The 54278-nt window shown below is 69.1% G+C and carries 63 protein-coding genes and 1 tRNA gene (2 of these 64 cut by a window edge); 28 read left to right on the top strand and 36 right to left on the bottom strand.

What is annotated here, in order from left to right; genetic code table 11:
* Positions 1-20, bottom strand: the 5' portion of a protein-coding gene (selA, locus tag FK530_RS09935) for an L-seryl-tRNA(Sec) selenium transferase (RefSeq protein WP_146486851.1). It extends 1267 nt beyond the left edge of the window; 20 of the gene's 1287 nt are visible here — the first part of the coding sequence; it begins with the start codon at positions 18-20; the stop codon falls past the left edge of the window.
* Positions 21-65: 45 nt separating this feature from the next.
* Positions 66-161: transfer RNA gene (locus FK530_RS09930), tRNA-Sec, on the bottom strand.
* Between the two features lie 89 nt (positions 162-250).
* Here FK530_RS09930 and selD point away from each other — a divergent pair.
* A complete protein-coding gene (gene selD, locus FK530_RS09925) occupies positions 251-1240 on the top strand; it encodes a selenide, water dikinase SelD (RefSeq protein ID WP_146486850.1) in 990 nt (329 codons plus the stop codon).
* Here selD and nrfD read toward each other — a convergent pair.
* Genes nrfD through fdnG form a run of 3 tightly spaced genes read right to left on the bottom strand, consistent with a single transcriptional unit; the run spans position 1230 to position 6590 of the window.
* Positions 1230-2315, bottom strand: coding sequence for an NrfD/PsrC family molybdoenzyme membrane anchor subunit (gene nrfD / locus FK530_RS09920; RefSeq protein ID WP_146486849.1), 1086 nt, complete (start codon positions 2313-2315; stop codon positions 1230-1232). The two genes, selD and nrfD, sit on opposite strands and share 11 nt — an antisense overlap.
* On the bottom strand, positions 2312-3337 hold the full coding sequence (locus FK530_RS09915; RefSeq protein WP_146486848.1) for a 4Fe-4S dicluster domain-containing protein: 1026 nt from the start codon (positions 3335-3337) through the stop codon (positions 2312-2314). Before FK530_RS09915 ends, nrfD begins: the two co-directional genes overlap by 4 nt.
* 31 nt (positions 3338-3368) lie before the next feature.
* The gene (gene fdnG, locus FK530_RS09910) at positions 3369-6590 is read right to left on the bottom strand and encodes a formate dehydrogenase-N subunit alpha (protein ID WP_231706576.1); all 3222 of its coding nucleotides are present in this window, start codon (positions 6588-6590) and stop codon (positions 3369-3371) included.
* Between the two features lie 196 nt (positions 6591-6786).
* Here fdnG and FK530_RS09900 point away from each other — a divergent pair, with 196 nt between their 5' ends.
* The 4 genes from FK530_RS09900 (at position 6787) to FK530_RS09885 (ending at position 10165) form a co-directional block, all read left to right on the top strand.
* Entirely contained in the window at positions 6787-7794 is a 1008-nt protein-coding gene (locus FK530_RS09900) for an alpha-hydroxy acid oxidase (RefSeq protein ID WP_146486846.1), read from the top strand.
* Between the two features lie 66 nt (positions 7795-7860).
* Positions 7861-8499 carry an HAD-IA family hydrolase gene (locus FK530_RS09895; protein WP_146486845.1) on the top strand — a complete coding sequence of 213 codons (639 nt, stop codon included), beginning with the start codon at positions 7861-7863 and terminating at the stop codon, positions 8497-8499.
* Between the two features lie 65 nt (positions 8500-8564).
* Positions 8565-9131, top strand: coding sequence for an RNA polymerase sigma factor (locus FK530_RS09890; RefSeq protein WP_146486844.1), 567 nt, complete (start codon positions 8565-8567; stop codon positions 9129-9131).
* On the top strand, positions 9128-10165 hold the full coding sequence (locus FK530_RS09885; RefSeq protein WP_146486843.1) for a DUF4349 domain-containing protein: 1038 nt from the start codon (positions 9128-9130) through the stop codon (positions 10163-10165). Before FK530_RS09890 ends, FK530_RS09885 begins: the two co-directional genes overlap by 4 nt.
* A 4-nt stretch (positions 10166-10169) precedes the next feature.
* On the opposite strand, the gene FK530_RS09880 is transcribed toward FK530_RS09885, so the two are convergent.
* Genes FK530_RS09880 through FK530_RS09870 form a run of 3 tightly spaced genes read right to left on the bottom strand, consistent with a single transcriptional unit; the run spans position 10170 to position 12766 of the window.
* Positions 10170-10571, bottom strand: coding sequence for a PaaI family thioesterase (locus tag FK530_RS09880; protein WP_146486842.1), 402 nt, complete (start codon positions 10569-10571; stop codon positions 10170-10172).
* Positions 10572-10595: 24 nt separating this feature from the next.
* Positions 10596-11567: a DUF5995 family protein gene (locus FK530_RS09875; protein WP_146486841.1), complete on the bottom strand. Its 972-nt coding sequence runs from the start codon at positions 11565-11567 to the stop codon at positions 10596-10598.
* 5 nt (positions 11568-11572) lie between these two features.
* The gene (locus FK530_RS09870) at positions 11573-12766 is read right to left on the bottom strand and encodes an NAD(P)/FAD-dependent oxidoreductase (protein ID WP_146486840.1); all 1194 of its coding nucleotides are present in this window, start codon (positions 12764-12766) and stop codon (positions 11573-11575) included.
* 105 nt (positions 12767-12871) lie between these two features.
* On the opposite strand from FK530_RS09870, the gene FK530_RS09865 reads away from it, so the two are divergent.
* Positions 12872-13225 (top strand): Fe-S protein, encoded by a 354-nt coding sequence (locus tag FK530_RS09865; RefSeq protein ID WP_146486839.1) that lies wholly within the window; start codon positions 12872-12874, stop codon positions 13223-13225.
* Here FK530_RS09865 and FK530_RS09860 read toward each other — a convergent pair.
* The gene (locus FK530_RS09860) at positions 13215-13622 is read right to left on the bottom strand and encodes a MerR family transcriptional regulator (RefSeq protein WP_158645070.1); all 408 of its coding nucleotides are present in this window, start codon (positions 13620-13622) and stop codon (positions 13215-13217) included. The two genes, FK530_RS09865 and FK530_RS09860, sit on opposite strands and share 11 nt — an antisense overlap.
* Before the next feature lie 9 nt (positions 13623-13631).
* On the opposite strand from FK530_RS09860, the gene FK530_RS09855 reads away from it, so the two are divergent.
* Together FK530_RS09855 and FK530_RS09850 are read left to right on the top strand one after the other, a co-directional pair.
* The gene (locus tag FK530_RS09855; protein ID WP_146486837.1) at positions 13632-14261 is read left to right on the top strand and encodes an NAD(P)H-dependent oxidoreductase; all 630 of its coding nucleotides are present in this window, start codon (positions 13632-13634) and stop codon (positions 14259-14261) included.
* Positions 14262-14316: 55 nt separating this feature from the next.
* A complete protein-coding gene (locus FK530_RS09850; protein WP_146486836.1) occupies positions 14317-15054 on the top strand; it encodes a Clp protease N-terminal domain-containing protein in 738 nt (245 codons plus the stop codon).
* A 9-nt stretch (positions 15055-15063) separates the two neighbouring features.
* On the opposite strand, the gene FK530_RS09845 is transcribed toward FK530_RS09850, so the two are convergent.
* The 5 genes from FK530_RS09845 to FK530_RS09825 all read right to left on the bottom strand — a co-directional run bounded on the left by FK530_RS09845 (position 15064) and on the right by FK530_RS09825 (position 18699).
* The gene (locus FK530_RS09845) at positions 15064-15687 is read right to left on the bottom strand and encodes a maleylpyruvate isomerase family mycothiol-dependent enzyme (RefSeq protein WP_146486835.1); all 624 of its coding nucleotides are present in this window, start codon (positions 15685-15687) and stop codon (positions 15064-15066) included.
* A 43-nt stretch (positions 15688-15730) separates the two neighbouring features.
* A complete protein-coding gene (locus tag FK530_RS09840; protein ID WP_146486834.1) occupies positions 15731-16297 on the bottom strand; it encodes a DUF1707 SHOCT-like domain-containing protein in 567 nt (188 codons plus the stop codon).
* Between the two features lie 35 nt (positions 16298-16332).
* A complete protein-coding gene (locus FK530_RS09835; RefSeq protein WP_146486833.1) occupies positions 16333-17520 on the bottom strand; it encodes an RNA polymerase sigma factor in 1188 nt (395 codons plus the stop codon).
* The gene (locus tag FK530_RS09830; RefSeq protein ID WP_146486832.1) at positions 17520-17915 is read right to left on the bottom strand and encodes a YciI family protein; all 396 of its coding nucleotides are present in this window, start codon (positions 17913-17915) and stop codon (positions 17520-17522) included. The genes FK530_RS09835 and FK530_RS09830 overlap by 1 nt, the downstream gene beginning before the upstream one ends.
* A gap of 91 nt (positions 17916-18006) precedes the next feature.
* On the bottom strand, positions 18007-18699 hold the full coding sequence (locus tag FK530_RS09825) for a type 1 glutamine amidotransferase domain-containing protein (protein ID WP_146486831.1): 693 nt from the start codon (positions 18697-18699) through the stop codon (positions 18007-18009).
* A gap of 94 nt (positions 18700-18793) precedes the next feature.
* Between FK530_RS09825 and FK530_RS09820 the strand changes: the two genes are divergently transcribed.
* Positions 18794-19237, top strand: coding sequence for a MarR family winged helix-turn-helix transcriptional regulator (locus FK530_RS09820; RefSeq protein ID WP_158645069.1), 444 nt, complete (start codon positions 18794-18796; stop codon positions 19235-19237).
* Here the strand turns inward: FK530_RS09820 and FK530_RS09815 are convergent.
* Both FK530_RS09815 and FK530_RS09810 read right to left on the bottom strand, forming a co-directional pair.
* On the bottom strand, positions 19234-19683 hold the full coding sequence (locus tag FK530_RS09815) for an acetyltransferase (protein ID WP_146486829.1): 450 nt from the start codon (positions 19681-19683) through the stop codon (positions 19234-19236). The genes FK530_RS09820 and FK530_RS09815 overlap by 4 nt on opposite strands.
* Positions 19684-19733: 50 nt before the next feature.
* Complete coding sequence (locus FK530_RS09810) at positions 19734-20192, bottom strand: peroxiredoxin (RefSeq protein WP_146486828.1); 459 nt, start codon at positions 20190-20192, stop codon at positions 19734-19736.
* Positions 20193-20214: 22 nt separating this feature from the next.
* Between FK530_RS09810 and FK530_RS09805 the strand changes: the two genes are divergently transcribed.
* Complete coding sequence (locus FK530_RS09805; RefSeq protein WP_146486827.1) at positions 20215-20847, top strand: DUF2461 domain-containing protein; 633 nt, start codon at positions 20215-20217, stop codon at positions 20845-20847.
* 16 nt (positions 20848-20863) lie between these two features.
* Entirely contained in the window at positions 20864-21322 is a 459-nt protein-coding gene (locus tag FK530_RS09800) for a YbaN family protein (RefSeq protein ID WP_146486826.1), read from the top strand.
* 3 nt (positions 21323-21325) lie between these two features.
* Here FK530_RS09800 and FK530_RS09795 read toward each other — a convergent pair whose 3' ends face one another.
* The 4 genes from FK530_RS09795 to FK530_RS09780 all read right to left on the bottom strand — a co-directional run bounded on the left by FK530_RS09795 (position 21326) and on the right by FK530_RS09780 (position 24022).
* Positions 21326-21670, bottom strand: coding sequence for an Rv0313 family protein (locus FK530_RS09795; protein WP_146486825.1), 345 nt, complete (start codon positions 21668-21670; stop codon positions 21326-21328).
* Positions 21671-21761: 91 nt separating this feature from the next.
* Complete coding sequence (locus FK530_RS09790) at positions 21762-22193, bottom strand: VOC family protein (protein ID WP_146486824.1); 432 nt, start codon at positions 22191-22193, stop codon at positions 21762-21764.
* A gap of 137 nt (positions 22194-22330) precedes the next feature.
* Positions 22331-23341 carry an acrylyl-CoA reductase family protein gene (locus tag FK530_RS09785; RefSeq protein ID WP_146486823.1) on the bottom strand — a complete coding sequence of 337 codons (1011 nt, stop codon included), beginning with the start codon at positions 23339-23341 and terminating at the stop codon, positions 22331-22333.
* A gap of 42 nt (positions 23342-23383) precedes the next feature.
* Positions 23384-24022 carry a TetR/AcrR family transcriptional regulator gene (locus FK530_RS09780; RefSeq protein ID WP_146486822.1) on the bottom strand — a complete coding sequence of 213 codons (639 nt, stop codon included), beginning with the start codon at positions 24020-24022 and terminating at the stop codon, positions 23384-23386.
* A 74-nt stretch (positions 24023-24096) separates the two neighbouring features.
* Here FK530_RS09780 and FK530_RS09775 point away from each other — a divergent pair, with 74 nt between their 5' ends.
* The gene (locus FK530_RS09775; RefSeq protein ID WP_146486821.1) at positions 24097-24642 is read left to right on the top strand and encodes a hypothetical protein; all 546 of its coding nucleotides are present in this window, start codon (positions 24097-24099) and stop codon (positions 24640-24642) included.
* A 4-nt stretch (positions 24643-24646) separates the two neighbouring features.
* Here FK530_RS09775 and FK530_RS09770 read toward each other — a convergent pair whose 3' ends face one another.
* Genes FK530_RS09770 through FK530_RS09755 form a run of 4 tightly spaced genes read right to left on the bottom strand, consistent with a single transcriptional unit; the run spans position 24647 to position 27797 of the window.
* Positions 24647-25093 carry a YdeI/OmpD-associated family protein gene (locus FK530_RS09770; RefSeq protein ID WP_146486820.1) on the bottom strand — a complete coding sequence of 149 codons (447 nt, stop codon included), beginning with the start codon at positions 25091-25093 and terminating at the stop codon, positions 24647-24649.
* A 28-nt stretch (positions 25094-25121) separates the two neighbouring features.
* A complete protein-coding gene (locus tag FK530_RS09765; protein ID WP_205124192.1) occupies positions 25122-25457 on the bottom strand; it encodes a VOC family protein in 336 nt (111 codons plus the stop codon).
* 2 nt (positions 25458-25459) lie between these two features.
* Positions 25460-26290, bottom strand: coding sequence for a hypothetical protein (locus FK530_RS09760; RefSeq protein ID WP_146486818.1), 831 nt, complete (start codon positions 26288-26290; stop codon positions 25460-25462).
* A gap of 22 nt (positions 26291-26312) precedes the next feature.
* Positions 26313-27797 carry an MDR family MFS transporter gene (locus FK530_RS09755; protein ID WP_146486817.1) on the bottom strand — a complete coding sequence of 495 codons (1485 nt, stop codon included), beginning with the start codon at positions 27795-27797 and terminating at the stop codon, positions 26313-26315.
* 221 nt (positions 27798-28018) lie between these two features.
* On the opposite strand from FK530_RS09755, the gene FK530_RS09750 reads away from it, so the two are divergent.
* The 7 genes from FK530_RS09750 to FK530_RS27010 all read left to right on the top strand — a co-directional run bounded on the left by FK530_RS09750 (position 28019) and on the right by FK530_RS27010 (position 33403).
* Positions 28019-28483 carry a nitroreductase/quinone reductase family protein gene (locus tag FK530_RS09750; RefSeq protein WP_231706575.1) on the top strand — a complete coding sequence of 155 codons (465 nt, stop codon included), beginning with the start codon at positions 28019-28021 and terminating at the stop codon, positions 28481-28483.
* A gap of 6 nt (positions 28484-28489) precedes the next feature.
* Positions 28490-28807, top strand: coding sequence for a TetR/AcrR family transcriptional regulator C-terminal domain-containing protein (locus tag FK530_RS09745; RefSeq protein ID WP_146486816.1), 318 nt, complete (start codon positions 28490-28492; stop codon positions 28805-28807).
* A 59-nt stretch (positions 28808-28866) separates the two neighbouring features.
* A complete protein-coding gene (locus FK530_RS09740) occupies positions 28867-29475 on the top strand; it encodes a SanA/YdcF family protein (RefSeq protein WP_231706574.1) in 609 nt (202 codons plus the stop codon).
* A gap of 131 nt (positions 29476-29606) precedes the next feature.
* Positions 29607-30389, top strand: coding sequence for an SDR family NAD(P)-dependent oxidoreductase (locus FK530_RS09735; RefSeq protein ID WP_146486815.1), 783 nt, complete (start codon positions 29607-29609; stop codon positions 30387-30389).
* A gap of 200 nt (positions 30390-30589) precedes the next feature.
* Positions 30590-31075: an MmpS family transport accessory protein gene (locus FK530_RS09730; protein ID WP_146486814.1), complete on the top strand. Its 486-nt coding sequence runs from the start codon at positions 30590-30592 to the stop codon at positions 31073-31075.
* A 554-nt stretch (positions 31076-31629) separates the two neighbouring features.
* On the top strand, positions 31630-32733 hold the full coding sequence (locus FK530_RS09725; RefSeq protein ID WP_146486813.1) for a DUF262 domain-containing protein: 1104 nt from the start codon (positions 31630-31632) through the stop codon (positions 32731-32733).
* Positions 32708-33403 carry an MAE_28990/MAE_18760 family HEPN-like nuclease gene (locus FK530_RS27010; RefSeq protein WP_369123338.1) on the top strand — a complete coding sequence of 232 codons (696 nt, stop codon included), beginning with the start codon at positions 32708-32710 and terminating at the stop codon, positions 33401-33403. The genes FK530_RS09725 and FK530_RS27010 overlap by 26 nt, the downstream gene beginning before the upstream one ends.
* Here FK530_RS27010 and FK530_RS09720 read toward each other — a convergent pair.
* The 6 genes from FK530_RS09720 to FK530_RS09695 all read right to left on the bottom strand — a co-directional run bounded on the left by FK530_RS09720 (position 33381) and on the right by FK530_RS09695 (position 40260).
* Entirely contained in the window at positions 33381-34757 is a 1377-nt protein-coding gene (locus FK530_RS09720) for a tyrosine-type recombinase/integrase (protein WP_146486812.1), read from the bottom strand. The genes FK530_RS27010 and FK530_RS09720 overlap by 23 nt on opposite strands.
* A gap of 2 nt (positions 34758-34759) precedes the next feature.
* Positions 34760-35398, bottom strand: coding sequence for a recombinase family protein (locus FK530_RS09715; protein WP_146487001.1), 639 nt, complete (start codon positions 35396-35398; stop codon positions 34760-34762).
* Between the two features lie 258 nt (positions 35399-35656).
* The gene (locus FK530_RS09710) at positions 35657-36412 is read right to left on the bottom strand and encodes a hypothetical protein (RefSeq protein ID WP_146486811.1); all 756 of its coding nucleotides are present in this window, start codon (positions 36410-36412) and stop codon (positions 35657-35659) included.
* A gap of 209 nt (positions 36413-36621) precedes the next feature.
* Complete coding sequence (locus FK530_RS09705) at positions 36622-38934, bottom strand: AAA family ATPase (RefSeq protein ID WP_231706573.1); 2313 nt, start codon at positions 38932-38934, stop codon at positions 36622-36624.
* Between the two features lie 352 nt (positions 38935-39286).
* Positions 39287-39982, bottom strand: coding sequence for a hypothetical protein (locus FK530_RS09700; protein WP_146486810.1), 696 nt, complete (start codon positions 39980-39982; stop codon positions 39287-39289).
* Positions 39979-40260: a hypothetical protein gene (locus FK530_RS09695; protein WP_146486809.1), complete on the bottom strand. Its 282-nt coding sequence runs from the start codon at positions 40258-40260 to the stop codon at positions 39979-39981. The genes FK530_RS09700 and FK530_RS09695 overlap by 4 nt, the downstream gene beginning before the upstream one ends.
* Before the next feature lie 427 nt (positions 40261-40687).
* Between FK530_RS09695 and FK530_RS09690 the strand changes: the two genes are divergently transcribed.
* From FK530_RS09690 to FK530_RS09680, 3 genes are read left to right on the top strand one after another with little or no spacing between them, the layout of a single operon-like run.
* Entirely contained in the window at positions 40688-41890 is a 1203-nt protein-coding gene (locus FK530_RS09690; RefSeq protein WP_231706572.1) for a hypothetical protein, read from the top strand.
* Positions 41891-41904: 14 nt separating this feature from the next.
* Complete coding sequence (locus tag FK530_RS09685) at positions 41905-42150, top strand: hypothetical protein (RefSeq protein ID WP_146486808.1); 246 nt, start codon at positions 41905-41907, stop codon at positions 42148-42150.
* Positions 42147-42533 carry a hypothetical protein gene (locus FK530_RS09680; protein WP_146486807.1) on the top strand — a complete coding sequence of 129 codons (387 nt, stop codon included), beginning with the start codon at positions 42147-42149 and terminating at the stop codon, positions 42531-42533. The genes FK530_RS09685 and FK530_RS09680 overlap by 4 nt, the downstream gene beginning before the upstream one ends.
* A 363-nt stretch (positions 42534-42896) precedes the next feature.
* On the opposite strand, the gene FK530_RS09675 is transcribed toward FK530_RS09680, so the two are convergent.
* Positions 42897-43214, bottom strand: coding sequence for a hypothetical protein (locus tag FK530_RS09675; protein ID WP_146486806.1), 318 nt, complete (start codon positions 43212-43214; stop codon positions 42897-42899).
* Positions 43215-43361: 147 nt separating this feature from the next.
* Here FK530_RS09675 and FK530_RS09670 point away from each other — a divergent pair, with 147 nt between their 5' ends.
* Positions 43362-43589 (top strand): helix-turn-helix domain-containing protein, encoded by a 228-nt coding sequence (locus FK530_RS09670; protein WP_231706571.1) that lies wholly within the window; start codon positions 43362-43364, stop codon positions 43587-43589.
* Here the strand turns inward: FK530_RS09670 and FK530_RS09665 are convergent, their stop codons facing one another.
* From FK530_RS09665 to FK530_RS09645, 5 genes are all read right to left on the bottom strand, one after another.
* Positions 43590-43802, bottom strand: a complete 213-nt coding sequence (locus FK530_RS09665) for a hypothetical protein (RefSeq protein ID WP_146486804.1) — start codon at positions 43800-43802, stop codon at positions 43590-43592.
* 208 nt (positions 43803-44010) lie between these two features.
* Entirely contained in the window at positions 44011-45084 is a 1074-nt protein-coding gene (ychF, locus tag FK530_RS09660) for a redox-regulated ATPase YchF (RefSeq protein WP_146486803.1), read from the bottom strand.
* A gap of 116 nt (positions 45085-45200) precedes the next feature.
* A complete protein-coding gene (locus FK530_RS09655; protein ID WP_205124191.1) occupies positions 45201-46181 on the bottom strand; it encodes an ABC transporter substrate-binding protein in 981 nt (326 codons plus the stop codon).
* 52 nt (positions 46182-46233) lie between these two features.
* The gene (locus FK530_RS09650; RefSeq protein WP_146486802.1) at positions 46234-47241 is read right to left on the bottom strand and encodes an ABC transporter permease; all 1008 of its coding nucleotides are present in this window, start codon (positions 47239-47241) and stop codon (positions 46234-46236) included.
* The gene (locus FK530_RS09645) at positions 47241-48791 is read right to left on the bottom strand and encodes a sugar ABC transporter ATP-binding protein (protein WP_146486801.1); all 1551 of its coding nucleotides are present in this window, start codon (positions 48789-48791) and stop codon (positions 47241-47243) included. The genes FK530_RS09650 and FK530_RS09645 overlap by 1 nt, the downstream gene beginning before the upstream one ends.
* A 326-nt stretch (positions 48792-49117) precedes the next feature.
* On the opposite strand from FK530_RS09645, the gene FK530_RS09640 reads away from it, so the two are divergent.
* From FK530_RS09640 to FK530_RS09620, 5 genes are all read left to right on the top strand, one after another.
* Positions 49118-51388 (top strand): carbon starvation CstA family protein, encoded by a 2271-nt coding sequence (locus FK530_RS09640; protein ID WP_146486800.1) that lies wholly within the window; start codon positions 49118-49120, stop codon positions 51386-51388.
* Positions 51349-51549 carry a YbdD/YjiX family protein gene (locus FK530_RS09635; RefSeq protein WP_146486799.1) on the top strand — a complete coding sequence of 67 codons (201 nt, stop codon included), beginning with the start codon at positions 51349-51351 and terminating at the stop codon, positions 51547-51549. The genes FK530_RS09640 and FK530_RS09635 overlap by 40 nt, the downstream gene beginning before the upstream one ends.
* 64 nt (positions 51550-51613) lie before the next feature.
* Entirely contained in the window at positions 51614-53086 is a 1473-nt protein-coding gene (locus tag FK530_RS09630) for an AlkA N-terminal domain-containing protein (protein WP_146486798.1), read from the top strand.
* Positions 53083-53592 (top strand): methylated-DNA--[protein]-cysteine S-methyltransferase, encoded by a 510-nt coding sequence (locus FK530_RS09625; protein WP_146486797.1) that lies wholly within the window; start codon positions 53083-53085, stop codon positions 53590-53592. The genes FK530_RS09630 and FK530_RS09625 overlap by 4 nt, the downstream gene beginning before the upstream one ends.
* 8 nt (positions 53593-53600) lie before the next feature.
* On the top strand, positions 53601-54278 hold the 5' portion of the coding sequence (locus tag FK530_RS09620) for an AI-2E family transporter (protein ID WP_146486997.1). It continues 516 nt past the right edge of the window; 678 of the gene's 1194 nt are visible here — the first part of the coding sequence; its start codon is at positions 53601-53603; the stop codon falls past the right edge of the window.

Raw genomic sequence — 54278 nt, 5'->3', positions numbered from 1 at the left:
GACTTGCGGGGGTCCGTCATCCGTCCTCCTCTGCATCTCGCGTGGCCCGCCGCCGTGGCGGAGAGTGGCGGAGGTGGACGGGAATCGAACCCGCCAGGCCGAGATACTCGACCTCACCGGTTTTGAAGACCGGGGGGCCCACCAGGAACCCGGACACCTCCGCGACCAACATAGCCGCACCGCGGCCCGCCGGTCCCGCCGAGTGCGCCGGGACCGCGTCGACGCCGGCGCGCCGGGCTACGGTGGGACCATGACCGACGAGATCGCCCGGCTCACCTCGTTCGCGCACGGAGGCGGCTGCGCCTGCAAGATCCCGCCGGGCGAGCTCGAGGACGCGGTGCGGGGCCTGCAGGGCCAGAACGCGCCGGACGTCCTCGTCGGGCTCGACGACGGCGACGACGCCGCCGCCGTCCGCCTCTCCGACGACCTCGCCGTGCTCTCCACCGCCGACTTCTTCACCCCGGTCGTCGACGATCCCTTCGACTGGGGCCGCATCGCGGCGGCCAACGCGCTGTCCGACGTCTACGCGATGGGCGGCCGTCCCGTGATGGCGATCAACCTGGTCGGCTGGCCCCGCGAACGGCTGCCCATGGAGCTCATGACCGAGGTGCTGCGCGGCGGCCTGGCCATCGCCCAGGAGGCCGGGTGCCCCGTCATCGGCGGGCACAGCATCGACGATCCGGAGCCCAAGTACGGCATGGCCGTGACCGGCGTCGGACACCCGGACCGGCTGCTGCGCAATGACTCCGCCGCCGCCGGCCTGCCGCTCACCCTGACCAAGCCGATCGGCGTCGGCCTGCTCAACAACCGGCACAAGCGCACCGGAGAGGCCTTCGAGGCCGCGATCGCCACCATGACGGCGCTCAACCGGGACGCCGCCGCCGCTGCGCTCGACGCGGGTGCCCGTGCCGCGACCGACGTCACCGGCTTCGGGCTGCTCGGGCATCTGTTCAAGATGTGCCGTGCCTCCGGCGTCGCGGCGGAGATCGACGCCGCCGCGGTGCCGCTGGTCGACGGTGCGCGGGAGGCCCTGCGAGACGGCTTCGTCTCGGGCGGCACGCGCCGCAACCTGGACTGGGTGGCGCCGCACCTCGACGCCGACGGTGTCGCGGAGGACGACCTGCTCTTCCTCGCCGACGCGCAGACCTCGGGCGGCCTGCTGGTGGTCGGCGAGGTGCCCGGCTACCCCGTGGTCGGCCGGACCGTCGCGGGGCCGGCCGGGCGCATCGTCATCCGGTGATCGAGCCCGTGTTCCCCGCTGCGCGGCGCGCGGCGAGGCGCCGCTTCTGCGGCTCGATCGTGTAGCGCGGGTCCTTCGCCGACTCCAGGCCGGCCTCGAAGACGCCGAACCGCGTGCAGGCCGACGCCGCGACGAGTGCGCCGCCGGACAGGGCGGCGAGGCCCCGTCGGACCCGACCGCGGCGACCGGCCGTGAGCAGCGCCCCCACGCCCCCGGCGACCGCGAGCCGCTCCGCCCACCGCATGAGCTTCCCCGGTGTCCCGTGGTGCAGGGGCTCCGCGGCGACGGGGTCCATGCGCGATTCCATGATCCGCGTCGCGGCCACATCGCCGATCACGCCGAGCACCGCGAGGTTCCGGGCCGGCGCGGCCTCCGCGGCCGGGGTCGTGACGAGCGCCAGGCCGCCGGCGGCGAGGCTCGCCGAACTGACGAAGACGAAGGGCAGGTCCCGGTACGCGGCGTTCCAGGTGGGCATCGCCGTATCGGCGAGGAGCACCGCGGTGTACGCGGCGAGCGGGGTGGCGAAGACGGCCGCGCCCAGCCCCGCGGGCGCCTCGCCGAACCGGAGCACCGACCGCAGCGGGCCGAGCGGGAGTCGCTCGCCGAGGATTCGGTCGACCTCCGCTGCGGCGGCGACGCCGATCATGCCGCTGTAGCCGGAGAGGATCCACGAGCCGACGCTCATCGGTGAGGTGACCTTGAACGTGCGCATCATGTGCAGGAATCGTTCCGGCCTGCCCAGGTCGGCGACCAGGGCCAGCGCACCGATGCCCGCCGCCCCCAGCCCGGCGAGCCGGGCATTGCGCCGCAGCGTGGGGTACCCGGCGAGCTGCGCGCCCGCGGCGAGCAGCCCGGAACCGCCCGCGATGCCGCCGAGCACGAGGTACGCGCCGACGGGCGCCTCCCAGGGCGGCGGCTTGACGATCGGGTGGCCGTAATAGCTGTCCACGTGCTCGATCACGGCCTCGGGCACCATCAGGTCATCGGCCCGGCGCCGCTTCGAAGCGCCGGCCCCGCGCGTGCCACGGCGCTCGGGGCGGGGCGGACGGAACTGGTCGAACTCGGAGCTGGTCACCGGCGGCCCTTCTTCCGCGCCGAGAGGAACGAGACCGCGGCCGCGGCGATCATGCCCGCCGCGGCGGTGCCGGCGCGCTTGTACATCGTCATCAGGTCGGCGGTGCACACCCGCGGGTCGGGCGGCAGTCCGTAGACCTCCGGCTCGTCGAGCAGGAGGAACACGGAACCGGTGCCGCCCACCCCGTCGTCGTCGTTCGCCCCGTACAGGCGCGCCTCGGTCATGCCCTGGGCATGCAGCTGCGCGACCCGTTCGCGGGCCGTCGCGACCATCTCCTCGCGCTCGCCGAACTTGATCGACGTGGTGGGGCAGGTCTTGGCGCACGCCGGCGTCTCGTCGTCACGGAGCCGGTCGTAGCAGAGGGTGCACTTCTGCGCGATGCCGCGGTTGTCCACCGGGGGCTGCTCGCCCTTGCGGTGGCCCTCGCGCACCGTCGGCGCGACGGTGCCGTCGCTGCGGCGCTCGACCACGCCGAAGGGGCAGCCCGCGACGCAGGTGCCGCAGCCGTTGCAGATGTCGTTCTGCACCACGACCGTGCCGAACTCGGTGCGCATCATCGCGCCCGTCGGGCACACGTCGAGGCAGCCGGCGTGCGTGCAGTGCTTGCACACGTCCGAGGACATGAGCCACCGGAACTCGGGGGTGTCCGGCGGGGTGAGGTCCGCTTCGCCCCACGCCGGCATCTCCTCGCTCGCCGGGCCGTCGCCGCCGCGCACCGCGGGCATGCCGAGACCGACCAGTGCCCGGCCGGATTCGCGGGCCCGCTCGATGCGCTCACGGTCCTGCTCGATGAAGGCGACGTGCCGCCACGTGCTGGCGCCGAGCGCGACGGTGTTGTCGTAGGACATGCCGGTGAGCTCGAGGTCACCGTCGCGCGGGTTGCGGTTCCACTCCTTGCACGCCACCTCGCACGCCTTGCAGCCGATGCAGATCGACGTGTCGGTGAAGAAGCCGCGCCGGGCCTCGTGCACGTGCCAGTGCGCGTCGGCACTCGGGTCGGTGGGGCCGGTCAGCTGTCCCATCGTCTCGCACCTCCTCGTCGCCGTGTCCGCGTCACCATCGGGTCCATCCCTCCTGCTCGGGATCGTCCCGCCCCGGGTCGGGGTCGATGTCGCCGGGCTTCGGGGCGGTCAGCCGCACGTTGTCCGTGTCGACGGTGACGCCCGCCCGGTCCCGGTAGCTCTGCACCAGGTCCTCCAGCGCCGCGCCGCGGGGACGGCGGCCCGCGATCACCGTGCAGGACCCCACCTTCGACTCCTGGATCTGCGTGTTCGGGTCCAGCGTGACCCCGATCAGATCGTTCGCGGCGTCTCCCGTCACGACGGCGTCGCTGCCGACACCCCAGTGGTAGGGCAGACCCACCTGGTGGACGGTACGCCCGCCGATGGTCAAGGGCCGCATCCGCTCGGTGACCAGCACGCGGCACTCGATCGCGGCGCGAGGCGAGATGATCGTGGCCCACCCCTCGTTCTCGAGCCCGCACTCGGCGGCCAGCCCCGGCGAGACCTCGCAGAACATCTCCGGCTGCAGCTCCGCGAGGTACGGCGACCAGCGGCTCATGCCGCCCGCGGTGTGGTGCTCGGTGAGCCGGTAGGTGGTGAAGACGTACGGATAGACCTCCGCCCCCGGGTCGCCCGCGCTGGGCGCGTCGAGATTGTCCTCGCGCGGGAACAGCACCCGGGCGGGGGCCTGTTGCTGCGGGTAGAGCGCGTTGCGCACCGGCGACTCCTGCGCCTCGTAGTGCGTGGGCAGCGGGCCGTCGACGAGGCCCGACGGAGCGAACAGCCAGCCCTTGCCGTCGGACTGCATGATGAACGGATCGTCGCCGGCGAGGGCATCGGCCCCCGTCGCCCCGGGTTCCGGGACCGTGCCGGGGGCGAGCGTCGCCGGGAAGTCCGGGACGTCGGGGCCGGCCCAGCGACCCGCGGCCTCGTCCCACCACAGGTACTTCTTGCGCTCGCTCCACGGCCGGCCCTGCGGGTCCGCGGACGCCCTGTTGTAGAGCAGCCGGCGATCGGCGGGCCACACCCAGCCCCATTCGGACTGCGTGACCCCGCCCCCGCCGTGGGGTACGCGGCGCGCGGCACGATTGGCACCGTCGGCGTAGACGCCGGTGTAGATCCAGCAGCCCGCGATCGTCGAACCGTCGGCCCTCAGCTGCGTGTACGACGTGAGGTTCTTCCCCGCGTCCGGACCGGAGACGAAGCGGCCGTTGATCTCCGACAGCACCGCCTCGGGATCCGGGTTGCCGTGCGCGTCCGGCGGATAGTCCCAGGTGAGGTCCAGCAGCGGGCGGTCGCGCTCGTCTGTCGAGCCCGCGAGACGCTCGCGGATCCGGATGCCCAGCTCGTAGAAGAAGTCGAGCTCGCTCTGGGCCTGGCCCGGTGGCTGCACGGCCTGGTGGCGCCACTGCAGCATGCGCTGGGTCTGGGTGAAGGAACCGGCCTTCTCGACGTGCGTGGCGGCGGGCATGAAGAAGACCTCGGTGCCGATGTCCTCGGTGCGCAGCTCGCCGGAGGCGATCTCCGGTCCGTCCTTCCACCACGTCGCCGACTCGATCATGTTGAGGTCCCGCACGACGAGCCACTTGAGCTTCGCCATGCCCATCCGCTGTTGCCGCCCGTTGGCGGAGCCGACGGCGGGGTTCTGGCCGAGCACGAAGTAACCGTCGACCTTCCCGTCCAGCATGTCGACGGCCGTCTGGTAGGTGCCCGCCGGCCCGTTCAGCTTCGGCAGGTAGTCGTAGGCGAAGTCGTTCTCCGCGGTGGCCGCGTCTCCCCACCAGGCCTTGAGCAGGCTGACCAGGTAGGTGTCGGCGTACTGCCAGTAGCCCTTGCCGGTGGCCGGGCGGACCGACGCCAGGTAGTCGGCGAGGCTGTCGTGCTTGCCGACCGAAGGCATCGGGAGGTAGCCGGGCAGCAGGTTGAACAGCGTGGGGATGTCGGTCGAGCCCTGGATGCTGGCGTGCCCGCGCAGCGCCATGATGCCGCTGCCCGGCCGCCCGACGTTGCCCAGTAGAAGCTGCAGGATCGCGGCGGTGCGGATGAACTGCGCGCCCATCGTGTGCTGTGTCCAGCCGGTGGCGTAGCCGAAGCACGTCGTGCGCTCGCGCCCGGAGTTGCTCGTGATCGACTCCGCCAGGTAGGCGAACTCGGCCGGCGAGATGCCGCACATGTCGGCCACGACCTCCGGGGTGTAGCGCGCGTAGTGCCGGCGCAGCACCTGGAAGACGGTCCGCGGGTCCTGCAGCGTCTCGTCGCGTCCCTCGGCGTACTGCCAGGTCGCCTGGTCGTACTTCCCGGTCTCCGGGTCGAATCCGGAGAACAGCCCGTGGAGATCCTCCGTGTCGCGGTACTCCTCGCCGACCATCTCCGCCGCGTTGGTGTACGCGACGACGTAATCGCGGAAGTACGCGTCGGTGGTGAGCACGTGGTTGATGAGCCCGCCGAGCAGCACGATGTCGGAGCCCGCGCGGATCGGCACGTGCCGGTCCGCCACCGCGGAGGTCCGCGTGAACCGCGGGTCCACATGGATCACCCGCGCGCCACGGGCCTTCGCCTCAGCGACCCACTGGAACCCGACGGGGTGCGCCTCGGCCATGTTGCCGCCCATGAGCACGATGCAATCCGCGTTGGCCATGTCCTGCAGGGACTGGGTGGCGCCGCCGCGCCCGAACGAGGCTCCCAGACCGGGAACCGTGGCGGAGTGTCATATGCGCGCCTGGTTCTCGATCTGGATGGCGCCCGCTGCGGTGAACAGCTTCTTGATGAGGTAGTTCTCCTCGTTGTCGAGCGTGGCGCCGCCCAACGAGGCGATCCCCATGGTGCGGCGCAGCGGCCGCCCGTGCTCGTCGAAGTCCTGCCAGCCGTGGCGCCGCGCCTCGACGAAGCGGTCCGCGATCATGTCGATCGCCGTGTCGCGGTCGAGGTCCTGCCACTCCGTGGCGTACGGGGCGCGGTACCGGATCTTCGTCTGCCGCAGCGGGTTGTTCACCAGCTGCTCGCTCGATGAGCCCTTGGGGCACAGACGCCCGCGCGAGATGGGCGAGTCCGGATCGCCCTCGATCTGGATGACCTTCTCGTCCTTGACGTAGACCTTCTGGCCGCAGCCGACGGCGCAGAACGGGCAGACGCTCTGCACCACGCGGTCGGCGGTCTTCGTGCGCGGCTCGAGCGCGCGGGTACGCGGCGACTCGACGGCCGGGCCGCGGCCGAAGACGTCCCCGGAGCGGAGCTGCCGCAGCACGGGCCATTCGAGGGGGCTGAACCTCGTCATGGCCCTCAGCGTAGCCCCGCCGTGATCGCGCCGCTCCGGAACCCGCTGTCGTCGCCCGTGAATCCGCGTCTGAGGCGCACACGAGGCGGGAACCGGCGGCCTGCCGACGCGAGCCGCGGATCCACGACGAGCACCGTGTGAGATCGTGAAGGCTCCCGTCGGCGACCGCGCCACGAGAGTCAGGGGGCCACCGCTCATGATCGAACTCGCACAGCGCGCGGAGCGGGAGCTCCCGCCCGAGGTCTGGGCATACCTGATGCGCGGCGCGACCGTCGGCGAGTCGCCGTGGGAGCGCTGGAGGTTCGCGCCGAGAGTGCTGCGCGACGTCCGGTCCATCGACACCACGACGAAGGTCTTCGGAGCCTGGCGCTCCCCCATCGGCATCGCGCCGACCGCCTTCCACCGACTGGTCCATCCCGGCGGCGAAGCGGCCGTCGCCCGTGCCGCCGCGGAGTGCGGCGCACCGTTCGTACTGTCCATGCGCGCCACGACGCGGATCGAGGACGTCGCCGCGGCAGCGACCGGGCCGTGGTGGCAGCAGGTCTACCTCATGCGCGACCGCGGCATCACCGACGAACTGGTGCGCCGCGCCGCCGCGGCCGGTGCGACGGCGCTGGTGCTCACCGGCGACACCCCGTACGTGGGCCGCTCCGGTGGCCGTGGGCTGCCGCCGCTGGACGACGACCTCGCCCTGGTGAACGTCGCCCAGCACCTGCCACCCGGGGCCGACGCGTGGGCCGCCATCGAACAGGACGCCGGAGCGTGCGTCGAGGACATCGGCCGGCTCGCGGATCTGGCCGGCCTCCCGGTCGTCGTCAAGGGCGTGCTGCGCGCCGACGAGGCCCGACGGTGCGTCGACGCGGGCGCCGCGGGAATCTGGGTGAGCGATCACGGCGGGCGGCAGCTGGGTCGCACCGTCGCTCCAGCGCAGGCCCTGCCCCGGGTCGCGGCGGCCGTCGGCGCCGAGGCGACCGTCCTCGTCGACGGCGACGTCCGCGACGGCCTCGACGCGCTCGCGGCGCTCGCGCTCGGCGCGGACGCCGTCTTCGTCGGCCGCCCGATCCTGTGGGGCCTGGCCGTCTCCGGGGCCGACGGTGTCCGCTCGGTGCTGAACGACCTGCACGACGAGCTCCGACACGTCATGGGGCTGGCGGGCGCCAGCCGCATCGCCGAGCTGTCTGACGACCTCGTCGTCGCCCGCTGATCCGTACCGCCCCACCCGAACCGGTCCGTATCGTGGTGCCCGTACGCCCACCCCAGGAGGACATGCATGCTCACCGGTCGCGCACTGCTGCTGGACATGGACGGCACGCTGGTCGATTCGCACGCCGTCGTCGAACGCTGCTGGACCCGGTGGGCGCGGGAGAAGGGCCTCGACCCCGCCGCCGTGCTGGCCGTCGCGCACGGCCGGCAGGGGCACGCGACCATGGCCGAACTGCTGCCCGACCGCCCGGCGGAGGTCAATCTCGCCGAGAACCGCCTCCTGCTCGCGCAGGAGACCGCCGACACCGAGGGCGTCGTCCCCGTCGCGGGAGCGCCCGCGTTCCTCGCCGCGCTCGACGGTGCGCCGCACGCCCTGGTGACCTCGGCGGACGTGCCCCTCTCGACGGCGCGCATGGGCGCGGCGGGCCTGCCGCTGCCGGCGGTGCGGGTGACGGCCGAGGACGTGCGCGCCAGCAAGCCCGACCCCGAGGGCTTCCTCCACGGCGCGGCGCTGCTGGGCGTCGACCCCGCCGACTGCATCGTCTTCGAGGACTCGGAGGCCGGCGTCGCCGCCGCGAAGGCCGCCGGGATGCGCGTGGTCGGGGTGGGCCCGCAGGCGGCCCGCTTCTCCCCCGACGCACACGTCGACGACCTGACGGCGGTCGGCGTCACCGTCGACGACGAGGGCATCCACCTCACCGTCTGACGAACCTCCGAACGCGGACGAGACGGTCGGGCATCTCGGGGACATAGAGAGGTGTGACGTCCACGATGAGAACCGACGAATCCGCGGACCGGACCCTCCTCGCCCGCGCCGCGGGCGGGGACGGCTCCGCCTTCGCGGCGATCCATGATCGCCACGTGCGCCCCGTCTACTGGCAGGCTTACACCGTGCTGCGCGACGCCGATGCCGCGCAGGAAGTCGCCCAGGACACCTTCCTCACGCTCTGGCGCCGCATCGATTCGGTGCGGATCGTCGACGAGTCGGTGCTCCCGTGGCTGCTCACCACCGCGCGGTACACCGCGCTCAACGCGGGGCGGCGCCTCTCCGCGGTCCGCGACAGATCGGCCCCGCTCGACGACGCCGAGCCGCCGGACGCGACGCCCTCGCCCGAGGACGAGGTGCTCGCCGCCGAGGTCCGCACGCTCATCGCCGGCGCGGTGAACGCCCTGTCCCCCACCGACCAGCGCCTCTACCGCCTGTGCGTGGAGGACGAACAGACCTACGAGCGGGCCGCCGCGGAGGTGGGCGTGACCCACGCCGCCGTGCGCAACCGCGTCTCCCGGCTGCGCGGCCGCCTGCGCGCCGACCTGAGCACCCTGAGGGAGCAGTCATGACCGCCCGGATCACCCCCGACGACATCCTCACCGACGACCGCCTCGCCGCCATGCGCTCCGCGGTGATGACCGAGGTCGGCGACGACCTGCGGGCGCGGCGCCGCAGCCGCAAGCACCGGACGCTGGGCATCGCCGCGGCCGCCACGATCGCGGTGGTGGCCGTGGGCGGGGTGGTGGCGAGCCAGTTCCAGGGCGGCGGAAGCGACTCCGCGTTCTCGGCCCCGGCGCCGCAGACCGCGACCGCGGGTCGCGGTGCCGCGGAGTCCGCGCCCATCACCGGCGGCGCGCCGACGATCGCTCCCGCCCCGAAGGCGGCACCCACGACGGGGGCCGCCGCGCCCACGACGGGGGCGGGCGCACCGTCGACACCGGCGAACGCCCCGGCGTCGCGGCAGGTGATCACCACCGGCACCGTCGACGTGACGAACCCCGACCCGGCGGCGGTGTCCACAGAGCTGGCCGCGCTCGCCGAACGGCTCGGCGGACGGGTCGACCAGCGCACCGAGACCGGCGGCGAGAACGCCCGCGCCAGGCTGACACTGCGGGTGCCGAACGAGAAGGTGAACGAGCTGGTGGAGAAGGTCGGCGGCCTGGGCGAGGTCGGCTCCGTGCGGCTGGAGCACGAGGACGTGACCGGCACCGTCGTCGATCTCGAGGCGCGGATCCGCGCGACTCAGGTCTCCGTCGACCGGCTCACGGCGAACCTCGCGCGGGCCGAGACCACCGACCAGGTGATCGCGGCCGAGTCCGCGCTCACCTCCCGGCAGCAGGAGTTGGAGACGCTGCAGTCGCGGCGCGCGTCGATCGGGGACCAGGTGTCGCTCTCGACGGTGACGGTGTCGATCGACAAGCCGGCCGCGGCCGGCGCCGACCGGTCCGGGTTCACGGGCGGGCTGCGGAACGGCTGGGACGCCCTGCTCGGCGCCGGACGGTGGCTGCTGGTGATCGTCGGCGCCGTGTTGCCGTGGGCCGCGGTGCTGCTGATCGTCTACGGGCTTTACCGGGCGGTGCGGCGCCTCCGGCCCCGCTCCTGATCGACTAGGACGGGACGATGAGCGCGCGGGCCGTGGCGAACCGTGGCCCGCGCGCACCGTCGACCTCGACGAAGAAGTCGGCCTCGGAGAAGCTCTGCTTGCTGCCGGGCTTCACCACCCGGCCGACGGCCAGGAAGGCCTCGCCCTGAGCGGGGCGCAGGAACTGCGTGTCCATCTGCGTGACGAGGCCGCCCGCGCCGGGATGCATCGCGAGGGCGTAGCCGCACGCGTTCTCGAGGACGCCGGCGATGAGCGCGGCGTGCAGGCCCCCGACGTTCTGGCACAGGTCGTCGCGGCGCTCGAGGCGGAGCACGACCTCCTCCCGGTCGGCGCTGAGCACCTCGATACCGGCCCAGCGGTTGAACGGCAGGGAGTCGTTGTAGTTGACGAGTTCCTCGAAGGTCACCCCTGCACTATCGCACCCCGCCGGTCAGCGGCCGCTGGCGGCGAGGACCGGTGCGGGTGTGGGGCGCGGCGTCGGGGCGGGGCTCGGGGCCGGCGCGACCGGGGCGCCGAGGCCGCCCAGGCCCGACAGGACGTCGAAGGCGATCTCGCCCGTCTGCCAGAGCGCCAGGATCGCGCCCTCGGTAGCCGGGCGGACGCCGGGGTTCTGCAGCGCGAGCCCGTTCGCGAAGGTGAGGGTGTTGTAACCGTCGTCGGCGGCGCGCAGCATCAGGTTGGAGGCGACGCCGGCGCCGACGAGCCGGTCGAGCCCCTGCCCGAAGAAGTAGAAGGTCCACAGGCCCCACAGGTCGGCGTCGTAGATGCGCTTGCTGCGTTCCGGGATCACGTTGCCGTTCTTCGCGATCGAGTCCACGATGCGGTAGAAGTCGAGCGCGTTCGCGGGCGTGCTGCGGGTCTGCGCGACCGTGTACGCCAGGTCGACAGTGATGTGTGCGTTGTAGCCCGCCATCGCCACCCGGCCGGGAGGCAGCTCGCACCGCGCGGCCAGCCGGAAGTAGTTGCCCCACCACTGCGGCACGGCGCCACCGGTCCACTGCGCGTGCACGGCCCGCAGGTAGCGGCTGACCAGGTCGATCGACAGCGATTTCGTGTAGCGGGGATCGTCGAGGCCCGCCTCGTTCCGCTGCGTCGGGGTCACCGCATCGCGGATCACGCCGTCCATGCCGACGCCGAACAGGCCCCGCCGGTCGCGGTGGGCGGCCAGGATGTCGGCGATGCCGCGCTGCCGCACCGCGAGGTCGTCCAAGCTCGCGAACGTCGGCGCGGTGGGGAGCGCACGCGGGTCGGAGAGCGCGACGATGCGCGCGTTCTCCGCGGGTGTCAACGCCGTGCCGCAGTAGGGCGACGGTGCCGCGCTCGCCGGAGCGACGAAGAGCGAGACGGTGACGAGGGCGGCGGCGACCGCGCCGGCGACCCGCGCCGACCGTCGGGGCGTCATGCGTACTAGACCTCCGCGAGCGGTACGCCGGGATCCGCGAGGCGAGCCGCGTCGACCACCCGGCGGGATGTGATCAGCGCACGCACATCATCGCCCACGTCCCACACGTTCACGTTCATTCCGGCGAGGACGCGCCCCTCCGCCAGCCAGAAGGCGACGAACTCCAGCGCGTCGAGGTCGCCGCGGATCACCACGTCGTCGTAGCCGGTGGACAGGCCGAGGTACTCCATGCCGAGCTGGTACTGGTCGGTGAAGAAGTACGGGAGGCGGTCGTAGACCTCGGACCCGCCGAGGATGTTCGCCGCGGCGACGCGCGGCTGGTTGAGCGCGTTGGCCCAGTGCTCCACGCGGACCCGCCGCCCCACCGTCGGGTTCTCGGCGGCGGCGATGTCCCCGACGGCGAAGACGTGCGGGTCGGACGTCCGCAGTCCCGCGTCGACGGCGACGCCGCCCTCCGCGGTCGCCAGGCCGGCCTCGTCGGCGAGTTCGATGTTCGGCAGCGCGCCGATCCCGACGAGCACGGCGTCCGTCTCGATCGTGGTCCCGTCGTCGAGGACGAGGCCCCGACCGCCGGGTTCGACGGCGCGCACGCCGATCCCGGTACGCAGATCGACGCCGTGCGCGCGGTGCAGGTCGGCGAAGACCTTGCCGAGTTCGGGGCCGAGCGCGCCGAGCAACGGCTGTTCGGCGGGCTCGACGACGGTGACCTCCAGGCCGGCGCCGCGGGCGGCCGCAGCGGCCTCGAGCCCGATCCAGCCGGCGCCGACGACGCCGAGGCGCCCGCCCTTCTCGAAGACCGCCCGCAGGGCATCGCTGTCATCGAGCGTCCGCAGGTAGTGCACGCCGTCGGCTCCGGGCAACGGTCGCGCGCGGGAACCGGTGGCCAGGATCAGGTCGTCGTAGGGCACGGACTCCCCCGTGTCGAGGCCGACGGTGCGCCCCTCGCGGTCGAGTGAGACGGCCCGGACTCCGGTTCGCAGGGTGACATCGTGGTCGGCGTACCAGGCGGCGTCGAAGGTGAAGACGCTCTCGCGGTCGGCCTTGCCCTGGAGATAGTCCTTGGACAGCGGGGGCCGCTCGTACGGCCGGTGAGGCTCGGCCCCGATCAGCACGACGGGGCCGTCGTGGCCCAGATCCCTCAGCGCCTCCGCCGCTTTCGCGGCTGCAAGCCCTGCTCCGACGATGACGACTGCACCCATGGCTCCGACCGTAGCCCCGTCCACGGGCGCAGGGAACCCCTCGGCGCGGTTCGCGCGAATCCTGGTACCCCGTGCACGATTCGTCCGGTTCGCTACGCTGAGACCATGGAAGTACTACGCAACGTAATAGTTCTCGTGCACATCGTGGGCTTCGCGATCACCTTCGGCGGCTGGGTGGCTTCGGCGGCGTCGCGCCGGTTCCGCTTCGACCGGGTCATGGACTACGGCCTGCTCCTCTCCCTGATCACCGGCCTCGCCCTCGCGGCGCCGTGGCCGGCGGGGATCGAGCTGAACTACCCCAAGATCGGGATCAAGCTGGTGATCCTGCTGGCTCTCGGCGGCCTCCTGGGCATGGGCAGCGCGCGGCAGAAGCGGACGGGCGAGGCCGTGCCGCGCGGGATGTTCTACGCCGCCGGTCTACTGTCGCTGACCGCCGCGGGGCTCGCAGTCATCTGGTGACACCGCGGGCCTCGTGCACGTAGTCCCGCAGCTCGTCGAGCTTGGCCCTCGCGTCGATGAGCTGGGCGATCCGCTCGTCGAGCACGGTTCGGCGCTCGGCGATGCGGATCAACGCGGCGTCGAGCTCCCCGGGCGCCGGATCGCCGTCGCCGCAGACGATGCCCACGAGCTCGGCCGTCTCGGCCGCCGACAGCCCGGCCTCGATGAGGCAGCGCGCGTCGGCGACGGTGCGCACATCCTCCTCCGTGAACACCCGATAGCCGTTGGACTCGCGCCCGGGGGCGAGGATCCCCGTCGCCTCGTAGTGGCGGATCATCCGCGGCGTCGCGCCCGTGCGCGCGCAGAGATCGCGCATCCGGAGGCCGGGCTTGACTATGACATTGGTGTCAGAGTTCATGCTCTCAGTATGACGAATCACCAGCAGCTCCACGCGGTCGTGGTCACCGCCCATCCCGACGCCGACTCCGCCACCGCCCGCACCGCCCGCGCCGTCGCCCGCGGCCTACTGCGGGGCGGATACGCCGAGGTCGAGCACCACGACGTGCTCGCCGCGGGCTTCGATCCGACATTCGGCCCCGACGACCACGCCGCCTACCGCGACCGCTCGGCCGTCCCCGCGGACGTCCGGGCGGAGCAGCGACGCCTGGAGGAGTTCGACGCGATCGCGGTCGTCTTCCCCGTCTACTGGTGGGGCCTGCCCGGCCCGCTCAAGGGCTGGGTCGACCGCGTCTTCACGCGCGACTGGGCGTACGACGACACGGGGTCCGGCGCCGAGCTCGCCGCGCCGAAGCGCCTCTACTTCTTCCCGATCGGCGCCGTCGGCGAATCGACGTACCGCAAGCACGGTTACCTCGACGGGATGCGCGCCCAGTTGGTCGACGGCCTGGCGGGATACATGGGCGTCGAGGATTCCGACCTGTTCCTGCTGGTCGACGGCGAATCCGACGACCCGGAACAGCATCTCGCCCGCGAGCGCGCGGCCGAGTCCGCGGGGACTGCCATCGCCGAGCGGGCGGTCACCCGCGACGCCGCCTGAACCCGCTCGTCAATCAAAGGTTGACAACATCGTTTCGTCAACTCATGCTTGACGCATGCCCGAGAACGAACCCATCAGCCTCGACAACCTGATCCGCACCGTGCACGCGCTGCACCCCGACGGCACCGCGCTCGAGCGCCTCGGCGACGCCGTGGCCGTCGCGGCGCACCTCGGCGAGACCGCCGACCATCTCGTCGGCCACTTCGTCGACCAAGCGCGGCGCAGCGGCGCCACGTGGACGTCGATCGGCGAATCGATGGGGATGACCAAACAGGCGGCGCAGCAGCGCTCGGCGCCGCCCAGCGTCGATCCGTCGACGCTGATCGACGCCACGGGATCGCCGTACTCCCGCTTCACGCCGCGGGCCCGCAGCGTGGTTGTCGCTGCGCAGGACGAGGCCCGCGAGGTCGGGAGCCCGGTCATCGATACGGACCACATGCTGCTGGGGCTGTTCCGCGAGCCCGAGGGCATTGCGGCGCGGCTGCTCCTGGGCCGCGGCATCACTCAGGAGGCGGTCACGGAGGAGGTGGTGCGCCGGCGGATCTCCGCGCCGGACGATGGCGAGAGCCCGGATCCGATCCCCTTCTCGCCCGCGGCGAAGAAGACCGTCGAGATGGTGCTGCGCGAGGCACTCCGCCTGGGGCACAACTACGTCGGCACCGAGCACATCCTGCTCGGCATCCTCGCGGAGGGCACCGGACCCGGCGCGATCATCCTGAACGAACGCGGCGTGGATCACGCCACGATCGACGCCGCGGTGCGCGAGGTCTTGTCGGCCTACACGCCTGACTGACAGCGATCGTCAGGCCACGCGGCCAGCGAGCGTCGACAGCCCCTCGCCGTCCAGTTCCTCGAGGGCGATGGTGCGCCCGCTCACGGCCAGCAGCAGCGCCAGCAGCGGTCCGGCCACCTCGGGTCCGTCACCGAGCGTGACGTCGGCGTCGGTGGCGCGCAGTCGCAGGCCCGCGACGTGCTCCTTCGCGCCGCCCATCCCCGTGCCCGTGCGGGCCTGCAGCCGCAGCGCACGCTCGACCGCTTCAGTCGGATAGTCGCCGACGGCACCGAGCGGACGTCGGATGTCCTCGCCGTGCACCACGGCCTCGACGAGTCGGGTATCGAGCGGGGCGGGCGGTCCGGACGTGCGGTCGGCCAGCGCCCGGAACCGGTCGAGCATCTGCGCCGCCGGCCCCAGCTCCCGGTCGACGCCGTTCTGGTTGTCGCGGTCGAAGTCGAAGCGGGCGACGATCATTCCCCTGATGAAGCTCAGGCGGGTGGTGTCGGCAGTGGAGATCTGATGCGCGACGACGTCGCGCACGCGCCACCCGGGGCACAGCGAGGGTGTGTCCCAGCGGGCGTCGTCGACCCCCTCCAGGAAGGCGATCAGGGCGCGGCGCTCCGTGTGGACCAGCTGCCAGACATCGGACATGACACTCCTTCGTCCCGCTCACCGTAGCGCGGGATCGGCTCGCTCACCGGCGAAGGACGATCGTGCTCCCCGCCGACACGGATCCCTTGATCACCACCAGCGGTCCCGACGCGCCCTCGGGCGGTCCTGACCTGTCCTTGACGGAGCTCAAACCGGAACGCCCGATGCCCGACACGTCGACGCGCATCGTCGGGCTCAGGCGCACCTTGACCGAGCTCATCGATACCTGCAGGTCGACCTCGACCTCGCCGTACGGGAGGTCGGCGCGACGGAAGTCGATGTTCGCCGTGCCCATCGAGCCGGAGATCCGCATCCGCGCGGGGGCGGTCCACACGCCCTTGCGGTGCACCGTGGTCCACTCGATGTCCAGCTCCTCCGGCGGGGTGTCCGCGGCCCGCTCCGCGACGGTGCGCGGGAAGAGCCGGTCGCGGATCGGAAGGTCGTTCACGATCGACTGCAGCTCACCGCGATTCGTCGCGCCGTACGCGGCGTGCGTGCGCTGGTCGAACTCGTCCACGGTGAGATACCCCGTGGCCATCGCCTCGCCGAGCAGTTCCACTGCCCGCTGCCGTTCAGGATCGCCGACTCGGATCTCATCGCTGTCCGCCATGGCCCGACCCTAACGATTCGGCGCCAGTTCCGCTGCTACCGCCCGCTCTCGCGGGCAGTGCGCCGCAAGTACTGGCGCTCGGCCGGATCGGTCGTGAGCGAGATCGCTTTGGCCCGGGCCGTTCCCGCCCCGGGGTCGCCGACGAGATCCAACAGATGCGCGCGGAGCGCCCACGCGGACTGCAACCGGTCCACGGCGTCGACCGCGTCGAGCGCCGCCAGGCCCGCGCGCGGACCGTCGACCTCGGCGATGACGGCGGCTCGTGCGACGGCGGCACCACGCGTCGGCGCGAGCGCGATCAGGGCGTCGTACAGACGACGCAGGTGCGTCCAGTCCGGCTCCTCGCCGGGGCGGCGGGCACAGTGCACGGCGCCGATCGCGGCTTCCAACTGGAACCGGCCGACGGCGCCGAGCCCATGCGCTGCCCGGAGGTGGTGGTGACCAGCGGAGATCAGGTCCCGGTCCCACCGGTCCGGATCCTGGAGCGACAGTGGAACGAATCGCCCGTCCTCGTCGACCCGCGCCGGCAGGCGGGCACTGGAGAGGTACATCAGGGCGGCAAGGCCGTGCGCCTCGGGTGCCGACGGGGCCGCGGCGGCGATGGTTTCGCCGAGGCCGAGCAACAGTGCATGTCGCTCCCGCGGGGGCGTCGGCCATTCGATGGCGTACGAGCCGTACACCGCCTCCAGGACCGGGGTGAGGCGGTCGGCGAGCTGCCCGTTCTCGGGCACTACGAACGGGATCCGATCGCGCGCGATCCGCTTCTTCGCCCGCGTGAGCCGCGCGGCCATCGTCGCGGTGGGGATCAACAGTGCCGCCCCGATCCGTTCGGCTGTGAAGCCCAGGACGGTGTTGAGCATGAGCGGCACGCTCGCGTCCGCGAGGTCCGGGTGCGCGCAGACGAGGAGCAGCTCCAGTCGTCGGTCGGGAACGGCCCCCGGGGCGGGAGCGTCGTGTACGGCCTCGTCGAAGAGGACCGACGTGCGCTCGGCGGCGGAGCGCCACCTGTCGCGCTGACGGTTCCGCGCCACGGTGAGCAGCCAGGCGTCCGGGTCGTCGGGCACACCGTCGACCGGCCACCGCGTGAGGGCCCGCTCGAAGGCGTCGGCAAGCGCGTCCTCCGCGGAGGCGACGTCGTGGGTGCGCGCGGCGAGGAGCGCCAGCAGCCGGCCGTACGAGGTGCGGGCGGCGGTCTCCGCCCGCACCTGCGCGTCGGCGTGCATCAGTCCGTGCAGGCGTTGGCGTTCCAGACGCCCTCATCACAGGCCGCGGCGACCTTGCGGACCTCGATCACGGCGTACTGGGTGGCGGGATGCTTCTCCGCCCAGGCGATCGCGGCGTCCTGGTCCGGCACGTCGAGCAGGAAGACACCGGCGAGCGCCTCCCGGGTGTCCGCGAAGGGCCCGTCCTGGATGCGGAGGTCTCCGTCGCGGCGCGTGACGGTGACCGTCTGCGCCTGCGGTTCCAGGATCTCCGCGCTGACGAGCACGCCCGCGGCCTGCAGTGCGGCGGTGTAATCCGCCATCGCCCGCTGCATCTGCAGCATCGCCTCCATCGGCACGTCGGGGTTGTCGCCCTCGCCGGGCTCGGCGTTGTTGAGCAGCAGTGCGTAATGCATGATTCCTCCTGATGTCCACTGTGCCCCAGGGGCGGGGCACAGTGATGACGATCGAGGCGACGCGGAATCGACAACCCGCCGGACGAATCTTCTAGCGCGCCGCGAGCAACGCCAGGACCCCCTCGGCGACGGGGTGCGCACTTGCCGGGTTCTGGCCGGTCACGACGGTGCCGTCGGTCACGGCGAACGGGGCCCAGGCCTCGTCGGCCTCGACGTAGGTGGCGCCGCGCTCGGCGATCCGCTCCTCGAGGTTGAACGGGACGATGGCGTCGAGCCCCGCCAGGACCTCCTCGTTCCACGAGAACCCGGCGATGCGGCGGCCGGCGATGAGCGGCGCACCGTCGGATTTGCTGGCACCGAGCAGGCCCGCGGTGCCGTGGCAGACGGCGGAGACGACCTTGCCCGCCTCATCGAACTCGCGCAGCAGGGTCGCGAGACGCTCGTCAGCCGGGAAGTCGAACATGACACCGTGGCCGCCGGTGAGGTAGATCGCGTCGAAGTCCGCGGCATCGACGTCGCTGAGCGACGGCGTGTTCCGCAGTCGGTCCATGAAGGCGGGGTCGTCGTAGCGGGCGCGGGTGCCGCCCTGTGCCAGGACCTCGTGACTGAGCGACTCGGGGTCGATCGGCACGAAGCCACCGTCGATGCTCGCGATGACAGTGGTGTGGCCCGCCGCTTCGACGGCGTCCACGAAGTGAGTGAGTTCGCCCAGCCAGAGGCCGGTGCGGCGCCCGCTCACGGCGTAGGAGGGGACGCTGGTGGTGACGACCAGGATGCGACTCATGAGGTTCTCCTCGGATTGATTTGCTCGACAACTGAACCGTACCACAACTGATATGTATATCAACTGATATGTGTCACCTGTTAGGCTACGGCTTGTGGCGGAGCATGAGGAGACCTGCGATTTCGGCTGGTCCGTGGGGGTGTTGAACAAGGCCTACGCGGAGGCGGTGGCTCCGATCCTCGACCGGATCCCCCGCGGTGTGCGCGGCTACCAAACGCTGTACGCCGCCGCGACGTACGACCTGCCGACGCAGCTCGCCCTCGCCGAGTACCTGCTCATCGACAAGTCGGTGATGCCGTACGTGGTCGACGACCTCGTCGGCGCGGGACTGGTACGCCGCGAGCCCTCCCCCACCGATCGCCGGGCGCGCCGCGTCGTGCCCACTGACGCGGGGCTCGCGACGCTGCGCGAGGTCGGCGTGGCGGTGGCCGCCGCCGAGGCGGAGCTGCTCGGGCCGTTGTCGCCCGACGATGCCGAGGCGCTGCGACGCGCGGTCGCGATCGTCGCCCGGGCCTCACGCGACGGCTGCGACGGCTAGGCCGAACCGAGCGCCAGGTGCAGGAGCGGGTACGGCAGGCCGTCGCCGTCGGTCTCGCTCCGGCCCGTCACCGTGAAGCCGCTGTGCGCGTAGAAGCCGACGGCCTGATGGTTCTGCTCGTTCACGTCGACGGTCCGCACGCCCTGCTCACGGACCGCGTGGTGGAGGAGCGCCCGCCCGACGCCTCCGCCGCGGGCGTCGGCGTGGACGAACAACATCGCGAGGTCCTCCCCCGCGATCCCCGAGAAGCCGGCGACCGCACCGTCGACCTCCGCGACCGTGAGCCGGACCTGCGGGAAGTAGTCGCTCGCGAGGCGCGCCTCGATGGCGTCACGGTCGGCGTCGGCGAGGAAGTCGTGCGTCGCGTCGACCGAGCTGCGCCAGACCTGCACGAGCACGGGATGGTCGGCGCCGGTGCCGTCGCGAAGGATGATCACGCCCGTCATTGTTCCGGACGTGTCGAGTTGTTTTCGGGCTCAGAGGCACGCCCGACCGGTCACGAGCGCAGGGCGGTGAGCGCGCGGTCGGCGTGGACCTGCATGTTCACCTCGGAGGCGATCACATCGGCGACGGTGCCGTCGGCACGGATCGCGAAGGTCGTGCGCTTGGTCGGCATACCCGCCAGCTTGAGCAGACCGTCCCGCTTGACGCCGAACGCCGCGGCGACCGCCCCGTCCTCGTCCGAGAGCAGCGGATAATCGAGGCCGTGCTTGGCGGTCCAATCCTGCTGCTTGGCGACCGCGTCGCGGCTGATACCGACGCGCTGCACCCCCGCCTCGGCGAACTCGGCGGCGAGGTCGCGGAAGTGGCACGCCTCCTTCGTGCAGCCCGGCGTGAACGCGGCCGGGTAGAAGAAGAGGGCGACGGGGCCGGCGGCGAGCAGGTCGCTCAGCTTCCGCGGCGTGCCGTCCTGGTCGGGCAGTTCGAAGTCGGGCGCGGTGTCACCGGGTTTCATGCTCCAAGGCTAGCCTGACGGCATGAGCTTCACCGGATTCCCCGAGGCGGCGCTGGATTTCTACGACGACCTCGAGGCCGACAACTCGAAGGTCTTCTGGGAGGCGCACAAGGACGTCTACAAGACCGCCGTCGCCGCTCCGATGGCCGCGCTGACCGAGGAGCTGGCGGACGAGTTCGGCACCGCCAAGATCTTCCGTCCGTACCGGGATGTGCGCTTCTCCAAGGACAAGACGCCCTACAAGACGCACCAGGGCGCATTCATCGGCGTCGGTCCGGCGACGGGCTACTACGTCCAGATCGGCGCCCCCGGCGTCCGCGTCGGCGCCGGCTTCTACGAGGCGAGCCCCACCCGGCTCGCGGCCTTCCGGAAGGCGATCGACAACGACCTGTACGGGCCCGCGCTGGAGCAGATCGTCGGCGAGCTGCGCCGCAAGGGCTGGGAGATCGGCGGCGAGACGCTCAAGACCTCCCCGCGCGGGTGGGACGCCGATCATCCGAGAATCGAACTGCTGCGACACAAGTCGCTCAGCGCCATGCGGGACTACGGCTTCGAGGAGATCATCCACACGCCGAAGCTGGTCCCACAGATCCGCAAGCACTGGCGCGAGACCTCGGCCCTGCTCGACTGGCTCGTGGAGCACGGCGACGCCTGATCCCTACACTGGAGGAATGGCGCAGAAGTCCCGACTGAGATGGATGTGGTGGGTCTGCGCCTACGTCGCGTTGGGTCTGGGCATCGTCGGCGTCGTGGTTCCCCTCATGCCGACAACGGTGTTCATCCTCATCGCGGCGTACTGCGCCGCCCGCGGGTCGGACACGCTGCACCGCAAGCTCCTGGAACACCGCGTCTTCGGCCCGATGATCCGGGACTGGCAGGCGACGGGTTCCGTCAGCCGCAAGGCCAAGTACATGGCGATCGGCAGCATGGCCGTGTGTGCCGTGATCCTCTTCCTGGTGACTCCGAAGTGGTGGATCGCGGCGATCGGCACCGCGATCATGGCGATCATCGGCACCTGGCTGTGGCTCCGGCCGGAGCCACCGGCCGAGGCACCGTCCACGCCGGGTGGGGACGAGGCCGCCGCACCGGTGGACGACGCACAGGAGCCGACCGGCAGCCGCGAGGACTGACGCTCAGTCGTCCAGAGCGCTGACCGCGATGCCGTAGGGCAGGAAGCGGACCTTCCTGGTCACGTCGGTGTTGTGCTGGTTGGCACGCAGGGCGTCGATCTCGGTGGCGTAGACCTGCTCGACGCGGGCGCTGCCGTCCTCGGCGGTGGCGATGACGGCCCACACCCCGTCGCCGGTCTCGCCCGCCGTCTCCGGCTCGCGCTTCGGCCGACGGGCATCGTCGAACAGCCCGGAGAAGGCCTCGCGCCCCGGGCCGCCGACGATGCGGCCGATCATGTCCCGGGCCTCACGGGCCAGGTCGTCGAACTCTCCCGGACCGAACCCGAAGGGATTCTCGTTGCCTGCCATCACTGACTCCTCGAGCCGTAGGGACCCACTTGTCTCCAGTGTCCACGTCGAGTGAGACTTCGGCCACCGTGTTCGTCGAGGGCGGATCGGGTCAGTCGAGGCAGAATTCGTTGCCCTCGACGTCGGCCATCGTGAGGCACGATTCGTTCGCGCCGTCCGCCTCCTGCAGGTAGAGGCGTTTCGCTCCGAGCTTTTCCAGCCGGGCGCACTCCGCCTCGAGCGCCGCGAGTCGCTCGGCTCCCACCATCCCGGTGCCGACGCGGACGTCGAGATGCACGCGGTTCTTGACCGTCTTTCCTTCGGGGACGCGCTGGAAGAACAGGCGCGGGCCGACGCCGTTGGGGTCGACGCAGGCGAACGCGGAACCGTGCGCCTCCGCCGGCAGCGTCGCCTCGAAGGCGTCCCAGTCGGCGAACCCCGGCGGGGGCGGCGGCACGACGTAGCCGAGGACCTCGCACCAGAACAGCGCTACGCGCTTCGGGTCCGCACAATCGAAGGTGACTTGGATCTGCCTGACGGTCATGGGGCAACCGTAGTCAGCTCACCGGTCAGTTCTCGACCTGATTCGCAGTCAGGGTGCCGTCGATGTGTGCGGTCATTCGTCTGAGCGATCATTCGTACGAAGAACCGCATACTTCTGGGCGGTAGGGCGAGACAGGTTCACCAGCCGCGGCTGAGATCGACGACGGCGCGGCCGGTGTACTCGCCGGCACGGAGTGCGTCGACGACGGCGCGGACTCCGTCGATCCCGATGTCGTTGGCGACGAGGTCGAGGTGACGCGGGCGCAGGTCGGACTCGATCCGTGCCCACAGTGCGCGCCGCGGCGCGATCGGCATGAGCACCGAGTCGATACCGGCGAGCGTCACGCCGCGGAGGATGAAGGGCATGACCGTGGTCTTGAGGCCCGCGCCGCCGGTCAGGCCGCTGGCGGCGACGACGCCGCCGTAGTTGAGGGTGCTGATGACGTCGGCGAGAGCGGCGCCGCCCACGCAGTCGACGGCCGCGGCCCAGCGGCTCCGACCGAGCGGCCGGGGCTTGGCGTCGGGGTCGAGCGGCAGGCGACCGATGACCTCGTTCGCGCCGAGGGCGCGCAGGTGGTCGGTGGCGGCGGGCTTGCCCGACGAGGCCACGACCTCGTAGCCCAGGCCGGCCAGCAGGTCGATGGCGGTCGAACCGACGCCGCCGGTGGCGCCGGTGACGACGACCGGACCGTCCGCGGGCGCTACACCGGCATCGACGATGGCCGCGACACTCATGGCCGCAGTGAATCCGGCGGTGCCGATGGCGGCGGCCTCGCGCGTGGAGAGAGCATTCAGACGCACGGCCCAGTCCGCGGGAACGACGGCCTGCTCGGCGTAACCGCCGTCGCGGGCCGTGCCGATCTCGTAACCGTGCGCGACCACCCGTTCACCCGTGGCGAAGTCGTCCGACGTGGATTCGACGACGGTGCCCGCGATATCGATGCCGGGCACGATCGGGTACTCCCGCACCACTCCGCCGCCGGGAGTGAAAGCCAGTGCGTCCTTGAAGTTCACGCCCGAGAACTCGACGGCGATGCGCAGGTGTCCGGGCTCCAACGGCGCCGCGTCGCGGGTCTCCACGCGAGAGTTCACGGCGGCCTCGCCGTCATGGTCGGCGAGTTCGGCGATCAGTGCCCGGTACTGGGTCATCGTGTGTGCCTCCTGAGTCTGTCGACGTCGTCCTGCGTGATGCTACGTGCGGCCCGTACCGGGCGCTCCGAAGCACTCCAGCTGCCGTTCGACCACGGATCGCAGATGCTCCGGCGAGTACCGGTCCGGACACAGGATCGCGCTGACGGCGAGCCCGTCCACCAGTGCGGCGAGACGATCCGCGTCGACCGCGGCATCCTCGTCGTCACCGTCGAACAGGCCTGCAGCCCGGGACCGGTCGACGATGGCCCCGGTCAGTGCGCGCACCGCGGCATGCATGTCGTCGACCATCGGACGCAGGTCGGGCCGGTACACGGCGGCCGTGCTCAGCGCGAGCCAGGCCGCGACCTCGCACCGCCTCGTCTCATCGAGCGGGAGCAACTGACAGAGCAGGTCCACCGTCGCGCGGCGCCGCTCGGCCATCTCGCTCACCTCACCCGCGAGAACCGGCCCCGCGATCGCGAGCACCCGCGCACCGATCCGGTCGACAAGCCATCGCATCGCGAATTCGACCATCGATGCCTGGCCGGCGAAGTAGTGCCGGACCGAGCCCACGGCGAGTCCTGCTTCGGCCGCGACGTTCGCGAGCGTGGCGTGATCCAGGCCCCCGCGGGCGATGGTGGCGATCGTGGCGGCGGCGATCTCGTTCCGTCGCTCCTCGGGGTCGACGATCTTGGGCATGGCTCTTTATAGCATCTCCCTGCTACATTGTTTTAGCACCAGTGCGCTAAATACGACTCCGAGGCGAGGCACCTATGACTGACGCCCTGATCGTCGCCGCGATCTTCCTGACCCTCGTTCTGACGACCCAGCTCGGAACGCGACGCCACACGATCTTCCTGGCGGTGATGCCCTTCGTCACGAGCGCGGTGATCGGCTACCTGGTGCTCGGAACCGGATCGCATCGGTACGCCTCGGGCGACGGTGCGTTGATCGCCGCCGGAATCGTCGCCGGCGTGGCCGCCGGGCTGGCGCTGAACGCGACCATGGAGGTCCGCCGGGATCCACGACGGGGCGACCACCTCGTGACCCGGGCCGGAGGGCCCTACCTCGCCATCTGGCTGGTCGTCCTACTCGGCCGCTGCGCCTTCGTGGTCGCGTTGGAGCACGCGCCCGGCTTCGCCGCACGGTTCGCCACGTTCCTGACCAACGTGCACGGCAGCCCCGACGGGGTCGCGGCCTTCTTCCTGTGCACGGCCCTCGCGATGAGTCTCATGCGCGAGATCACGATCCTCGTACGTGGTCACCGGATCCCACGAATCACGCCGGCCGCCCGCGCAGCATCCGGGGCGGGCCGGTAGCCCGTCAGGCCGTCGCCGCGCGCAGGCCCGCGACGACCGCCGCGATCCGCCGCTCGCGGGTCTCCGCCCGCTTCGCCTCGGCGACGCCGCGCGCGGCCTCCTTGCGCCGGGTGTAACTGAGCGCGTCGAACGCGGGGCGCAGGCCGTGCTCGTCCAGAGCGGCCGCCAGCTCGTCGGGCAGGTCGACGGTGCGCTCGGCCTCGTCGAGCTCGATCACCGCGTCGACCGTGTCGCCGATCTCCACGCCGAGCTCCGCGCGCGCTGCTTTCGACAGGCCGATCAGGTTGGAGCCGCCCATGCCCGCGAGCCGCAGGCGCGCGATACGGTCCCCGATCGTGACGCGGACCGCCGCGCGCTTCCCTCCGCCGAGTTCCTCGACCTGCGCATCGGTCAGCTCGATGGCGGTCGCCGGCCCGACGGGTTCCAGCGTGGTTCGTACGTGCAGTGTCATGCGTTCCATAGTCCCCGAACTCGGCTGCCTATGCGGGCCCGCCACCGATCCCGACCTCGTTGCCGTCGGGGTCGAGGAAGGTCGCCTTCAGGACACCGTTCTCGTACACCTCCTGCGAATCCGGCAGCAGGCCGCGGTCCGCGGCGGCGGTGAGGAACCCGTCGGCGTCGGCCAGGAAGAGGGTGACCGCGGAATGCCCGGCGTGCTCCGGCAGCAACTCGGCGTACACGTGCACGTGCTCCCCCAGCGTCCAGACGTGCTCGACATCGTTGGGCGCGAACGATTCCACGTCACCGAAGAGCCTGTCTCCCCATGCGATCGCGCGCGGTAGGTCGGTCACGGCGAGGCGTGCGAACAGGTCCATGATCATTCCTTCGGTCGGCGGGGCGAGGGTTCGCGGTTCAGCAGGCCCGGGAGTTCGGCGATGACCTCAGCTCCCGCGAGGCTCTCATCGATGTTCATGAGCGCGAGCAGCCGCAGCGGCGCCCCGACCCGCGCGGCGGCCTCGAACTTGTGGTGGCCGTCGAGGAGGAAGTGGGTCACCGCCCAATGCTCGTAGTAGTCGACCGAGTCCGGCGCGATCACGGCCGGGACGCGACGGTCGACTATCGACAGCGCCACCGCTGTGGGCGTCGTACCGCCGGCGAGCAGATCGACGTAGTGCTGCACTCGGCTCCGATGGTTCCAGTTGGGTTGCACCATGGGGACCACGAACTCGAAGAGGTGCTCATCGGCCGCGACCGCGGTTTCGAAGGTGCGGTAGTAGTGGGTCAAGGGGTTCTGGGGCAGCCCCCAGGTCGGGTCGATCCCCCAGGTCGCCAGCTGCTCGTGCGTGAAGTAGTCGCGATCGTCGTAGGGGGCGACGAGTTCCGGCGTGACCTCCACCAAGAGCGGAAGGTACTCGCCCTCCGGCAGCAGCCTGGCGAAGGTGGTGACGACGTCATCGTCGACCACGTCGAGACCCCGCTCCAATCGTTCGAGCGGTTCCCGCCCGTCCGAGATGTTGTAGCCGATGGTCTTGCGCTCGAACAGGAAAGGGCAGGTGCCGCACCAGAACGACAACTCGAACGACGGGGATCCCTCGATGAACAGGTGCCGGGTAGACATCGGACTCTCCGGATCGATCGGACCGATGCGCAGCGTCGCCTCGTCGTGCGGGACGCCGAGGCGGCGCTGCGGGGCCGCGGAGATCATCATGTGCGGATCGTAGGCCGGGCCGTCAGTGATGCGCCGCGCCGGACGAAGGCGCACCGTCGACCTTGGAGGGCAGGAACAGGGCGCACACGACGACCACGACGCCCATGAGCGCAGCCGCGGCGAACGCCCATTGCAGCCCACCGACGAAGGCCTCCGGTTGCGTCGCGCCGGACTCGGCCAGGTGCGCCGAGCGGTTGGACATCACGACGATCAGTGCGGCGGTGCCGATCGCGCCGGCGACCTGCTGCAGGGTGCCCAGCAGCGACGAGCCGTGCGAGTACAGATGCTCGGGAAGGTCGCCGAGGCCGACGGTGAAGATCGGCGTGAAGACGGCGGCCAGCGAGACCATGAGCGCCATGTGAGTCGCGACGATGAGCGGGTACGGCGTCGTCGCGCCGATGCGGCTGAGCGCAGCGAGCGCCACCACGATGCCGATCGCTCCGGGGATGACGAGGGGGCGTGCGCCGACGCGGTCGTAGAGCTTGCCGACCTGCGGGCCGAGCAGGCCCATCGCGAGTCCGCCCGGCATCACCAGCAGCCCGGTCTGCAGTTCAGACAGGCCGCGCAGGTCCTGCAGGTACAGCGGCAGCAGGATCATCGAGCCGAGGAAGGCCATGAATCCGGCGGTCATCAGCACGAGCGAGATCGCGAAGGTGCGGTGCCGCAGGGCGCGCAGGTCCAGCAGCGGCATCTCGCGCTGCTGCAGGCGCACCTGGTAAACCGCGAACGCGGCGATCAGGAGGACTCCGGCGACGACGGTGAGGACGGGGCCGGTCCAGTCACCGGTGCCGATCTCGCTGAGCCCGTACACGAGGCTGCCGAAACCGCCCGCAGCGAGAACGACACTGAGCCAACTGACCGGCGTGCTCTCGGTCTCGCCGACGTTCTCCAACTGCCGCATCCCGGCCACGCCGACCAGTACCGCGATGGGAAGGACGAAGACGAAGATCAGGCGCCACGAACCGAGGTGCAGGATCATCCCCGACACCGCCGGGCCGAGGGCCGGCGCGCACGACATGGCCAGGGTGACCTGCCCCATCACACGGCCGCGGTCGCTCTCGGGAACGACGGTCATCAGCGTGGTCATGAGCAGCGGCATCATCACCGCCGTGCCACCCGCCTGCACGACGCGCGCCGCCAGGAGGATCTCGAACGACGGGGCCGCGGCCGCGATGGCGGTGCCGGCGCTGAACGTGGTCATCGCCACGGCGTACGCCGTGCGGGTGCTGACCCGCTGCAGGAACCAGCCGGTCACCGGGATCACCGCGGCCATCGTGAGCATGAAGACCGTGGAGAGCCACTGTGCCGCGCGGGCGTCGACGTGGAAGTCGACCATCAGGCGCGGGATCGCGTTGATCATGATCGTCTCGTTGAGGATCACGACGAACGTGGCCGCGACCAGCAGTTTGATCACCAGCGGCGTGCGCCCGGCCTGCGGTGTCCGCTCAGCGGCGGGCTTCGTCAGGTCGGTGGGGGGATGGTCCATCTGTTCAGTGTGCGTGGTCATGGCCGGTTCCTCGAAGTCGTTTTCGACGACCTGCGTTCGTCGCCGTCATCTATACGACGAATCTCTGACAGGTTTTTCGACATCGCGGGACGAGGTCTTTCGTGAATCCGGCGTTCTACCGGCACGCGAGGCCGGATTCGGCCTCGGATGCCCGGATAACGCTGTTTTCACGAGCGCCGCGGCCCTGGCCGGAGCCGGGTGGTCGGGTCTACCGTCGAGATATGAGCCGGAGCGCGGGAACCGCCAGCACCATGCCGCTGCAGGGAGTCATGAACGCCGTGATGCGGACGCTGCTGAAGGCTCCCGGGGTATCGAAGTTCCTCGGCGAGCGCCTGCTCACGCTGTACGTGGTGGGGCGGAAATCCGGCAAGGTCTTTGAGGTGCCGGTCGCGTACACCAAGCACGACGGGAACCTACTGGTCGGCTCGCCGTTCGCCTGGGGGAAGAACCTGCGCACCGGCGAACCGGTCGACATCCAACTCGCCGGGCGGCGCAGGACCGCCGACGTTCGGGTGGTGTCCGACGAGGCCGGGGTGACTGAGCTGTACGGCGTGGTCGCGGCCGACAACAAGAACTTCGCCTCGTTCAACCACATCGGCTTCACGGCTGACGGCTCCCCCGACCCCGACGACCTGCGACGGGCCTTCGACGGCGGCGCCAGGGTCTTCGTCCTCACCCCGCGCTGAGGAGTCCTGTCAGCCAACTGTTCATCGCGGGTCGCACCACGTGGGTCATCCGCCGCGGCGTCCGCGGTTCGAGCCGTCGCGGTGCTCGACAGCTACGCCTACGGCAGCGCCGTCACCGAGCGGAGCCTGCCCGTGAGCGAAGGACGCACGGTCGCCGATGACGCCTCGGACGTCGCGGCCCTGGTGTCGGCGGCGGACTACCGGCACCTCGTCGCGGTCACGCCGGCCCGGGCCGGAGAACCGGCGACGGACTCGTACGACGCGGAGTTCGCGTTCGGACTCGCACTGGTCCTGGACAGCCTCGCGCCGGATTCGCCGAGGTGACCGCCCGGCGCCCGGGATGAATCTCCGAGCCGTGCCGATCGGTCGGTACGCTCGGTCCGGTGTTCGCTGTAGTGCGCCGACTGATCCGGTATGCCGTGGTCGCGGCCGTTGTCATCGTCGTGGCCTCGACGGTCTGGGTGCAATGGGCGAGCAGTTCGCGGATCACGAACGACGGATCGCGTCAGTGGGTGATCGTGCTCGGCGATCGGGTGCACGACGGGGAGCCGTCGGTGTACTTGCGCGAGCGTCTCGAGACCGCGCTGACGATCCTGCGGGAGAACCGGGCCCAGCGGGTGCTCGTCTCGGGCCACGCGGCGTCGACGAAGGGCGACGAGGTCGCGGCGATGCGGAAGTACCTGCTCGAGCGCGGCGTCGACGCCGGGACGATCACCGACGACCGTTTCGGCGTGACGACGTACAACACGTGCACCCGGGCCGCTTCCGTCTTCGAGATCAAGGACGCCGTCCTCGTGACCCAGGATTTCCATCTGCGCCGTGCCGTCGCGCTCTGTCGAGCACAGGGCATCGACGCAGTGGGGGTCGAGGCCGGGTCCGACGCCGGTGTCTATCTGACAGTCCGCAACTGGGTCCGCGAGATCGGATTGTCGCGCCCGAAGGCCGCGCTCGACGCCCTCCGCGATCCCGGTCCGGCGACGCGCGAACGTTGAGCGGCGCCCCACGGGGTCGAGTTCCAGATCTCGGACTCGATCCCGTAGGTAAGTTCATCGATGTTCTCTCGATTCCTGCCACCGACCTGAGCCTGTAAGGCACGCTGGCACCTAGTCGACGAGGAGGAACGATGGCGAACGGCTTGTTCGACCTGACGGGTACAACGGCCGTGGTCACCGGAGGCAACGGTGGGATCGGATTCGGCCTCGCCGGAGGTCTCCTGGACGCCGGAGCCAATGTCTCGGTGTGGGGTCGTTCTGCGGCGAAGAACGCCGCCGTGACCGAGGCGTTCACCGACTTCGGCGATCGATTCCACGTGGTGGCCTGCGATGTCTCCGATCGCGTGCAGGTCGAGGCCGCATTCGCAGCCACCCTCGCGCGGTTCGGCCGAGTGGACGGAATGTTCGCGAACGCCGGTCGGGCCGCCACGCCCCGCCCGTTCCACGAGATCGGCGAGCAGCAGTTCGACGAGGTGTTCGCCACCAACCTCAAGGGATCGCTGTTCTGCCTACAGGTGGCCGCCGCTCACATGCGGGAGCGGGCGCAGGCCGGCGATCCATTCGGCCGTCTGGTGGTCACCAGCAGCCTAGGGTCGATGTCGGGTATGGCACGGGCGGAGGACTACGCCGCGACCAAGGGGGCCGTCGAATCGGTGATCCACGCGCTCGCGGTCGAATACGGCCGGTACGGCGTCACCGCGAACGCCGTCGTTCCGGGTTGGATCGAAACCGAGATGACAGAGAAATCACTGTCCGACGAGCGTCTCGCCGAGGCTGTCTCGTCTCGGATCCCGGCTCGACGTCTCGGTGCACCAGCGGACTTCGCGGGCATCGCCGTTTACCTGATGTCTCGGGCCAGCAGCTACCACTCCGGTGACCACCTGGTGATCGACGGTGCGTACCACCGCTTCTGACCAACCGGACCGGTGAGCAGCGACTGTTGTACATCGCGCGTCGCAAGACATCGAATAGGCGTCCGCCACCACGCCAGTCGCGTGGCGGCGAATCGGTTCAATCGGCCCGATTCTCATTCCGTTGTCGGGTACATTTTCGCTCACGCGCGGGGGGCGCATCATGGCATCCCGCTTGCATTCCCGAGAAGTGAGGAACGACCGTGACCCAGCCGCCCATTCCCCCACAGCAGCCCGGCCAACCGTACGCCGGCCAGCCCTACCCGCCCCAGCAACCACCCAAGAAGCGCAAGAAGTGGCCCTGGGTCCTCCTCGGAATCTTCATTCTGATCGTTGCCCTTTTCGGCGGTTGCATGGCTGTGGTCGGTAAAGCTGTCGACGAGGTAGACAAGGAATCGAAGTCGGTCGTCGATGTCACCTACAAGGTCACGGGCCCTTCTACCGGCGCGCTGATCACCTACACGTTCAACGACAACATCACGCAAGACAACGATGTCGCACTCCCTTGGGAGAAGAAGACGCAGGTCACAGGATTCGCAAAGACCGTCAGCCTGTCCGCGACGAACGGCATGAACGACACGGGGAAAATCACCTGTCAGGTCATCGTCGACGGAAAGGTCATCATCGAGAATACCGCCAGCGGCACCGGTGCGTCCGCGTCGTGCAGCGGAAGCGTCGACAAGAAGTAGCGATCGACTCAATGCGGTCCGGCCCCCTCATGGAGCCGGACCGCGTTCGTTCTAATGGCTCACCCCATCGACGAACCCACCGGCACCGTTGATATTGGCCCACGCCAACGTCGTTCATCGGGTTGAGTCGACGTCGGACACAAACACAAGGCCCGACAGCAAATCGATACCGCACACACGTCTCGACGGTGGGGCCGCCGACCGGAATGAGCTCATGAATTCGAAAGAGGCTGGAGTCGGATCGACGACGAGACCGATTCGCAGAAGCGGGTTGCCTAGCGACCCATCGGACCTGCGGTCACGAATCTGCGGTCCACCTGAACCGGACGTAGCGGCAGAGACCCGGCGGTGCCGGATGCGACCATTAGGGAGACGCAAAGCACTCGTGCCCGGCCGGATCGAGCCACACGCCTACACGTTGAAGCGGAACGTTAGCAAGACTCGCGAAACTGCCGCCTAGCAGGGCAAACACCACCCCCGCACCTTGGCTCAGCCCCGTTTTAGCCCTGGTGTACCACACGAAGTCCAACGAACGGGCAGTAAGGTGATAGCTCATGACCGACACACACCCTCTGAACACGGAGATCAGCGCCCGAGCACGGGAGATCCGGACCGACGGGTATGCCATGTCAATCGGCGAACTGCTCTCGCTCTACAAAGACGGCGACATCGAGATTCATCCCGAGTTTCAGCGCATCTTCAGATGGAAGGACGAGCAGAGAACCCGTTTGATAGAATCGATACTGTTGGGAATCCCGATCCCGCCAATCTTTGTCTCGCAACGCCAAGACGGAATTTGGGACGTCATCGACGGCGTTCAGCGGCTCTCCACAATATTTGAATTTGCAGGGGTTTACAGGGATGAGAATGACGCCATTCAGGACGGCCTTATCCTCGGCGAAGGCGAGTACCTGAAAAGCCTCAAAGGATACATGTACGAACCGAATTCTAATTCCGAAGGGCTAAAGCATTTCGACGAGGCTCTACGACGCGATTTCAAAAGGTCGAAAATTGCTTTTTCGATCGTAACCAAAGAGTCTGACCCAGACGCCAAGTACGACCTGTTCCAGCGCTTGAATTCCGGTTCGGTTCTTTCGCCTCAAGAAGCCCGAAATTGCCTCATGGTAATGCTCAATCGACAGTATTTCCTTGATGTCGCCGCAATGTCGGAAAGCGTCGATTTCAAAGATTGCGTTCCCCTAACCGACAGAAAGGAAGAATCCGCCTACCGAAGTGAACTAGTGCTTCGATTCTTCTGCCTGCTTGATTATACCGGCTCACCCACCGATCTAAGCAGAGACTTCGGCGATTACCTCACCGACTGGATGCGCAAGGCTACAGCGAATGAAAGCCGGCCGGACCAGAAACTCTTCTACGACACCTTCGAATTATTGAACCGCACCCTAAATGAGGACACTTTCAAGCGATACAACGGACACCGTCATTTGGGTGCATTTTCAATCTCGGGATTTGAGTTCATCGCATGCGGTGTCGCGAAGAACATCGACAAGTGGCGAGACCACCAAGACGACCTCAAAGAACGACTGAGAAGCGCGTGGACGGCACCTGACTTCAAAGCGAACTCTGGGGCTGGAGTTAGCCCACGTCAACGAATGCCGCGATTTGCCATCTATGGCCCGAAATTCTTCGGTGAGTAGAGTGGCTACTGCGACCGACGAAGATTTCGAAAATAAGATAGATGGCGATCTCTCCTGGCGACGGATCGAACTGCACGCCCTAGCGAAGGCGCTAGATTCAGCTGCCCGCGCTAACGCCAGCAGCCCGCTAGCGCGCGCTTTGACGCGGAGTATGACAACAATGTTGTACGCGCACTGGGAGGGGTACTGCAAAACGCTATTTGAAGAGTACATTCGGCTTGTCCTCAAAAGAAAACCGCTCCTTGCAGACAGTGCAGACGGGCTCGTAGTGGCACACACACAGCACCTGCTGAGAAGGATAGAGTCTGGCGATAAACAAGCGAATCTAGAGCTGGCCGAACTCGCGCGCGGCGGATCGACTCAAAGGCTACGAGTCAATCGCGACAAAGTGGTTGATACGAAGTCGAATCTTCGGTACGTTGTACTTGAGTCAATAATGACAACTCTGAACCTTCCACTCCAGGATCTCGCTCTTAAACGAAATATGATAGATAGGCAACTCTGCGACAGCCGAAACGAAGTCGCCCACGGTAGAGCTAGCTTTCCCAGTGCCTCCGAGACACTGACCCTCCATCAAATGGTGATCGAAATGATGGAAGAGATGCGCGATACTGCGATTGGCCAGATTCGGTGCAGGGGCTATTCCATTAGTGGTGTTGTCGCGCGGTGATCTGCCGGATATTGCTTGAGCTATCGGCGGGAAGCTGTGCACCAAATGCCGCGTCCAGGGCGCTGGTGACCTTGTCCGTGTTGTCCTCATAGAGGTGCCCGTAGATGTCCATCGTGATGGAGAACGAACTGTGCCCCAGGTGTTCCTGGATCGCCTTGGCCGGGACGTTGGCGGCGATGAGCAGCGCGGCGGTCGTGTGTCTCAGGTCATGAGCGCGTAGCGCAGACGGCAGACCCGCGAGGGCGACGGCCTTTTTCCAGTACGCCAGGTAGAAGTCGCGGCCCCAGTGCATCGGCCGCAGGCCGTACGGGTGCTCGTCGGTCACCATGGGCGACGGCCACACGAAGCAGTCCGGACCGAACGCGCCCCTCTTGCCCTGTTGCTGCGCGTACGCCTGAAGAGCCTTCATCAGCCCGGCCCGTAGGGGCACCACGCGAGTACGGCTGTTCTTGGGCGGCACCACGTGCCAAGTGTGCGCATCAACCGTGCTGATGGACTCGCTCACCGTCGCCCGTCCACGGAGCAGGTCCACGTTCTCCCAGCGGAGCGCGCACACCTCCCCCGCTCGCAGTCCCGTCTGCGCCGCGAAGCGGATCAGCAGCGCCAGGGCGTCGGCGCGGTCGGTGTCGTCATCGCCGGACGAATCCAGCACAACCGCGCGCATGGCCTGCGCCAGGTCCTCCACCTGCGCCGCGTTCAGGAAGTTCTTCGGCTCGGTATGGGGTCGGGGCAGGTCGTCGCGGGTAAGACCATTGCACGGATTGCCGCGCAGGTACCGCGCTCGCACGGCGGCGTCCATTACCTGGTTCATCACTCGCACCGCGTTCCGCACCGTGCCCGCCGCGAGAGGTGCGCCGGTCGGCTCCGGTAGCCCCTTGGCCTTCCGCTCGGCGGCGATCCGCTCGCGCTCGCGTTCGCGCCTGCGGAGGTCGCGCACCGTGTTCGGGTTCGTCATGTCGGGCGCGCCTTTGTTGTTGTGACCGACGCGCTTCCCGTTCGTGCTGAGCTCGGTGATCCACGCAACGATATCCAACGTGGTGATGCCACCAACGGGCCGATCCGCGAACGTGGGGTAGATCCGCTGGTCGAGAATCGTCCGGTAGCTCTTGGCGGTCTTGGGCCGCAGGTTCCGGCTCTGGAACCACAACTCGGCCACCTCGCGGAAGGTGCGCTGCGCCTCGTTGGGGTCGATGTAGTCGCCCCGGTTGACGTCAGCCTTCATCCCGTCGAGGAACTTCTTGGCGGCGGTCTTGGTACGGAATGTCTTGCTGCGCCGCTTGCCTGCGTCGTCGTACCACCGCGCCTGGAACCGGCCCGGGGTCTGCTCGCGGATCGCGTATCGGTTGGCTCCCATGATTACGCGGCCTCCTTGGCCTGCTCGATGGAGTTGCAGATGCGCCGGACGGTGGACGCCTGCCAGGTAGTGCGGCCCGCAGGGCTCAGGATGCCGTCGGCTGTGAGCGCGGCGGCGATCTTCCCGTAGCTCTGGCCCTCTGCGCGTGCGGCGACGATGCGGCGAGCCACCCCCTGCGGGACCATGCTCGGACGGCCCAGCTTCACGCCGCGCGCCTTCGCCGCTGCGGCGGCTGCACGGGTCCGCTCGCGGATCAGTTCGCGCTCGAACTCTGCGAACACCGCCATCGTCCCGGCCAGGGCGCGACCTGCAGGCGTGGTCAGGTCCACGCCGAGGTCCAACACGACCAGCGCCCATCCCTGCACCTTCGCGGTGTCGAGGATCTCCACGGCGTGCAGTAGCGAGCGGCTGATGCGGTCCATCTTCGCGACGACCAGGCCGTCCGCGAGTCCAGCGGCCAACTGCCCGAGCGCTTCTCGCAGGGCCGGGTTCACTTGCTTGCCGCTCAGTCCTTCGTCGCGAAGGATGGTCAGCTCCCAGCCTCGACGGTCAGCTTCGGCGCGGAGAGCTGCCTCCTGCGCCTCCAGGCCGAGGCCGCTCCGGGCCTGCTCGTCGGTGGACACCCTCAGGTACCCGATCATGTGAGTCACGCTGTCTCCCTTGCTGTCTGAGGCGTAATGCAACCGCTACGCCTTACGCCCCAACCATACCTCGTACACCTGTTCGATGATGGCGTACTTCTGGCGTCAATCCTTCTGCCCTGTCGAAGGTTTCGTGACGCTGCTGTGTGTCGTTGTGCCGCTGACGCGGGGCCTACCTAGCCCGTGTGCCCGGTAGGCCCCGCGGCTCCGATGTGGCGAGCGTCAGGGGCCAGCGATAGCGGTGCCACGCCCTTGCCGCTACCGGGTGCGGCCCCGGCGCTTGGCGGTGGGCGCGGGCGGCGGCGTGGTGGCGCGGAGCTGCGCGAGGGCGGTCTCCATGTCCATCAGTCCCGTGTCGGGTGCGGTGTCGGTGATCGCCGGCTCCTCGTTGGGCCGCGGACGTGGTGCGGGGTCCACGACCTCGGCGTCGATCACGTTGGATGCTGCGAGCTCTTCCGCGATCCACGCGGTGTCGGCGTCCTGGTCGTCGGCTACGCCACGCTCTGCGCGGGAGGCTGCGCGGCTACCGCCCGACATGATCGCTCCCAAGACCTCTTCGAAGGGCTTGGCGTCTACGGAGACCTCCACGGCGCTCTTCTCGCTAATCCCCGCCCGCGACAGCGCGTCACGCAACGCGGCGAGCTTCACGGCGGGTGGGATATCGGGATCGTCCAGGGCGACATTGATCAGTTCCTTAGCGAGTTTGTCCGCTGCCATCTCCAAGCGGATGCGAGCCTTGCGCTTCACCTGCGGCGCGCGGCCTCCGTGGGTACCGCACACGTTCGCACCATGAACCGCTGCGCGCTGGCAGGGTTCCCCGTTTGAGCGGCGCGCCTGGCACGGCCTACGCGGGCCGCGTCCGTCGCTCCAGACCACCACCTTCTTCGATGGGTCTTCTTCGGCATCCGTTTTTTCTTCGACCGGCGCGCGGTCGAACGTCTCCCAGACTTCGAACTCGGGATCATCGGGGTCGGGCACCCATCGGCCTTCCATGCCGTCGATGTGCTGACTCATCTTCGTGTCCTTTCGTATTGGAATCTGTTGCTATGCCTTCAATGCCACGATCCGAAAACCCCACATACCCCTATTGCGCGCGGGAAAATACCCACCTTTGCTTCTGGGGGGTTATAGGGGTATCTGGGGGCTTCTGGTGCCAGGTAGCCACATGCCCAGATGCCCCCAGATGCCACCGGTTGCCATAGGTACAAACGCGGGGCATGTGGCTACCCCCGCACCCTGAATGTGTTCGACGGCAGTCCCCACGTCCATCGGTCGACCTTGCCGCCTTCGCCGCGGATCGGGGTCTTGACGATCAGCAGCTTGCTTGCGGCGTTCGCCACTGTCTTCTCGCTACATCCGGTCTCGGCACTGACCATCCGGCGAACCTCCTTCGCATCCATCGGGCCACCCGCGAGCAGCTCCTTCAACATTCGTGCGGCCTCGTCGCGGGACGGAGCCGCCTTACGCGCGTCTGGCTTGGCACCGTCGGCACCGACAAGCTGATCGGCGTCCTCATCGAGCACCCCGGCCCACGCCACAACGGGCGAGTCGGGGTCGAGACGGCTGGACGTCAGGCGATACCCAAGAGCCGAGGGCGTCCGCGACAGGTTCCCCTTGATCGACGCCAGCCCGTGAGTGGCATCCGTGTTCTGTCGTTCGTCGCTGGGCGGGAGCTTGGCCGCCAACAGCGACGAGCGCGCCAACGCCGTGAATGCGATGGACCCGCCACCACGATGCTTAGCGCTCATGCCGGTGGCCTTGTTGAGGTGCCGCACCAGCACCACGGCTGTGCCGGTCTGCTCGGCCACATCGGCAATCTCCATCAGTGCCTTGCGATTCGCCGTGTCGCTACCGGGTCTTACGGCATCGGACATGAAGGCTGTGATCGGGTCGACGATGACCAGCGCGGCATCGACCTCTTCGATCGCACTCTTCAACCGGTCTACGTCGTCCGGGATCAAGAACGGCACTGGCCGCCCCTTGTCGTCGCGAGGTCGCGCCAACGTAGCCACGCGCTGCATGTCGGCTCCGGCCGCGAGCAAGCGAGGCACGACGGTGTCGGCCAAGTCGTCTTCCACGCCGACCAACACCACCGACGCCGGTTCGTTCAGCCCCTTCTCGTTGCGGGTTTCGATCTCACCGACCATCGTGGTCGGCCACGGACCACCGCGGGTGACCAGCGCCGCCCACGTGAGGGTCATCGTGGATTTGCCGACGTCCGGCTCCCCCTCGAACATCGTCAGCTTGCCGCGCGGAATCCACGGCCACCACAGCCAGTCGACCTTTTTCGGGCTCACATCGGCGAGCGACTCGGTGAATCGTCGCCCGGCATCCGGAATCGAGCTGGCAGAGTTCGGGGGCAGCGCCCGGCGCGACCTGGTGCCGTCCTCGTTGGTGATCCATCCCGACCCCGGCCCCCAGATTCCGCCCGCCTCGAACGCGCCGCCCGTGTAGAAGTCCAACGCGACGTAGTCAGGATCGCCGGCGATCAGCCGCAGCGCGCCGGTCAAGGACCGCTGGAACTCGTCGGGGTCATGCCCGACCGAGTCACCGACCGCCTCGAACAGCGCTTCCACGGTGATCAGCGCGGTGCGCACGCCGGGTTCGCCCTTCGCGCCGAGCCGGACCAACCCGAGCGTCGCGGAGTTCATGGTCGAGTGACGGTCTGCGCCGTCCTCGATCGCGGCCTCAACCTCGCGGACCTTCCCGACGACCGTCGCGCTCATCGCGCCACTACGGAACCCGTCGAGTACCGCCCGCCCCTTTGCATGGGTGCCCTTCGCGTGGACCGGAGACGCCACTGGTGCCTCCGGCAGGATGGCCGCAAGTTCGGTGACGTCGAGCCACCCGGCGTCCGCGTTCACAGAGCACCGCGCGGGCACCGGCTCATCAGGGAGTTTCCAGTTGGTCGAGCCGGGGCACCGCAGCACGCGGTCGATGTTGAAGATCGAGTCCACGTGCGCGTCAGGATTCACCGTGACGGCAGTCTGGCGGACCAGGGCCGCCCACCGCGCGCTGATCGTCTTCCAGGCCACCGCTCCGTCAGTGATGAGCGGCGCGTCACGCACGCGCCATATCGGTTGAAGGCCGTGCCCGCTCTCGATCACCACGGCGGGCGCACATCCCAGGGAGGCGGTCAGCGTCTCGATCACCTGCTCGCACTCCGCCAGCGACGCGAGTCCCTTGTCCTTCACGTCGGGGGTGACCACGTCCAGGTCCACGTACAGCGCGACACCTCGCGATACGTCTGCCTCGCCACCCTTGCGCGAGCCGCCCGGTTCCATGGTCAGCGGGTTCGGTGAGAACCATACGTTGACGTCGTCGGGCGGCGACCACCCTTGTCCCAGGTGCTCGACGCGGATCGTCCGTCCACGAAAGCTCTTCTTGTCGTCTGACTCCTGGGTGCAGATGCTGACAACCGCCTCATCGGCGTGACCGAGGGCTCGAAGAACCTCGTAGAGACCGACAGAGTTGTCGCCGCATCTGTATGACGGCAACGCAATACCGTCCAGATCAGAGTTGCTTGTATGCTTCACGTACAGCCTTTGGGTTGTGGTATCCGTTGCCCTACAACGGATATTGGAGGGTCAGCTCAGCTGACCCGAGAGCTCTTGCTCGCCGTGTGGAAATCGGTCGGGACGGCCTCGAGGACAGCGTTCTCGGGGCCGTCTGTTCGTTTCGAGCAGACGCACGCGGCCTCCAGGCCGACGCCAGGCGTTGAGATGGCTGCCGGTGTCCCGCTACCGCCAACTGGGCTGCTACGTCCGAGGCGCGAGAAGCTGGCCCACCGCACACCCCGCCGCACGGTTACCACCGCCGCGCCCGCAAGCTGCCCCAACGTCCACCCGGAGAGACCGCACAGGGCCGCGCCCACCAGCGCTTCGGGGATCACGCGGGATATCCCGGTGTCCGAAAGGAAGTGACTGGGAATAGGCAGATTCCGCGACGACCGCCACTGGGATACGCGTACCCCGACCTCTCGCCAAGAAGTTCCTTGTAACTCTGTGCCGCGGTCGGCATCTCTCTCGGGAACGCCTCTTGCAGTCGCTCACTACATGATGGACAGACCCACCACACGACGACGTACTGCCCGCGAGTCTGCGTGAGCAGCATCGGTCGCGTCATGTACCGCCCGCGTCGTCCCGGCCCGTCGTGCCAGGTGCAGTGCAACATCCGGTTGCCGGAGTGCTTGATCAACCCCGGACCGACGAGGACGTTCTTCAACCTCCCGCCATTGCGTACGACGATGGGCGCGCCGGGACTCCACGACGGGATGACGATCGGCCCGAGGAGATGCTCAGGGTTCCCGGTGTCAAACTCCGGCGAAGTTGGAGCTGGCTCGTCCAACCCCGGCACTCGCGTTCCAGCGTCGGGCGCTTCTGTTGACCAGTACTCGCCGTCGCCGTAGTACTCCGGCCCCCGAGACACGGCACGCCGGTGCTCATCCATCACTGCATCCAGCTTTGCCTTCACGAATTCATTGCCGAGGAGGCCTGGACTACTGAACTGCTGAACCTCCCGCGTCACTTGTTCAAGCTGGTCGGCGATCTGGAGTTCTTGCGGCGTGGGATTGTCGAGACTCATGCCGCACCTCCCGTCATCCACGTGAGGCACGCCCGACGCGAGAAGAGGTTCTTGTTTCCGTGCCGGACGCCGACCAGTTCGCCGCGAAGTACCGAGTCGCGGACGCGGCGGCGCGTGATGTGCGGGTTGATCGCGTTCAGGTACGCGAACGCTTGACGTTCGTCGAGGTCGGGGATATCGAGTGGGTCGATCCCTTGCACGGTGACCGGCGGGGCCACGTGCGTAGTGGTGACGGTGACGGCAGCGGGGTCGACCGTGGCCGATGAGTGACGAGACATGGTTCCTCCTGGCAGCCAGGAGCACGTGAACAGCAAAGTGCGCCGAACAAGCACCCCAGGCAGATTGGTATCTGCTGGATTCCTGTTCGACGCACGCCAGTCTCAGTGGTTTAGCGCGTCGCCTCGGTCCGTTGCGCTGGCAGGCTGAGCCTCGTCACAATGTGGCCTTCTACGACGGTGTGTAGTTGTTTTCGCGCCGCCTTGAGGCGGCCCTGCAACATTTATAGCACGCCCCGTACGCAACCCCCATCCGATGCGCCGCCTCGCTCACGACTCGCCCAATTATGCTGCCGCCCAACGGTGTTACGCTGGCTATGCACCACGCTTCGGGCCGCGCCCGCGCTGGTGCACCCGCTCGGTCAGGGACCGGACGTCGCAGGCGAAGTTCGCCGGCGAATCCACGCCAGTCCTACCGATCGGAGACACAATGACCACCACCCGCCCCGCCGACACCCGACCCTGGAATTCGCGCCCGTGGCGCTCGCGTCCCAACCGCGACGAACTGTTCGCGTTCGGGGGAGACGCAGCCACCGGCTATTCGACCGCTGGCGACGTGCTCGTTCACCAGACCGCGGACGGCGTCGACCTTTCGTCGCTGTGGTCCGACGCGCAGGCCGCGATGGCGCTGTGGAACCAGAAGCGCTCCGCCCTGGCCTCGCTGATCTCGTACTCGACGGTGAATGTCGGAGACGCAATTCCGCAGAGTCTCGGCGGCGACCACTTCGAGGTCGCGTCGGAATTCGGAGAGCCGACCGGCCTGCGCGCGGAGCCGAACGCGCTGCTCCTCGGCTACACATACGAGGACTACGACATCGCCAGCCGCTTCACGTGGAAGTTCCTGCGCGACGCAAACGCCGAGCAGGTCCGCAGCGTGATCAACCGCGTGATGGAGGCCGACAATCGGCAGACGACCGGCGCGATCCTTCGGCGACTGTTCAGCCCCGAGCAGGGCGCGAACGAGTTCGGCACTCCGGTGTACGGCCTCTACAACGGCACCGACGGAATGATCCCGCCCGAGTACGCCGGGCAGACCTTCCCGCCCGAGACCTCGCACTACCTCGTGAGCGGCAACACCGACCTGGACCCCGGCGATCTCCTGGACGCGATCAATCAGGTCCGCTCCAAGGGCTTCGGCGTGGACGGCAACTCGCGGCTGATCATCCTGGCGAACCCGCAGGACGGCGAGATCATTCAGACCTTCCGCGCGGGTGTGGTCACGAACGGCATCGAGAGCCGCTATGACTTCATCCCTTCGTCGTCTGCCCCGGCCTACCTCACCTCCGAGAACGTCGTGGGCCAGATCGCCCCGGCGGAGTTCGGTGGCCTGGAAGTGAGTGGCAGCTACGGCCCCGCGTGGCTGATCGAGAGCCACTACCTCCCCGTCGGCTACATCGCAGTCGTCGCGACCGGTGGCCCGAACAGCGCGAGCAACCCGGTCGCAATGAGGATTCATAGCAACGTGAATTATCAAGGGCTGCGGATGATTCCGGGTCGCGACCAGCGGTACCCGCTGCAGGACTCGTTCTTCGCTCGCGGGTACGGGACCGGCGTCCGATACCGGGGCGCGGCGTGCGTCGTCCAGGTGAAGGCGTCCGGCACGTACACCGAGCCCGAGTGGTCGTGGCGCTGATGCCAGGGTCACGAGTGAGGACGTCCGGTAGGCCGCTCGCTGGCAGCCACGAGCACGACCTCACCGAGCTGGAGCCGAGCGAATTCGGTTGGGGGCCGGGGTTCACGCCTCCCGAACTCGCCGACGCCGCGCCCTCGCAGGGCGGGATGTACAGAGGTCGCGCGCCCGGCGCCGAGGAACCCGAAGGGCTGCGCGCCCTCACCGACGAGCTGGCCGACCGGCGAGCGCGCCGCGAGCGCCTGCAAGGCGGTCAAGGATGAGCCGCCGCATCCAGCGCAGAGACCGCCTCGGCCGGTTCGCCGGGGCGGGCTCGAAGGTCGCCAGCTCGACGAAGGCCGCAACCGCGAACGCGGGCAAGAAGGCGACCGGCGCAGTGAGCAACGCCTACGTGAAGGGGAGCTTCGAGAAGCACCTGACCGTCGGCCAGGGCGGCGACTACAAGGGCGTGAAGATCGGGGCCGAGTTCCGATCACCCGCAGGTCGTGGAGTGGTCGCCAAGGGCATCGTCGGCTACCACGGCAAGCCTGATCGTCGGGTGGACGTCACGCCCTCTCTGGACAAGGCGCAGAAGAAGCTCACTGTCACCGCGCGGCCGAACCCCGCGAGCCGCAAGGCCACGGCGGGCACGAAGGTGCGGCGATGATCGCCAGGCGGTCCGACCCAGATCGGACGTACAGCGTTGACGCAGCACCGGGCAGCCTGTTGGGCCACCAGTACCGCGCAGGCCACCACCGCGACGGCCAGAGGCCAGCGATAGGCGGTTGAGCTGCCACCTGGCAGCCGCCAACGCCACAACTACACAGCGAGCCGGGGCAGCCCCGGCCACAGACTCGGGAAGCGGAACCTGTGCCGCAACCCGACGGCGGGATCGACTTGTCTCCTGCCGCGCGCCGTCGACGTGTCCGGCGCGGTGCGAGGAAAGGGCCAGGCTCGGCACCCGCCCTCGCAACGGAAGCCCGCCATCTCCACGGACCGGAGGTGGCGGGCTTCTCGTCTGTTCAGGCTACTAAGCCGACTGCGCAGGGGGCGTCGGTGGCAGCTGTGCGGCCGGAGGCCGCTTGTTGGTCACCTTCATCACGATCACTACGACAACAACGACAACGAGCACGAGAGCGCCAAAGCCCGCGAGCGTTGCTCCGACACCTGAGTAACTGGGACACGGATCAACCAGGTAGTACTGCCCCTTGTTCAGATACTCAGCATTCTGATCGACGCATTTCGACATCTCGGTGCCCTCGTACGCGTCGTACGCCAGGCCCCCGATGATGGCGAAGACAGCCACCGCCGCAAACGCCGCCAACATCGCCTTGACTCCCTGAGTCATTAGTCCCTCCGCTCCGCCTGAACGTCGGACATTCCGACCCAACGAAGCCTAAACCATCTGGCCCCGCCCAGATGGCTCTGGTCCAGATGGCCCTACCGCGATGTAGTTGACGGCGCTATGAGCCCTGCCGACGAACCGAAGCAAGCCATGAACGACACCCTGGCGACGTTCGGCGCGCGCTTGCGGGCACGGCGGACCGAACTCGGCCTCAGTCAGGAAGCAGCGGCGGTCCGCTGCGGCGTGCACTCGTCGTACTACGCGAGAGCCGAGCGGGGACAGCGCAGCAGCCGGATTGAGACCGTGATGCGCCTCGCGCACGGCTTGGAGACGACGCCCGGCGCACTGATGGACGGACTCCCGTTCGACGCTGAGTAGCTACGTCACCGGACGTCCGGGACGGTCGTAGCCAATTCCCGGGCGCACCGCGTCGTCGGCTCTCGGATGGGACGAGCGAAACAAGTTCACGATCCCTTGCATGAGGTCGACCGCGTCAGGCTTCGTCCGGTCCTCGCGTTCTGCGATCAGCAGGCATTTCATCTCGTACAGAAGATCGTCGAGGTAGACCTCGCGGCGCGGCGTCAACGGCATGTCACGGCCTCCAGCTCAGCCCGGCCGGCGCCGGGGTCGCCTGAGACTATCGGCCGGACACGCCCCTAGCCCCAGAATAGCCCCATTGCGGGGCGTTCTCGGTGCGTTGCGGGGTGAGCGCGGGACGCTCACAGGGCGCTACAAAGCGCTCACTGACCAGCGCGTTCATCGGTGACGGGCAACGCCCACCTGGGCAAACGCCATGGCCCTAGACGTTGAAGCGGAACTCGACCACGTCACCGTCGGACATGACGTAGTCCTTGCCCTCCATGCGGACCTTGCCGGCGGCTTTGGCGGCAGCCATGCTGCCGTGGGCGTCGAGGTCGGCGAAGGAGACGATCTCGGCCTTGATGAAGCCCTTCTCGAAGTCGGTGTGGATCACGCCCGCGGCCTTGGGGGCGGTGTCGCCCTTGCGGATCGTCCAGGCGCGCGACTCCTTGGGGCCGGCGGTGAGGTAGGTCTGCAGGCCCAGCGTGTGGAAGCCGGCGCGGGCGAGCGAGTCGAGGCCCGGCTCGTCCTGGCCGATGGACTCCAGCATCTCGGCCTGATCCTCAGGATCGAGTTCGAGCAGCTCCGACTCGATCTTGGCGTCGAGGAACACCGAATCGGCGGGCGCGACGGCGGCCGCCAGCTCCGCGCGCCGCGAAGCATCGGTGAGCACGCCCTCGTCGGCGTTGAAGACGTACAGGAAGGGCTTCGCCGTCATGAGGTGCAGCTCGCGGATCGGCGTGGTGTCGAAGCCCGCGCCGAACAGGGTCTTGCCGTCGGTCAGGATGGCCTCCGCGGCCTTGACCGCCTCGAGGGTCTCGACCAGCTCCTTGTTCTTGCGCGCGTCCTTCTCGAGCCGGGGCAGCGCCTTCTCGATGGTCTGCAGGTCCGCCAGGATCAGCTCGGTGGCGACGGTCTCGATGTCGGCGAGCGGGTCGACCTTGCCGGCCACGTGCACGACGTCCTCGTCGGAGAAGACGCGCACCACCTGGCAGATCGCGTCGGCCTCGCGGATGTTGGAGAGGAACTGGTTGCCCATGCCCTCGCCCTCGGAGGCGCCCTTGACGATGCCGGCGATGTCGACGAAGGACACCGTGGCGGGCAGGATGCGCTCCGAGCCGAAGATCTCGGCCAGACGGTTCAGGCGCGGATCCGGCAGGTTCACCACGCCGACGTTCGGCTCGATGGTGGCGAACGGGTAGTTCGCCGCCTCCACCTCACTGTTGGTGAGGGCGTTGAACAGGGTGGACTTGCCGACGTTGGGCAGTCCGACGATTCCGAGGGTAAGGCTCACGGGCGCTCATTCTACGTGGTCGCACACGCACCACCCGACGGCGCGGGAAGTGCGCCTCCCGGCGGTGCGGGCCGCCCTCACCCGGTCCGGCCCGCACCGTCGGAAAGCTCGTCGGGTCAGCGGTAGAGGCTGCCCGCGATCTTGGGATCGTCGACGTTGGACTTGTCGTACCAGTAGAAGCCGGTGTCGATGGTCTTGGGCAGCGACTCGCCCTTGATCGCCTTCACGGCGGCGGCGACCGTCTCGCGCCCGATACCGACGGGGTTCTGGGTGATGGCGCCGGCCATCAGTCCGGACCGGATGGCGTCGATCTGCGCCGCACCCGAGTCGAAGCCGACGATCTTGAGGTTGGTCTTGCCGCTGCGCTGAACGGCGTTCACGATGCCGGTCGCCGCGCCCTCGTTGGTGCCGTACAGGCCGACGATGTTCGGGTGCGCCTGCAGCATCGTGGCCGCGAGGTCCGCGGCCTTCGACGGATCGCCGCCGTACTGGACGTCGACGATCCTGATACCGGGGGCATTGGCCTTGATCCAGTCGAGGAAGCCGTCGCGCCGGTCCACGCCGGTCTTCGACGTCTGGTCGTGCGCGACGACACCGATCTCCCCGTTGCCGCCGACCAGGTCGACCATGCGTTTCGCGGCTTCGGCGGCCGCGGCCTTGTTGTCGGTCGACGCGGTCGTGACGGGGATGTCGCTGTCGACGCCGGAGTCGAAGGCGACGACCGGAATGCCCCGGTCCTTCGCCTGCTGCAGGATCGGCGCGACGGCGGCCGAATCGAGGGCGGCGATCGCGATGGCCGACGGATTGCGGTCGAGCGCGGTCTGCAGCAACTGCACCTGCTTCTCGACCTGGGTCTCGTTGTCGGGCCCCTCGAAGGTGATGCTCTTCCCCAACTCCTTGGCCGACTCCTCCGCGCCCTTGTTGACCGCCTTCCAGAACTGGTGCTGGTAGCCCTTGGAGATGATGGCGATCTGCCCGTCGCCCTCCGACGAGCCGCTCGAGCACGCAGTCGCGGTGGTGACCATCGCGACCGCGGCGACGGTCGCGGTCGCCGCGCGGAGCATGCGCCGCACGGGTGTCGAAGCCTTTGTGAACACGGGATTCTCCTTGGATGAGGTGGAAAAGAGTGCGCCGGCTGCCGCCGACCGATCAGGGCCGCTTGCGGACGATGTCGATGTAGACGGCGACGAGGATCACCACGCCGACCGCGATGGACTGCCACTCCTGCGGGATCGACATGATCCGCAGTCCGTTCGTGAGCACGCTCATGATGAGGATGCCGATCACCGTGCCGGTGATGGTGCCGCGGCCGCCGGCGAGCGACGTACCCCCGATGACCACCGCGGCGATGGCCTCGAGCTCGAGCCCCTGACCGCCGGTGGGCTGCGCGGAGTTCAGCCGAGCGGCGGCGAGGACACCGGCCAGGCCGACGAAGAAACCGGAGAAGGTGTAGACGATCACCTTCCAGTTCTTGACGTTGACGCCGGAGAGCCGGGTCGCCTCCTCGTTGCTGCCGATCGCGTAGGCGTAGCGTCCCAGTTTCGTCTTCGCGAGGACGATGCCGGCGATCACCGCCATCAGCGCCAGGAGCACCACACTGAAGGGGATGCGGGCGCCCGGGACCAGGGACTTGTTGGCGAGGGCGCTGAACCCGTCGACCGAGGTGAACCGGATCGGCTCGGTGCCCGAGATCACCAGCGACGCACCGATCGTCACGAGCATCATCGCCAGCGTGGCGATGAACGGCGGTATCCCCAGGTAGGCGACGACGAGGCCGTTGATCAGGCCGACGAAGGCGCCGAACAGGACGCCGCCGATCACGCCGCCCCACAGGGGCAGATTCCAGTGCACGAGGAAGACGCCGGTCATGATGCCCGACAGGATCATCGCCGTGCCGATCGACAGGTCGATGCCGCCGGTGATGATGACGATCGTGGTGCCGAGCGCCAGCAGGCCGATGGTCACCGAGGCGACGAGAATGCCCGTGAGATTGCCGGCGGTCAGGAAGTTCGGACTCGCGAACGAGAAGAAGACCACGATCACGATGAGGCTGACGAAGGCGAGGAACTGCTGCATCTGGCCGCGGATCCACGACGTCAGCGCGAATCCGCCGCTGCTGTCGCGGTCGGGCGTGGGCGGCGCGAAGGTCGCGGTCATCACTTCACCGCCGTCTCGTGGAAGCGGGTGGCGTTCTCCATGATCGTCTCCTGGGTTGCTTCGTCGCTGTCGAGAACGGTGGCGAGGCGTCCCTCCCCCATCACCGCGATGCGGTGGGACAGGCGCAGCACTTCGGGCAGGTCACTGGAGATGACCATGATCGCCTTGCCCGACTCCGCCAGTTGCTCGAGGAGCCGGTAGATCTCGTCCTTGGCTCCGACGTCGATGCCGCGAGTGGGCTCGTCGACGATGAGGATGTCGCAGTCGCGGGCGAGCCATTTGCCGATGATGACCTTCTGCTGGTTTCCGCCCGAGAGGTTGCGCACGGCCTGCCGGATCGACGGGGTCTTGATCCGGAGCCGGGACACCATGTCGGTGGCGAGGGTGCTCAGTTCGCCGTCTCGGATCACGCCGAACCTCGAATGCGCGTCCAGGGAGGACAGCGCGATGTTGTCGCGGACCGTCTGGTCGACGACGGCACCGAACCGCTTGCGGTCCTCCGAGAGGTAGCCGATGCCGAGGGCCGCGGCGGTCGCCGGCGAGTCGATCGTGCGCTCGCTCCCCTTCACCTCTATCCGGCCGGCCGTGATCGGGTCCGCGCCGACGATCGCGCGGGCGAGCTCGGTGCGGCCGGCGCCCATCAGCCCGGCGAAGCCGAGGATCTCCCCGCGGTGCAGCTCGAACGAGATGTCGTACAGGGGATGCGCGCTGCTGAGCCCCTCGACTCTGAGGACGACCTCGCCGGGCTGCTCCGGCACCGTCGGCCGCTGCTCGTCGGCGACCTCACGGCCGACCATCATCTCGATGATCTCGCGCATCGGCGTCGTCGCCGTGGGGCGCTCCCCGACGTAGGTGCCGTCGCGCAGGACCACGATCCGGTCGGAGATGCGGGGCAGTTCGTCCATGCGGTGCGAGATGTAGACGACACCGGTCTCGTCCGTGACGAAGCGCCCGATCAGCTCGAACAGGGTCTGCACCTCGGCGTCGTTGAGGGCGGCGGTCGGCTCGTCGAGGATGAGCAGGCGGGCGTCCTCCGACAGGGCGCGAGCGATCTCCACCATCTGCTGCTTGCCCACGGTGAGGTCCCGGACGCGCGCGGTCGGGTCGATGACCATGCCGAGTCGTTCGAGGAGGGCGGTCGTCTCGCGGACGGCGCCGCGGCCGTCGACGATGCCGAAGCGGGTGCGCTCGCGCCCCAGAGTGATGTTCTGCGCGACCGTGAGATCGGGGACCAGCCCGAGCTCCTGATGGATGATGCTCACACCGAGCGACTGCGCCTGCGCCGGCGAGGTCAGTTCCACCGGGACACCGTCGATCTCGATGGTCCCGTCGTCGGGCGACTCGACGCCACTGAGCAGCTTCATGAGCGTGGACTTGCCGGCGCCGTTCTCCCCGACCAACGCGACCCGCTCCCCGGGGTGGACCTCGAGGTCGACGCGGTCGAGCGCTACGACGCCGGGGAAGCGCTTGGTGACGCCGCTCATGCGGATCAGCGGGACGCGGGCGCCCGCCCGGTCATCGGCGTCCTGCGACGTCGTGTCCACGCTCATACACCGACCACCCGATCCGGCGCCGGCACGGCGGCGACCATCGTCCTGCGGGAAGGGTGGACGATCCGCCACCCTGTGTGCTGAGTCACATTAGACATCGGATGTTTACATGTCAACAGGTCCCGATGGACATGGAAAAGCGATGAATTCGGGGTACAGCGCGCCGACACATCAGATGTTCGGGCGTTCTCCGGGGTGACGCTCACTGTCCGCCCCGTCCTCCCCGATCACGACCGACGCGGCCGATTCCACGACGCCCGCGGCACTCGGATGAAACGATGATCCGTGCGAACCACCACCGTGGCGTACACATCCCAGGAGGCCTCGTGTCAGCTCCCACCGCTCCGTCGACCACGGAGACCGACGGCGACATCACCTACGTCCGGACGGACCCGGACCTGCCGCCCGTCGCGGTCATCGACCGCAGCCCGATCACCACCAAGCACAAGGTGATCTTCGGCGTGATCGCGCTCGTCGGCGCCGTCGCGTGGGCGATGATCGCCCTCGCCCGCGGCGAGTCCGTGAACGCGGTGTGGTTCGTGCTGGCCGCGATCTGCACCTACGTGGTGGGTTACCGCTTCTACGCGCGCCTCATCGAACTCAAGGTGGTGCGGCCGCGCGACGATCACGCGACCCCCGCCGAGGTGCTGGAGAACGGCACCGACTACCTGCCCACGGACCGGCGCGTGCTGTTCGGCCACCACTTCGCCGCCATCGCCGGCGCCGGCCCGCTCGTCGGTCCCGTGCTCGCGGCGCAGATGGGCTATCTCCCCGGCACGATCTGGATCATCGTCGGCGCGCTCGTCGCGGGCTGCGTCCAGGACTACCTGGTGCTGTGGGTCGCCACCCGCCGCCGCGGCCGCTCACTGGGGCAGATGATCCGCGACGAGCTCGGTCCGATCGGTGGCGCCGCAGCGATCATCGGGATCGCGGCGATCATGACGATCCTCATCGCCGTGCTCGCGCTCGTCGTGGTGCAGGCGCTCGGTCACAGCCCGTGGGGCGTCTTCTCCATCGCCGCGACCATCCCGATCGCCCTGTTCATGGGCGTCTACCTCCGCTTCCTCCGCCCCGGCCGGGTCTCCGAGGTCTCGCTGATCGGCTGCGTGCTGCTGCTCGCCGCGGTCATCGGCGGCCGCTACGTGGGCGAGAGCAGCTGGGGCAAGGACCTGTTCACGCTTACCCCGGTCCAGCTGAGCTGGGCGATCATCATCTACGGCTTCGCCGCCTCGGTGCTGCCGGTGTGGCTGCTGCTCGCCCCGCGCGACTACCTCTCAACGTTCATGAAGGTCGGCACCATCGTGCTGCTGGCCGTGGGCATCCTCATCGCCCGCCCGCTGATGGAGGCGCCGGCGGTCTCGGACTTCGCGACGCGCGGCGACGGCCCCGTCTTCGCCGGGTCACTGTTCCCGTTCCTGTTCATCACCATCGCCTGCGGCGCCCTCTCGGGATTCCACTCCCTGGTCAGTTCCGGCACCACGCCGAAGCTGCTGGAAAAGGAAGGACAGATGCGGCTGATCGGCTACGGCGGCATGCTCACCGAGTCCTTCGTCGCGATCATGGCGCTCATCACCGCGTCGATCATCAACCAGCACTTCTACTTCGCCATGAACGCGCCGATCGCGAAGACGGGCGGCACCGCGGAGACCGCGGCCACGTACGTCAACTCGCTGGGCCTGAGCGGTGATCCGGTCACGGGGCAGCAGCTCTCCCAGGCGGCCAAGGACGTCGGCGAGGAGTCGATCGTCTCCCGCACGGGCGGCGCCCCCACGCTCGCCTTCGGCATGTCCGAGGTGCTGCACCAGGTCTTCGGCGGCTCGTCGATGAAGTCCTTCTGGTACCACTTCGCGATCATGTTCGAGGCGCTCTTCATCCTCACCACCGTCGACGCGGGCACCCGCGTGGCGCGCTTCCTCGTCTCGGACGCGCTGAGCAATCTCGGCGGCCCGTTCCAGCGGCTCAAGGACCCGAGCTGGCGCGTCGGTGCGTGGGTGGCTTCGCTCCTCGTGGTCGCGGCCTGGGGCAGCATCCTGCTCATGGGCGTCACCGATCCGCTCGGCGGCATCAACACCCTCTTCCCCCTGTTCGGCATCGCCAACCAGTTGCTCGCCGCGATGGCGCTCACCGTGGTCGTCGTGGTGGTGGTCAAGAAGGGCTACTACAAGTGGGTGTGGATCCCCGCGATACCGCTGGTCTGGGACCTGATCATCACGATGACCGCGTCGTGGCAGAAGATCTTCAGTTCCGATCCCGCCGTGGGCTACTGGAAGCAGCACAGCAACTTCAAGGCCGCCGCGGACGCGGGGAAGTCGTCCTTCGGCTCCGCGAAGACGCCCGAGGCGATCGACGCCGTGGTCCGCAACACCTTCATCCAGGGCACGCTGTCGATCGTCTTCGCCCTCATGGTGCTCATCGTGGTCATCATGGGCGTGTGGACCATCTACCGCACGGTGACGGGTAACGGTCGCCCGCTGACCGAGGAGGAACCGGTGCCCAGCAAGCTGTTCGCGCCGAGCGGCCTCATCCCCACCCCCGCCGAGAGGAAGGTGCAGGAACAATGGGACGCCCTGGGAGTGACCCGATCGTCCGGGCACTGAAGGCGATCCGCTGGTACGTGGGCTCGGTGATGGGCGACAACCACTACCAGCGGTACGTCGAGCACCGTCGCGCGACGCATCCGGGCGAGCCCGTGATGACCGAGAAGGAGTACTGGCGGGCCCGGCACGACGGCGCGACGGTGACCGCGCGCTGCTGCTGAGCGGCGCACGGTGGTGTCCGAAAGCCGCTAGCGCGCGGCCGCCGCGGGTGCCAGAGTCGAAGGCGTGACCACCAGCTCGCCCCACCTCGACTTCGACCGGTGCTACCGGGCCATCGCCGGCCGGGACCCCCGGTTCGACGGCCAGTTCTACACCGCCGTCGCCACCACCGGGATCTACTGCCGCCCGTCGTGCCCGGCGACCACGCCCAAGGCGGAGAACGTGAGCTTCCACCTCACCGCCGCCGCGGCGCAGGCCGCCGGGTACCGGGCGTGCCGACGATGCCTGCCGGACGCCGTGCCGGGATCGCCCCGATGGAACCTCGAATCCGACCTCGCGGCACGGGCCATGCGCCTGATCGCCGACGGGGTGGTCGACCGGTCCGGGGTGACGGGCCTCGCCGAGCGGTTGGGCTACAGCTCGCGCCAGCTCACCCGGGTGCTCACGGCCGAGCTCGGCGCCGGTCCGCTCGCGTTGGCGCGGGCGCACCGGGCCACCACCGCGCGGATCCTCATCACCGGCACGCCGATGTCCTTCTCCGACATCGCCTTCGCGGCAGGATTCACGTCGATCCGCCAGTTCAACGACACGATCCGCGAGGTCTTCGCCCGGACCCCGTCGGAACTGCGGGCGCGGCGCGGGCCGGACCCGGCCGCCCCGTCCACCGGGGAGCTGAGCCTGCGGCTCGCCCTGCGCGGCCCGTACGCCACCGGCTGGGTGCGGTGGTTCCTCGCCGCGCACGCCGTGGCCGGCCTCGAGCACGCCGACGGTGACCGCTACGCCCGGGTCCTGAGCCTGCCGGGCGGGAACGGGATCGCCACCGTCGACCTGGGTTCCGCGCCGGACGGGTACGTCCGTGCCGGCCTCTCGCTCGCCGCGATGAGCGACCTGTCGGCCGCCGTGACCCGACTGCGGCACCTCCTCGACCTGGACGCCGACCCCACCGCCGTCGACGACGCGCTCGCGGCGGATCCCACGCTCGCGCCGCTGGTGGCCGGCACTCCCGGGATCCGGCTCTTCGGCTGCGTCGACCCGGCGGAGCTGCTGCTGCGCACCATGATCGGGCAGCAGATCTCCATCGCGGCGGCGGCCACGCACCAGGCGCGGCTCGTCGACGCGCTCGGCGCCGCCGTCGACGACCCGTCGGGCCGGCTCACTCGGGCCTTCCCCACCCCGGCCGCGGTCGCCGAACGCGGCGCCGAGGTGCTGACCGGGCCGAGGAACCGGATCGCCGCGATCCTCGGCGCCGCGGCCGAACTCGCCGACGGACGGCTGGTCCTCCACGCCGGCATGACCCGCGCGGAGGCGCGCGCCGAGCTCCTGCGACTGAAGGGCGTCGGGCCGTGGACGGCCGACTACGTGGCGATGCGCCTGCTCGCGGACCCCGATACCCTGCTCGCCTCCGACCTCGTGGTGGCGAAGGGCGCGGAGCAGCTCGGCCTCGACATCACGACCAACCGCTGGAGCCCCTGGGGCAGCTACGTCTCGCTGCACCTGTGGAACCACTCGCTCACCACCGACCGGAGGATCGCCTCGTGACCGCCCACTACGCCACCACCGACACCCCCATCGGGCCGTTCACCGCAGTCGTCGACGCCGACGGAGCGGTGCTCGCCTCGGGCTGGACCACGGACCTCGGCGCCCTGCTGCCCGTGATCCACGCCGCGCTGCGGCCCGCCGCGGTCGAGGAGCGGGCGGATCTCGGCGCCGTCACCCGTGCCGCGGCGGCGTTCCACCGCGGCGACGTCTCCGCCATCGACGGGATCGTCGTGCGGCAGCGATCGGGCGCCTTCGTCGAGCACGCCTGGGACGTCCTGCGCACCGTCGAACCCGGGCGGCCCGTCACCTACACGGAGTACGCCGACCTGTCGGGCCGCCCCGCGGCGGTGCGCGCCGCCGCGATGGCGTGCGCCCGCAACGCGGCGGCGTTGTTCGTCCCCTGTCACCGGGTGCTGCGACTGGACGGCTCCCTCGGCGGGTTCCGGTGGGGACTCGCCGTGAAGAAGTGGCTGTTGGCGCACGAGGCACATACGATCGCGTCGTGAGCGATGAGATGACGAACCCGCCGCCGGGCAAGAAGACCCGCAGCGAGGTCTACGGCGAGGCCGGCAAGTGGCTCGCCACCTGGAGCTGGCGCACCGTCGCGGTCGCGGCGATGCTGTTCGTGGTCGCCTGGCTGATCGGCGAGTTCTGGTCGATCCTGCTGCCCGTCCTGTTGGCCATCCTGCTGTGCACCGTGCTGTGGCCGCCGGTCCGGTGGCTGCGGTCCAAGGGCCTGCCGCCCGCGATCGCGACGGCGCTCGTGCTGCTGCTGTCCCTGGGCGTGCTCGGCGGCATCATCGGCGCCATCGCGCCGTCGATCGGCGGACAGTCCAAGGAGATCGCCGACCGCGCCATCGAGGGTGTGGGCAAGGTGCAGAAGTGGGCGCAGGGTCCGCCGCTGAACCTGCAGGACGAGCAGATCAGCAAGTTCGTCACGTCGATCACCAAGAAGCTGCAGGAGAGCGCCGAGTCGATCGCGACGGGCGTCTTCACGGGGGTCAGCGCCGCGGGCTCGTTCGTGGTGGCGATCGTCATGGTCGCCATGCTCACGTTCTTCTTCCTGAAGGACGGCGACAAGTTCATGCCGTGGCTCAAGCGGCACTCCGGTACGCCGGTCTCGGAGCACTTCGCCGAGCTGCTCAGCCGCATCTGGGCCACCCTGGGCGGCTTCATCCGCACGCAGGCGGTG

This window comes from Tsukamurella conjunctivitidis, assembly GCF_007858475.1.
Taxonomy (GTDB): domain Bacteria; phylum Actinomycetota; class Actinomycetes; order Mycobacteriales; family Mycobacteriaceae; genus Tsukamurella; species Tsukamurella conjunctivitidis.
This window is presented reverse-complemented; position numbering and strand designations above follow the sequence as displayed.

Coding starts and splice junctions, on each gene's coding strand:
- selD (WP_146486850.1), top strand. CDS start 251: ATGACCGACGAGATCGCCCGGCTCACCTCGTTCGCGCACGGAGGCGGC.
- FK530_RS09915 (WP_146486848.1), bottom strand. CDS start 3,337: ATGGGACAGCTGACCGGCCCCACCGACCCGAGTGCCGACGCGCACTGG.
- FK530_RS09900 (WP_146486846.1), top strand. CDS start 6,787: ATGATCGAACTCGCACAGCGCGCGGAGCGGGAGCTCCCGCCCGAGGTC.
- FK530_RS09895 (WP_146486845.1), top strand. CDS start 7,861: ATGCTCACCGGTCGCGCACTGCTGCTGGACATGGACGGCACGCTGGTC.
- FK530_RS09890 (WP_146486844.1), top strand. CDS start 8,565: ATGAGAACCGACGAATCCGCGGACCGGACCCTCCTCGCCCGCGCCGCG.
- FK530_RS09885 (WP_146486843.1), top strand. CDS start 9,128: ATGACCGCCCGGATCACCCCCGACGACATCCTCACCGACGACCGCCTC.
- FK530_RS09875 (WP_146486841.1), bottom strand. CDS start 11,567: ATGACGCCCCGACGGTCGGCGCGGGTCGCCGGCGCGGTCGCCGCCGCC.
- FK530_RS09870 (WP_146486840.1), bottom strand. CDS start 12,766: ATGGGTGCAGTCGTCATCGTCGGAGCAGGGCTTGCAGCCGCGAAAGCG.
- FK530_RS09865 (WP_146486839.1), top strand. CDS start 12,872: ATGGAAGTACTACGCAACGTAATAGTTCTCGTGCACATCGTGGGCTTC.
- FK530_RS09860 (WP_158645070.1), bottom strand. CDS start 13,622: ATGAACTCTGACACCAATGTCATAGTCAAGCCCGGCCTCCGGATGCGC.
- FK530_RS09855 (WP_146486837.1), top strand. CDS start 13,632: ATGACGAATCACCAGCAGCTCCACGCGGTCGTGGTCACCGCCCATCCC.
- FK530_RS09850 (WP_146486836.1), top strand. CDS start 14,317: ATGCCCGAGAACGAACCCATCAGCCTCGACAACCTGATCCGCACCGTG.
- FK530_RS09845 (WP_146486835.1), bottom strand. CDS start 15,687: ATGTCCGATGTCTGGCAGCTGGTCCACACGGAGCGCCGCGCCCTGATC.
- FK530_RS09840 (WP_146486834.1), bottom strand. CDS start 16,297: ATGGCGGACAGCGATGAGATCCGAGTCGGCGATCCTGAACGGCAGCGG.
- FK530_RS09835 (WP_146486833.1), bottom strand. CDS start 17,520: ATGCACGCCGACGCGCAGGTGCGGGCGGAGACCGCCGCCCGCACCTCG.
- FK530_RS09830 (WP_146486832.1), bottom strand. CDS start 17,915: ATGCATTACGCACTGCTGCTCAACAACGCCGAGCCCGGCGAGGGCGAC.
- FK530_RS09825 (WP_146486831.1), bottom strand. CDS start 18,699: ATGAGTCGCATCCTGGTCGTCACCACCAGCGTCCCCTCCTACGCCGTG.
- FK530_RS09815 (WP_146486829.1), bottom strand. CDS start 19,683: ATGACGGGCGTGATCATCCTTCGCGACGGCACCGGCGCCGACCATCCC.
- FK530_RS09810 (WP_146486828.1), bottom strand. CDS start 20,192: ATGAAACCCGGTGACACCGCGCCCGACTTCGAACTGCCCGACCAGGAC.
- FK530_RS09805 (WP_146486827.1), top strand. CDS start 20,215: ATGAGCTTCACCGGATTCCCCGAGGCGGCGCTGGATTTCTACGACGAC.
- FK530_RS09800 (WP_146486826.1), top strand. CDS start 20,864: ATGGCGCAGAAGTCCCGACTGAGATGGATGTGGTGGGTCTGCGCCTAC.
- FK530_RS09795 (WP_146486825.1), bottom strand. CDS start 21,670: ATGGCAGGCAACGAGAATCCCTTCGGGTTCGGTCCGGGAGAGTTCGAC.
- FK530_RS09790 (WP_146486824.1), bottom strand. CDS start 22,193: ATGACCGTCAGGCAGATCCAAGTCACCTTCGATTGTGCGGACCCGAAG.
- FK530_RS09785 (WP_146486823.1), bottom strand. CDS start 23,341: ATGACCCAGTACCGGGCACTGATCGCCGAACTCGCCGACCATGACGGC.
- FK530_RS09780 (WP_146486822.1), bottom strand. CDS start 24,022: ATGCCCAAGATCGTCGACCCCGAGGAGCGACGGAACGAGATCGCCGCC.
- FK530_RS09775 (WP_146486821.1), top strand. CDS start 24,097: ATGACTGACGCCCTGATCGTCGCCGCGATCTTCCTGACCCTCGTTCTG.
- FK530_RS09770 (WP_146486820.1), bottom strand. CDS start 25,093: ATGACACTGCACGTACGAACCACGCTGGAACCCGTCGGGCCGGCGACC.
- FK530_RS09765 (WP_205124192.1), bottom strand. CDS start 25,457: ATGGACCTGTTCGCACGCCTCGCCGTGACCGACCTACCGCGCGCGATC.
- FK530_RS09760 (WP_146486818.1), bottom strand. CDS start 26,290: ATGATGATCTCCGCGGCCCCGCAGCGCCGCCTCGGCGTCCCGCACGAC.
- FK530_RS09755 (WP_146486817.1), bottom strand. CDS start 27,797: ATGACCACGCACACTGAACAGATGGACCATCCCCCCACCGACCTGACG.
- FK530_RS09750 (WP_231706575.1), top strand. CDS start 28,019: ATGAGCCGGAGCGCGGGAACCGCCAGCACCATGCCGCTGCAGGGAGTC.
- FK530_RS09735 (WP_146486815.1), top strand. CDS start 29,607: ATGGCGAACGGCTTGTTCGACCTGACGGGTACAACGGCCGTGGTCACC.
- FK530_RS09725 (WP_146486813.1), top strand. CDS start 31,630: ATGACCGACACACACCCTCTGAACACGGAGATCAGCGCCCGAGCACGG.
- FK530_RS27010 (WP_369123338.1), top strand. CDS start 32,708: ATGGCCCGAAATTCTTCGGTGAGTAGAGTGGCTACTGCGACCGACGAA.
- FK530_RS09720 (WP_146486812.1), bottom strand. CDS start 34,757: ATGGGAGCCAACCGATACGCGATCCGCGAGCAGACCCCGGGCCGGTTC.
- FK530_RS09715 (WP_146487001.1), bottom strand. CDS start 35,398: ATGATCGGGTACCTGAGGGTGTCCACCGACGAGCAGGCCCGGAGCGGC.
- FK530_RS09710 (WP_146486811.1), bottom strand. CDS start 36,412: ATGAGTCAGCACATCGACGGCATGGAAGGCCGATGGGTGCCCGACCCC.
- FK530_RS09700 (WP_146486810.1), bottom strand. CDS start 39,982: ATGAGTCTCGACAATCCCACGCCGCAAGAACTCCAGATCGCCGACCAG.
- FK530_RS09695 (WP_146486809.1), bottom strand. CDS start 40,260: ATGTCTCGTCACTCATCGGCCACGGTCGACCCCGCTGCCGTCACCGTC.
- FK530_RS09690 (WP_231706572.1), top strand. CDS start 40,688: ATGACCACCACCCGCCCCGCCGACACCCGACCCTGGAATTCGCGCCCG.
- FK530_RS09680 (WP_146486807.1), top strand. CDS start 42,147: ATGAGCCGCCGCATCCAGCGCAGAGACCGCCTCGGCCGGTTCGCCGGG.
- FK530_RS09675 (WP_146486806.1), bottom strand. CDS start 43,214: ATGACTCAGGGAGTCAAGGCGATGTTGGCGGCGTTTGCGGCGGTGGCT.
- FK530_RS09670 (WP_231706571.1), top strand. CDS start 43,362: ATGAACGACACCCTGGCGACGTTCGGCGCGCGCTTGCGGGCACGGCGG.
- FK530_RS09665 (WP_146486804.1), bottom strand. CDS start 43,802: ATGCCGTTGACGCCGCGCCGCGAGGTCTACCTCGACGATCTTCTGTAC.
- FK530_RS09650 (WP_146486802.1), bottom strand. CDS start 47,241: ATGACCGCGACCTTCGCGCCGCCCACGCCCGACCGCGACAGCAGCGGC.
- FK530_RS09645 (WP_146486801.1), bottom strand. CDS start 48,791: ATGAGCGTGGACACGACGTCGCAGGACGCCGATGACCGGGCGGGCGCC.
- FK530_RS09635 (WP_146486799.1), top strand. CDS start 51,349: ATGGGACGCCCTGGGAGTGACCCGATCGTCCGGGCACTGAAGGCGATC.